This window comes from Pseudomonas jinjuensis (assembly GCF_900103845.1).
Lineage (GTDB): Bacteria > Pseudomonadota > Gammaproteobacteria > Pseudomonadales > Pseudomonadaceae > Pseudomonas > Pseudomonas jinjuensis.
This window is the reverse complement of sequence record NZ_FNIJ01000006.1, coordinates 111804-165908: the sequence shown is the minus strand read 5'-3', so window position 1 is coordinate 165908 and position 54105 is coordinate 111804. Positions and strand designations below refer to the sequence as shown.

Here is a 54105-nt window from a genome sequence, read left to right as displayed (position 1 = left end):
CTGGACGGCGAGGGCCGCGAGCGGCGGGCGGTCGGCCTCGGCTGGTCGGAGGAACAGCTCGGCCACGCCGACATCCATGCCGACGGCGCCGAGGAACTGGTGCTGGTGCTGCCGGCCGAACGCCGCGGCTGGCTGCGGCCGGGGCGCCTGCGGGTAGAAAGCCGCTTCCCGCTCGGCCTGCTGGTGGCCTGGAGCTGGATCGACCTGGACCAAGCCGGGCTGGTCTACCCGCATCCCTTGCCCGCCGACCTGCCGCTGGCGCCGGGCGCGGCGGACGACGAGGAAGGCGTGCGCCCCAGCGGCCAGGGTGTCGACGACTTCCAGGGTCTGCGCGCCTACCAGCCCGGCGATTCGCGCCGGCGCCTGCACTGGAAGGCCTATTCCCGCGGCCAGGGGCTGCTGGTGAAGGATTTCGCCGCGCTGGCCGGGCGCAACCTGTGGCTGGATTTCGAGGCCATGCCCGGCGACGTCGAGACGCGCCTGTCGCAGCTCTGCCATTGGGTGCTGGAACTGTCCCTGCGCCAGCAGCCGTTCGGCCTGCGCCTGCCCGGCGAGCGCCTGCCGGTGGCGACCGGCGACGCCCACCGCGAGGCCTGCCTGCGCGCGCTGGCGCTGCATGGGCGGGCGCAATGAGCGCGCAGCCGATCCCGCGGGTCGCCCTGACCTGGCTGCTGGTGGCGCAGGCGGTGGTGATCCTGCCGCACCTCTCCCACCTGCCGCTGTGGATCGTCGGCCTCTGGCTGGGCTGCGCGGCCTGGCGCATCCAGGTGTTCCGCATGCGCGCCAACTACCCCAACGCCTTCGCCAAGATCGCCCTGGTGGCGGCGGCGGGTGTCGGCGTGTGGCTGTCGCGCGGTTCGCTGATCGGCCTGGATGCCGGCGTGGTGCTGCTGATCGCCGCCTTCATCATCAAGCTGGTGGAACTGAGGACCCGCCGCGACGCGCTGGTGCTGATCCTGCTCGGCTTCTTCGCGGTGGTCACCAGCTACCTGTTCGACGACAGCATGCTCGCCGCGCTGTTCAGCCTGCTGCCGGTGACCGTGCTGCTGGCGGCGCTGATCGGCCTGCAGCAGAGCAGCTTCGCCGAGCGCCCCTGGCCGACCCTGAAGTTCGCCGGCGGCCTGCTGCTGCAGGCGATCCCGCTGATGTTGCTGCTGTTCCTTCTATTCCCGCGCCTGGGGCCGCTGTGGTCGCTGCCCATGCCCAGCGCCAAGGCCACCACCGGCCTCAGCGATTCGATGATGCCGGGGGATTTCGTCGAACTCAGCCAGTCCGCCGCGCTGGCCTTCCGCGTCGGCTTCGATGGCGCGCCGCCGCCGCGCAGCCAGCTGTACTGGCGCGCGCTGACCCTGGAGCGCTTCGACGGCGCGCGCTGGTCGCAGGTCGGCCAGCCGCGCCGCGACGAGCTGCCGGAAATGCAGCGGCAGGGCGAGCCGGTCAGCTACCAGGTGATCATGCAGCCCAGCGAGCGGCCCTGGCTGTTCGCCCTGGATACGCCGGAGCAGGCGCCGGAGGATGCGCGGCTGATGAGCGACTTCCACCTCGAACGGCGGCGGCCGGTGGACCAGGCGCTGCTCTACCGCATCACCTCCTGGCCGCAGGCGCTGCGCGAGCCCGACAGCAGCGTCCGCGCCACCGGCCTCAACCTGCAGCTGCCGGCCCGCGGCAACCCGCGCGCCCGCGCCTGGGCCGCGGAACTGCGCCGCCAGCATCCCCGGCCGCAGGCGCTGGTGCAGGCGCTGCTGCGGCATTTCCGCGAGCAGCCCTTCGCCTACACCCTGCGCCCGCCGGCCACCGGGCCGGAGCGCATCGACGGCTTCCTCTTCGACACCCGCCGGGGTTTCTGCGAGCACTACGCCGGGGCCATGACCTTCGTCCTGCGCGCGGCCGGCATCCCGGCGCGGGTGGTGACCGGCTACCAGGGCGGCGAATTGAACCCGTCGGGCAACTATCTGCTGGTGCACCAGTTCGACGCCCACGCCTGGGTCGAGTACTGGCAGCCGGGCAGAGGCTGGCAGAGCGTCGATCCGACCTTCCACGTCGCCCCGCAGCGCATCGAGCAGGGCCTCGAAGAGGCGCTGGCGGGGGAGGGCAGCTTCCTCGAGGGGACGCCGTTCTCGCCGCTGCGCTATCGCGGCTTCAGCGCGCTGAACGCCCTGCGCCTGGCCTGGGACAACCTCAACTACGACTGGCAGCGCTTCGTCCTCGGCTACCAGGGCCAGCAGCAGGCGGACCTGCTGCGCCGCTGGTTCGGCCGCCTCGACGGGCCGGGACCGGCAATCGCCCTGGTCGGCGGCGCCGCGCTGCTGCTCGGCCTGCTGATGCTGCTGCTGTTCAAGCCCTGGCGTTACACGCGGGACGTGCAACTGCGCGGCTTCGCCCGCTTCGAGCGGCTGCTCGCGCCCTACGGCCTGCAGCGCCTTGCCGGGGAGGGGCCGCGGGCCTTCGCCGAGCGCGCCGGAAGCGTGCTGCCGGAGCAGCGGGTGGAGCTGCTCGCCTTCATCGATGCCTTCGAGGCGCAGCGCTACGGTCGCGGTACCGGTACCCCGGTCGACCTGCGCCGGCACCTGCGACGGCTGCGCCGCGCCCTGCCGTGGCGGATGACGCGCAGGGGGCGGTGAAACCTCCTGCGACCATCCTCCACTTGCCGTCGGATGCCGGACAACTAACCTGATATTTCCTCCTCCAGTGGAGATTGTCGTGTCCTCTTTCAGCGATTACCTGGTGGCCCATCTGATCGAGCAGGAGGTCGCCCTGTTCTCCGCCGCGGCGCGGCTGCGCGCCGGCTCGGACGGCGAGGCGCTGCACGACCTGCGCATCGCCATCCGGCGCCTGCGCAGCCTGCTGCATCCCGCGCAGGGGCTGCCGGGAATCGACGAGCTGGAAAATGCCCTGCGCGAGGTGGGGCGCCTCAGCGGGCCGCTGCGCGACCTCGAAGTGCTGCTGCCGGTGCTGGAGGCGGAGGGCTATCTCACGGCCGCCGAACAGCGCCGCCCGGCGCTGCTTTCCGGCTACGTCGCGCTGCTCGCCAGCCCGCAGTGGGAGCGCCTGCTGCTGCTCCTCGATGGCTGGCCGCGGCTGTGGCGCACCGCCGAACGGCATGGCGTGCTCGGCGGCTTGCACCGGCAGGTGCGCAAGCGCATGCGCAAGCAGTGGCGCAAGCTGCGCAAGGCGCTGGTCGACCCGGCCCACGACCGGCATCGCCTGCGCCTGCTGATCAAGCGGGTGCGCTATGGGCTGGAGGCCTACCCGGACGATTCGCCGCTGCCGCGCAAGCTGCTCGCGCCGCTGAAGGATGCGCAATCGGCGCTGGGCGACTGGCACGACTACGAGCAGTGGCTGATGCACTGCGAGCGCGAACTCGACCTGATGTCGCTGCAGCCGCGCTGGCATGCCCTGCACGACCTGGCCGAGGCGCGCGCCGACCAGAGCCTGGACCGGCTGCTGCAGGCGATCGGCTGATTCTCGATCAGCCCTGTGAATGACGAATCATTCATCGCGAGTGGCTGGCTCGCGTGCTGTTGTCTGTCGGACTTTTCCCACTTCCCTCGCCTAGCCTAAGATCGGCCCATATCGATCAGCGGACAGGGCTCCTGCCATGAATTTCTCCGAAATGCTCCAGGCGGTGCGCAGCACGCCGCACGACCTGGTGATCCCCTCGACCTGGGCGCAGGGCCGCGCCAGCTTCGGCGGCCTGGTGGCGGCGCTGGCCTACGAGGCGATGCATTCGGCGGTCGGCGGCGAGCGGCCGGTCCGTTCGCTGGCGATCACCTTCGTCGGTCCGGTGGAAGCGGACGTACCGGTGCGCGTGGAGGCCGAGGTGCTGCGCGAAGGCAAGGCGGTCAGCCAGGTGCTCGGCAGGCTGGTGCAGAACGGCCAGGTGGTGACCCTGGTGCAGGGCAGCTTCGGCCTGCCGCGCGAGTCGGCGGTCGCCGTCGAGGCGGATCCCGCGCCGTCGATGAAGGGGCCGGAAGAGTCTCAGGAACTGCCCTACGTGCCCAAAGCGACGCCGGAGTTCCTCCAGCATGTGGCCTTGCGCTGGTCGGTCGGCGGCCTGCCGTTCACCTCGAATCCCGCGCGGGAAATGGGTGGCTGGATGCGCCTGCGCCAGGGTGCCGGCGACGAGCCGATGGAAATCGCCCACCTGCTGACCCTGGTCGATGGCTGGCCGCCGGCGACCTTGCCGCATCTGAGCCGGCCGGCGATGGGCAGTTCGCTGACCTGGACCATCGAATTCCCGCAGCCCCTGCCCAGCCTGCCGGGCAGCGCCTGGTGCCAGTACCTGGCGACCATCGAGCACGCCCGCGACGGCTACGGCCACGTGGCGGCGCGCTGCTGGAGCGAGGACGGCCAACTGCTGGCGATCTCGCGGCAGACGGTCACGGTGTTCGGCTGACTCCTAGCGGCGGTGCTTGCGCCGCCACGCCCTCCACCATTCGCCGCTGAGGACGAAACGCGGGAAGGTCACGAACTGCTCGGCGAGCAGGCGGCTGATGGCGTCCTTGCGACCGCTGAAGGGTTCCGGCTGCTGCTCCTCCAGCTTGTGCCCGCGCCCCTGGATCGCCAGCGCGGCGACGATGCCGATCACCCCCAGCAGGATGGTGCTGAGGCTGAGGCGGAACAGTCCGCCGAGCAGGATCAGCGCGGCGACGATGAACAGCGGCACCGCGATGATGTGCAGCGCCAGGTTGGTGGGATTGCGGTGGTTGGCGGCGTAGCCGTGCCACTGCCAATGGAACAGGTTGGGATGACGCTTGGCCATGCTCTGTTTCCTCGAATGCCGAAGATTCGGGGTTCTATAGGCAGTCTAGGTTGTCCACAGGTGTGCGGCGAACAGGCGGAGGCTATGGGGGCGATAGGCTCGGCATGGCGGGCTCCCCCTCTTCCATTGGCAGAGAGGGAGCGGAGTTGACCGTTACAGCCGCAGCTGGCCGATGGCCCGGTTCAGTTCGCCGGCCAGATCGGCCAACTGGTGGCTGGTGCCGGCGGAATCGAGGGTCTGTCGCACGGTCAGTTCGGTGACGTCGCGGATGCCGACCACCGAGCGGGTCATCTCCTCGGCGACCTGGCTCTGCTGTTCTGCGGCCACGGCGATCTGCGTATTGCTCTCGCGCATCTGCGCCACTGCCGCGGCAATCGCCGCCAGGGCATCGCCGGCTTCGCGCGCTTCGACGACGCAGCCGTCGGCGCGGATCGAGCTTTCCTGCATGAACTCCACAGCGTCGCTGCTGGCCGCCTGAAGGGCGGTGATCATTTTGGTGATTTCGTCGGTCGATTCCTGCACGCGCTTGGCCAGGTTGCGCACCTCGTCCGCCACCACCGCGAAACCGCGGCCCATCTCCCCGGCGCGCGCCGCCTCGATCGCGGCATTCAGCGCCAGCAGATTGGTCTGCTCGGCGATGCCATGGATGACGCCAACCATGCTGCCGATCTTGTGGCTGTCCTGGGCGAGCTGCTGGATCATCCCGGCGGTCTGCTGCACGCCCTGGGACAGCCCGGCGATGGAATGGCCGACGCGCCCGACCACCTGCTGTCCGGCGCCGGCGAGGCGATCCGCTTCCTGCGACTGGTCGCGGGTATCGGCCGCATGGCGGGCGATGTGGTGGACGGTGGCGGACATTTCGTTGATCGCCGTGGCGGCCTGGTCGGTCTCGCCCTGCTGGCCGAGCATTCCCTGGCGCACCTGGCCCATGTTCCCCGCCAGGCTGCGGGCGCCTTCATCGAGCCGCTGCGCGGCCGCGGCAACGGTGCCCACCACACGCTGGTAGCCGGCCTGCATGGCGTTGAAGGCGCCGGCCATCTGTCCGACTTCGTCGCGGCTGTCGAAGGGCACGCGGGCGGACAGGTCGCCGCTTTTTTCCACATGCAGCATCACATCGCGCAGCGTCAGCAGGTGACCGAGGATGAAGCGGATCAGCACCTGCGAAGCCGCCAGCAGGATCAGCATCAGCCCCAGCACCGCACTTGCGTAGGCTGCGGCGCGTTCCCGGAATACGCTGGGGAAGTCGCTACCGGGGGCGAGAATTGCCAGACGCTGGCCATCTCCCGCATCCAGCACCCAGGCGCCCGCCAGAGGGCCGAGATTGCTGGCGGCGCCATCCAGGTCGACCCAGCCGCTGGCGCGGGCGAGCGCCTGACCATTCACGCCCGGGATCTGCGGGGCTGTTCCGGCATTGAACCTGACCAGATTGGCGGCGTTGGGCAGCGTTCCGGTCCAGCCGCCAAGAATTCGCGCCTGTACTTCGGCAGCCTGGCGTGCCGTCTGGTTGCGCGCATCCAGTTCCTGGTGCATGGCGAACAGCACCAGCAGCAACGACGTGAAGAAGGCGACCGCATTCACGGCCCAGAATTTGTACTTGAGGGAGATATCGCGGATCCAGGCGGACATGGGCGGGATTCTTGTAGGTTGAATGATGGCAAGGTGCCGTCATTCTCGTGAGGAATACGAAAGCTAGCCATTGATTGGGGTCAAGGCTGCATTCACCCACTGTTTTAACGGCTGCCGCGTGCCGATCTTGAGCCCGGAAGTACAGGAGGGGACCGGATTCCTGCATATAAAAGGAATCCGGTCGAACCAAGGTCCTCAGTCCGCCACTACGGGCAGACCGAAGAACTGGCGGGCGCAATCGGTGGTGTGGTCCGCCACTTCGTCGGCGTCTTCGCCGCGGTGCTGTGCCACGCAGTTCAGCACTTCGGGCAGGAATGCCGGTTCGTTGCGTCCATGCTTGGGCTTCGGCCGCAGGGTGCGCGGCAGCAGGTAGGGGGCGTCGCTTTCCAGCATCAGCCGGCCGCGGGGGATTTCCCGCACCAGCTCCTGCAGATGGGTGCCGCGGCGTTCGTCGCAGATCCAGCCGGTGATGCCGATGTGCAGGTCCATGTCGAGGTAGCGGTAGAGCACCTTGCGCTCGCCGGTGAAGCAGTGCACCACGGCGGCGGGCAGGCGGTCGCGGAAGTCCCTGAGGATCGCCAGCAGGCGTTCGCCGGCGTCGCGTTCGTGGATGAACACCGGGCGGCGCAACTCCGCCGCCAGCGCCAGCTGTTCCTCGAAGGCCTTTTCCTGCTGCGGACGCGGCGAGAAGTCGCGGTTGAAGTCCAGCCCGCATTCGCCCACCGCGCGCACCTGCGGCTCGGCCAGCAGGCTGCGCAGGGTGGCGGCGCTGGCGCTGTCCCAGTGGCTGGCCTCGTGCGGGTGCACGCCGGCGGTGCAGAACAGCCGCTGGCCGTCGTCCAGGCGCCGGCACAGGCGCAGCGCTTCCTCGCTGTCGCCGAGGCTGGTGCCGGTGACCACCATCTGCACCACGCCGGCGCCGCGGGCGCGCTCGATGAGGGCTTCCTGCTCTGGAGCAAGGCTTGGGTGAGTAAGGTTGACGCCGATATCGATCAGTTGCATGGTGCTTTTCCTGGATTCGGGCAAGTAGCCCGGATTATCGAGTAATCCTTTATAAACATGTAGTTACGCGCACTTCTGAAAGTGCTTCCAGCATTTCGGGTTGGCATGCGGCCCCTGTTGTGAGACCCTCGCGCCCCTTTTCGCGGCCGGGAACTTGCAGCGGCTTTGGCGTTCCTATCGGCCGATTTCGACCCCTGGAGAGCAGGATGACGCGACTGTTGCTGGCGATGCTGTGCCTGGTGGCCCTGATGCCACAGCCGGCGGCTGCGCGTCTGACCAGCCCGCCGGAGGGCTGGGAACAGCAGAACATCGACAGCCGCGACCTCGCCACTATCCGCCGGGACGGCGTGCTGCGGGTGCTGGTCAACCAGAGCCGCAACAGCTTCGGCGAAATTCACGGCGAGCCGATCGGTATCGAATACCGCCGCCTGCGCGCGTTCGAACAGTATCTCAACGATTCCTCCCCCGGGCGCAAGCCGCTCAGCATCCGTTTCATTCCCAAGGCCAAGGACCAGTTGCTGGCCGCGCTGCAGCGTGGCGAAGGCGACCTGGTGGCGCCCGGCGAGGTCCTGCTGGCGCGCGACGGGACGAACGTCAGCGCCAGCCTGGCCTGGCAACGGCAGGTGCCGCTGGTGCTGATAGCGCGTCAGGGCAACCGCCGCTACGCCCGGCTGGAACAGCTGGCCGGCCGCAGCATCACCCTGCCGGCCGGCAGCGCCGCAGGGGAGGCGATCCGCAAGGTCAACGAGCGCCTGGCGCTGAAGCACCTGCGGCCGATGACCATCGAATGGCTGGACCCGTCGCTGGCGGTGGAGGACGTGCTGGAGCTGGTGAATGCCGGGATCGTCGATTTCAGCGTGGTCGAGCAGCCGATCGCCGAGCGCTGGGCCAAGGTGTTCCGCAAGCTGCGGGTGGATCGCCAACTGGTGTTCGACGACCGGGAAAGCATGACCTGGTTCGTCCGCCGCGATGCGCCGATGCTGCGCGCCAGCGTCAACCGCTTCCTCAAGGAATACCGCGCGCCGGCGGACCAGGACGTGGCCTTCCAGCGCCTCTACCGGCGTGCCTACAAGGTGCGCAATCCGCTGCAGGTGGCCGATCGCAAACGCCTCGAATCGCTGCGCCCGACGCTGCAGCGCTACGCCGAGGAAAACCGCCTGGACTGGCTGGCCCTGGCGGCAGTGGCGTTCAAGGAGTCGAGCCTGAATGCGTCGGCGCGCGGCGCCAGCGGCGCCACCGGGCTGATGCAGATCACCCCGGCCGCTGCGCGCGCGGTGGGCGTCGGTTCGGTGCAGCAGAAGGACAACAACGTGCAGGCGGCCAGCAAGTACATGGCCATGCTGCGCCGCAAGTTCTTCGCCAGCCCGCGGCTGAAGGAGCGCGACCGCCTGGCGTTCATCCTCGCCGCCTACAACCTCGGCCCCGAGCGGGTCCAGGGCCTGCGCGCGGAAGCACGCCGGCGCGGCCTCGACCCGAACCAGTGGTTCTTCCAGGTGGAGCGGGTGGCGGCCGAGCAGATGGGCATGGGCGTGGTGAACTACGTGAGCAGCGTGAACAAGTACTACGTCGCCTTCCAGCGCCAGCGGGATGGCCTGGAGCCTTCGGCGAGGGTCGCGACGGCTCGCAAATAAATCGATTATATCGATTGTTCGAAGCGCAACTTTACGCTTTTTCTATCTGCTCGATTGACTATAGTGATGTTCAGCAACCGCTGCGTTGCACCGTCCGATCCCACTCTCAAGGATGCGCCATGAACACACTGATCAAATCGATCCTTTCCACCAACGCCGGCATCGGCCTCGCCATCCTGCGTATCACCACCGGCCTGACCTTCATGGCCCACGGCTCGCAGAAACTGTTCGGCGCCTTCGGCGGTCCCGGCCTGCAGGGCATGGGCCAATGGCTGGAATCCCTCGGCGTGACGCCGGGCTACCTGATGGCGACCCTGGCCGGCAGCGCCGAGTTCTTCGGCGGCCTGGCGCTGGTGATCGGCCTGCTGGTGCGGCCGGCCGCGGTGGTGCTGATCTTCACCATGGGCGTGGCGATCTTCAGCGTGCACATCGGCAACGGTTTCTTCATCACCAACAACGGCTACGAGTACGCGCTGACCCTGCTGATGATCAGCGTAGCCCTGCTGATCAGCGGCGCCGGTCGCTTCTCCCTGGATGGCAAGCTGTCCAGCTGACCGACGCCGGAACGCCGGGAAGGGCGGGTGATGCGGCATCCGCCCTTTTTCGTTTCAGCCCAGCAGATGCTGCACGCCGCTGTTGATCAATCCGCCGCCGAGCAGCAGGAAGACGAACAGCCCGGCGCCCAGCAGCAGCGGACGCGGCCCCTCGCGGCGCAGGTCGGCGAGGCGGGTGGCGAGGCCGAGGGCGGCCATGGCCATGCCCAGCAGCACGTCGTCCAGATACTGCAGCGGCGCCAGCCAGGCATGCGGCACCAGGTCCAGCGAGCGCAGCGCGGTGACGCCGATGAAGGCGACGGCGAAACCGGGAATCTGCAGCTTGCGCTCGCCACCGCTTTCCCCCGGTGCTGCCAGGCGGCCGAGGAACAGCAGCGCCGGCGCCAGCAGCAGCACCCGCAGCATCTTGCTGATCAGCGCGGCGTCGGCGGCGGCCGGGTCCATGGCGCGGCCGGCGGCGACCACCTGGGCCACCTCGTGGGTGGTCGAGCCGGTGAAGATGCCGAACGCCTGGCTGCTGCCGAACAGGTGCGGCAGATGGCTGAACAGCAGCGGATGCACGAGCATCGCCAGGGTGCCGAACAGCACCACGGTGGCGACGGCGACCGCGGTGTGCTCGGCGCGGGCGCGCAGCACCGGGCTGCTCGCCATCACCGCCGCCGCGCCGCAGATGGCGCTGCCGGCGCCGATCAGCAGGGCGCTCTCGCGCGGAAGCTTGAGCCAGCGCACACCGATCAGCCAGGCGGCGCACAGCGTGGTGGTGACCATCAGCACGTCGATCACCAGCGCGGCGGGGCCGAGGGCGGCGATGTCCTGGAAGGTCAGGCGCAGGCCGTAGAGCACCACGCCGAGACGCAGCAGGCGCTGGCGGGAGAGGTCCACGCCACTGCGCAGCGCCTCGAAGCGCCCGAGCCCCAGGTTGCCCGCCAGCAGGCCGAGGAGAATCGCCAGGGTCAGGCTGCCGAGTCCCAGTTCCTGCATTCCGGGGATTTTCACCAGCAGGCTGGCGACGCCGGCGAGCAGCAGGCAGAGCAGGGCGCCGGGAAGTGGACGAATCAGGGCGGGCATGACGGGCTCCTTGTGTAAGGTGTCGCCATGGTGCGCCGGTGCTGGTTAGTGTAAAAACGGATTGTTCTTATTGGATCGACCGGTTTTATCGATATGGCGCCACGCATCACCCTTCGCCAGCTGGCGACCTTCACTGCCATTGCCGAATCCGGCAACGTCACCCAGGCGGCCGCGGCCATCGCGCTGTCGCAGTCCGCCGCCAGCCAGGCGCTGCAGGAGCTGGAGCGGACGCTGGGCACGCGGTTGTTCGATCGCAGCGGCAAGCGCCTGGCGCTGAACGACAACGGGCGGGCGCTGTATCCCCGGGCCTGCGCGCTGCTCGCCCAAGGCGCCGAGCTGGAGGCGCTGTTCGCCGCTGCGCCGGTGCAGCTCGGCCTGGGCGCCAGCCGCAGCATCGGCGGCTACCTGCTGCCGCGGGTGATGTCTGCCTTTCTCGCCGAGCTGCCGGACAGCTGCCTGCAACTGCAGGTGGCCAACAGCCGCGACATCATCCAGGCGCTCTGCGAATTCCGCCTGGACGTGGCCTTCATCGAGGCGCCGATCCAGCACCCGCAGATCCAGCTCACGCCCTGGATGGAGGACGAGATGCTGCTGCTCGCGGCGCCGGATCATCCCTTGGCGCCGCAACGCCACATCGAGCCCGGCGATCTGGCCCGGGCGCGCTGGATTCTGCGCGAGGCGGGCTCGGGCACCCGCGAGACTTTCGAGCAGCAGGTATTGCCGCGGATCGGCAGCCTGCGGGCGCCGCTGGAGGTGAGCAACGCCGAGGCGATCAAGCATCTGATCGCCAGTGGTGTCGGCATCGGCTGCCTGTCGCAGCGGGTGGTGGCGGCCGAGCTGGAACGTGGCGAGCTGGTCGCCCTGGACAATCCGCTGGGGCCGCTGCGGCGCACCTTCTTCCGCGCGCTGCACATCGACAAGTTCCCCAGCGCCGGGTTGCGCCGTTTCCTCGACTTCGCCGAAGCCTGGCCTACCCGCTAGCCTTCAGCGGCCAGTTGCCGATGGCCCGGTAGTGCACGCCGTGCGGGGTGTTTTCCGAGCTGAACAGGGCGACGCGGTCGACCTGCCAGAGGAACGCCGGCTGCGCGGCGGGCAGGCGGGTGGCGTGGCGGGCGAGGGTCAGGTGCGGGCGGAACTCGCGCCGCTCCACTTCGAACTGGTGATCGCCGAGCGCCTGGCGCAGCGCCTGGACCAGGTCGAACAGCGGCTGCGGCGCGCCGCTCGGCGAGAGATGGAGGATGCCGTTGCGCCAGCGGCCGAGATGGTCGAGCTGCAGGTCGAACGCCTGGCGGGGCAGGGACTTGCCCAGCTCCAGCAGCTCCGCCTTGCGGCCGCGCGGCACCGCGCCGAGGAAGGCCAGGGTCATGTGCAGGTTGGCCGCCGCTACCGCGTGGCCGTCCGCGCCGATGCCCTCGCACCAGGCATGGAGCAGGGTGGCCAGGTCCTTCGGGCAGGGCAGGGCGAAGAACAGTCGCAGGGGAGGCGTGGTCATGGGCGAGTTCCCGCAGTCAGGTCGGTTGACAGTATCGCCCGCGCTTCTCTAGGATGCCGCACAGCGCCGATTTAAGTAGCAACTTGCGGGGCGCGGATGCCGGACCAGGCATCGAAATACCGCTAAAGCGCTGGTTCGGTGTGCCTCTCGCCGCGTCCAGCAGGACCCCAGAGGCGGAGACATGACACCATGACCTGTCCCACACCACTCGTGCGCCTGGCCCCCATCACCACCGGCCTGATCCGGCGCAACCCGAGGATTCTCCTCGGCGGCAACCACCAGCCCAGCCTCGTCCGTTACCTCGAAGGCTGGCCGAAACGCTGGAACGGCTCCCGCACCTTCCTCATCCAGTTCGCCCAGACCCTCGACGACATCGCCCGCTTTCCGAGCGACAGCTTCGACTTCGCCGTGGTGCAGAGCCCGGCGCGCGAAGAGCTCGAACCGCTGGTGCGCGAACTGATCCGCGTCGCCCGCCAGGGCCTGATCACCCGCCGCCCGGCAGGTTTCTGAGCGCCGCTCCATCCTTGGCAATGCGTAGGGTGGATCACGCTCCATCGATCCACCATGCCGCGCATGCGGCCCCGCAATGGTGGATGAAAAAACCTCATCCACCCTTGTCCATGCATCACCTTGACCGGTGGAGCGGGGCGTTACGGATAGTCGATCTCGACGATGAACCAGAGCTTCTCGCCCGCCGGGCTGTGCACCAGCACCTCGGCGTCGAGTTCCTTGCCGACCAGTGCCCGCGCCAGGGGCGAGTCGATGCTGATCAGGTTGTTGCGCAGGTCCAGTTCGTCCGGGCCGACGATGCGGTAGCGGGCCTGTTCGCCGTCCTCGTCTTCCAGCGTCACCCAGGCGCCGAAGTAGACCTTGCGCGGGTCGGCCGGGCGCTCGCGGATCACCTTGAGGTTCTCCAGGCGCTTGCGCAGGAAGCGCACGCGGCTGTCGATCTCGCGCAGCATCTTCTTGCCGTAGATGTACTCGGCGTTCTCGGAGCGGTCGCCGAGGGCGGCGGCCTCGCTGACCGCCTGGGTCACCTGCGGACGACGGACGTTCCACAGTTCGTGCAGTTCGGCGCGCAGTCGCGCTTCGCCTTCGGGAGTGATCAGCGGAGTGCCGGCGGTGCGCGGCGGGCGATAACGGCTCATGTTCTTCCGTGGCTTGCTGAGGTGTGTGGAATGCCTGCGAGTCTACCCGATCAACCTTCCCGGAGCAGACGCAACGGGCTGATGTTCAGCGCCCTGCGCGTGCCCACCAGGCCGGCGCCGGCCACCAGCAGCGCGCCCAGCAGCGGCAGGCCGAGCAGCCAGGGATGCGGATGCCAGGGCAGGTCGAAGACCAGCCGGTAGAGCAGGTAGCTCACCACTTCGCAGCCCAGCGCGGCGAGCAGGCCGCTGACCGCGCCGAGCAGGGCGAACTCGCTGCGCCGGGCGCGCAGCAGCAGGTTGCGTTCGGCACCGAGGGCGCGCAGCAGGGCGCCCTGGCGGACCCGCTCGTCGAGGGTGGCCTGCAGGCCGGCGAAGAGCACCACGAAGCCGGCGGCGAGGACGAACACCAGCACGTATTCGACGGCCAGGGTGACTTGGTCGAGGATGCCGCGCAGCTGCGCCAGCAGGACGTCCACCGGCAGCAGGGTGGCGGTGGGGAAGGCGCGCGACAGTTCGATCAGCTCGCGCTCCTGGCTGGCGGGCAGGTAGAAGCTGGTCAGGTAGGTCACCGGCAGGTCGGCCAGGGTGCCGGGTTCGAAGACCATGAAGAAGTTCGGCTGGAAGTTGTCCCATTTCACCGAGCGCAGGCTCTCCACCCGCGCCTCGCGGACCTGTCCGGCGATGTTGAAGCTGAGCCGGTCACCGAGGCCGATGCCGAGGTTGCCGGCGAGCTTTGCCTCCACCGAGACGCCGGGCAGGTCCTGCCGGGCATCCTTGCGCCACCAGTGGCCGGCGACTACGGCGTTGCCCGACGGCAGCCGCTCCGACCAGGTCAGCCCGAGGTCGCGCTGCAGGGCGCGCTCGCTGCGCACGTCCTCGTCCAGCGCATGCACCGGCTTGCCGTTCACCGCCACCAGACGGCCGGGGACCATGGGGAACAGTGGCTCGACCCGCGGCGACAGAGCCTTCACCCGCTGCTCGAAGGCGTCCTTCTCGGCGGGCAGCACGTTCAGCACGAAATGGTTGGGCGCGTCGGCCGGCAGCTGTTCGTGCCAGGTGTCCATCAGTTCGCCGCGCAGCAGGGCGACCAGCGCCATCGCCAGCAGGATCAGGCCGAAGGCCAGGCTCTGCCCGGCGGCGGCCAGCGGATGCCGCAGCAACTGGCCGAGGCCGAGGCGCCAGGGCAGGCTGGCTTGGGCCAATAAACGGCGCAGGCCGTTGAGCATCAGCAGCAGGGCGAAGCCCAGCGCCACCGCCGCTAGCATGCCGCCGGCCAGCAGGGCCAGGGTCAGGCGCAGGTCGAGGCTCAGCCGCCACATGATCAGGCCCAGCGCCAGCAGCGCGCAGCCGTAGGCCATCCAGGTGCGCATCGGCACCGGCAGCAGGTCGCTGCGCAGCACCCGCAGCGGCGGCACGCGACCGAGGGCGGCGAGCGGCGGCAGGGCGAAGCCGGCCAGGGCGATCATCCCGGTGGCGATGCCGGCGAGGGCGGGAAGCGGTCCGGCCTGGGGAATCCGCGGCGGCAGCAGGTTGGCCAGCAGCTGGAACAGGCCGAGCTGCGCCAGCCAGCCGAGCAGCGCGCCGCACAGGCTGGCGACCAGGCCCAGGCTGAACAGCTGCAGTCCATATAGAAGGAGGGTTTGCCGGCGCGACAGGCCGAGGCAGCGGAGCAGGGCGCTGGCGTCGTAGCGGCGCACGGCGAAGCGGTTCGCCGAGAGCGCCACGGCGACGCCGGCGAGCAGGATGGCGGCGAGGCTGGCGAGGTTGAGGTAGCGTTCGGCGCGGCCCAGCGCATCGCCGATCTGCCGGTTGCCGTGGCGGCCGTCGAGCAGCCGCTGGTTGGCCGCCAGCCCGCTGGTGACTTCCCGCCGGTAGGCCTGCAGCGCATCCTCCGGGCCGCCCCACAGCTCGCGGTAGCGCACCCGGCTGCCGGGCTGCACCACGCCGGTGGCGTCGAGGTCGCGCAGGTTCATCAGCACCCGTGGCGTCAGGCTGTAGAAGTCGCCGGCGCGGTCCGGTTCGTAGGTCAGCACGCGGGCGATGCGCAGCGGCTGGCGGCCGATGTCGACGCTGTCGCCGATCTTCAGGTCGAGGCTGACCAGCAGGCGCGACTCGACCCAGACTTCCCCCGGCTGCGGCTTGCCGCCCGCGGTTTCCGGCTGCATCGGTGCGGCGGCGCTTTTCAACTGGCCGCGCAGGGGATAGCCGTCGTCCACCGCCTTCACGCTGCTCAGCTGGATGCCCTGGTCGGTGGCGATCACGCTGGAGAATTCGACGCTGCGCGCGTGCTGCAGGCCCAGGCGCAATCCCGCCTCGACCTGCCCGGCGCTGGCCGGACGGGTGCCGCTCAGCACCAGGTCGGCGCCGAGGAATTCGGCGGCGCGTACCACCATCGCGCCGTTCAGGCGGGCGCTGAAGTAGCCGATGGCGGAGCTGGCGGCGACGGCGATCAGCAGGGCGAAGAACAGCACCCGCAGTTCGCCGCTGCGGGCCTCGCGCAGCAACTGGCGGAGGGCCAGGAGGAACAGGCGCGGCAGTGGCAGGGTATTCATCAAGGCTCCGGGTGTTCGACCAGGCGCCCGCTTTCCAGGCGGATCAGCCGCCGGCAGCGGCGTGCCAGGCGTTCGTCGTGGGTGACCAGGATCAGCGTGGTGCCGCGCTCGCGGTTGAGCTCGAAGAGCAGCTCGCCGATGTGCTCGCCGGTGACGTTGTCGAGGTTGCCGGTGGGCTCGTCGGCGAACAGCACGTCGGGTTCGGCGGCGAAGGCGCGGGCGATCGCCACGCGCTGCTGTTCGCCGCCGGAGAGCTGGCGCGGGTAGTGGGTCAGGCGCTCGCCGAGGCCGACCCGTTCGAGCAGCTCGCGGGCACGCTGGCGAGCGTCGCGGCGGCCTTCCAGCTCCAGCGGCAGCATGACGTTCTCCAGCGCATTGAGGCTGTCGAGCAGCTGGAACGACTGGAACACGAAGCCGACGTGGGCGGCGCGCACCCGGGCGCGCTGGTCCTGGTCGAGCTGGCCGAGGATGTGGCCGGCGAGATGGACGATGCCGCCGCTGGGTTCGTCGAGCCCGGCGAGCAGGCCGAGCAGGGTGGACTTGCCGGAGCCGGAGCGGCCGACGATGGCCAGGCTGTCGCCGGGGGAGAGTTCCAGCGAGAGGTCGTGGAGAATGGTCAGTTCGCCTTCCGCGCTGGGCACGACCTTGCTAAGGTTCTGCGCGGTGAGAATGCTTGCGCTCATGGAGGATCCGATGCGTGCATGGCTGTTGAGCGGCTGCCTGGCCCTGCTTCTGATCGCACAGCAGGCCGCGGCGCAGACGCTGTTGGTCGTCGGCGATAGTATCAGCGCCGGTTTGGGCCTGGATACCGGAGCGGGCTGGGTCAGCCTGCTGGAAAAACGCCTCGAGGAGCAGGGCTTCGACTACCGCGTGGTGAATGCCTCGATCAGCGGCGACACCAGTGCCGGCGGGCTGGCGCGGCTGCCGCAGCTGCTCGCCCAGGAGCAGCCGGAGCTGGTGGTGATCGAGCTGGGCGGCAACGATGGCCTGCGTGGAATGGCGCCGATTCAATTGCAACGAAATCTTGCCGGGATGGTCAGCCAGTCGAAACAGGCCGGGGCCAAGGTGCTGTTGCTCGGCATGCGCCTGCCGCCGAACTATGGCGAGCGCTACACCCAGGCCTTCGCCCGGGTCTTCGAGCAGGTCGCGGAGGAACAGGAGGTGCCGCTGGTGCCGTTCTTCCTCGAAGGCGTCGGGGGCGATCCGCGGATGATGCAGGCCGATGGCATCCACCCCGCGGCCAATGCCCAGCCCAGGCTGCTGGAAAATCTCTGGCCGACACTGAAACCTTTGCTCTGAAAGCGTTATCGAGGCTTCCCCGCGACTGGCCTTTCCGCTATGTTTGCGCACCCTTCAGGAGCCACCATGCCGCGCCCCGCCTGGACCCTCTACGCCTACCAGCTGATCGAGCCCGACGAACAGCTCGACCTGTTCGCCTGTCGTGAGATGCGCGTGCATCTGGTCGCCCGTCAGCTCGAGCTGGGAACCCCTGCCGATCGCACCCTCTGTGGTGGACTGTTGCCTGCGCAACCGCTCTGGCGCGGCCTGGAGCGGCGGCAGCTGCATGATCGGCGCCTGTGCAGCGAGTGCCTGAGGCAGCTGAAAGAGCAGCGCCGCGGCGCGCGTTTCGCCTGGACTGTCTGAACTTTCCTGCGAAACGGCGCTCAGTGATAAACTAATCCCCCTTTGCCACTAAGCTTCGTCAAGGATCTTCGGATGTTGTCGCGTGTTTTTGCCGCCTGCTCGCTGTCGCTAGCCGCGCTGCTTTCGGCCAGTCATGTTTCTGCCATCGAGTTGCCGATGCCGCCGCCGGGCGAGGATATCGTCGGCCAGGTGCAGGTCATCAAGGCCAAGTACGAAGATACCTTCGCCGACCTGGGCGAGAAGTACGGCCTCGGCTACCAGGAAATGCTCGCCGCCAACCCGGGCGTCGACGCCTGGCTGCCCGGCGTGGGCACCGAGGTCATCATTCCGACCCGCTTCATCCTGCCGCCGGGGCCGCGCGAGGGCGTGGTGATCAACCTCGCCGAGTACCGCCTGTACTACTACCCGAAGGGCAAGAACATGGTCTACACCTATGCCCTCGGTATCGGCCGGGAAGGCTGGGGGTCGCCGCTGGGCGATACCAGGGTGATTTCCAAGACCAAGGATCCGGCCTGGTATCCGCCGGCCTCAATCCGCGCCGAGCACGCCGCCGATGGCGATCCGCTGCCGGCCGTGGTCCCGCCGGGCCCGGACAATCCGCTCGGTCCGTTCAAGATGAACCTCGGCTTCCACGGTTACCTGATCCACGGTTCGAACAAGAAGTTCGGCATCGGCACGCGCACCAGCCACGGCTGCTTCCGCATGTACAACGGGGACGTGACCCAGTTGTTCTCGATGATTCCGGTCGGCACTCCGGTGCGGATCATCAACGAGCCTTACAAGTTCGGCCGCAGCGAAGGAAAGATCTATCTGGAAGCGCACGCGCCGATCGACGACAAGGGCGATCCTTCGATAGTCGACAAGCACACTGCGGTGATCAATGCCCTGCTCAAGCGCGAAGATATCGCCAACCAGATGCAGATGGACTGGAACGTGGTGCGTGAAGTCGTTGCCGCGGAAGATGGCCTGCCGGTCGCCATTGCCCAGCCGCAGCAGATGCAGAACTCCCCTGTGGCAGCCACGGCCGACCAGACTGCACAGCAGATGCCCTGATTCGCCACCACAGCGAAGGAACCCGCCGGCCGCAAGGTCCGCGGGTTTTTTCTTGCGCCCATAAAAAAGCCGACCCATGAGGGTCGGCTTTTATAATAGGTACGAGACCTATTACTTGCGGCTGGCTTTGTCCAGCATACGCATGGCGCGCTCGTTAGCCTCGTCAGCGGTCTGCTGGGCTTTCTGAGCAGCGGCCAGAGCTTCGTCAGCCTTGCGATAGGCTTCGTCAGCACGAGCCTGGGCACGGGCAGCTGCGTCTTCGGTAGCGGTCAGGCGAGCTTCGGTTTCTTTCGAGTGGCTGCTGCAACCGGTGGCCAGAACAGCAGCCAGAGCCAGAGCAGAGAATTTCAGAACGTTGTTCATCGTGTTCCCCTTAAGGTGGACATTTCCATTAAAAGCAATCTCCCATCACTGGGAAATTAGCCGGACTACATAGTACCCATTACTTTTAGTAAGTAAACCGACTGAGCGCAAGTACGGCACTTTTTTTTCATGTATGAACAGGAGTTGCCAGTGCAAGTCCGAGACTTGCACAAAAACTGTCCAGTCTGGCAAGGGAGTGTTTCCGAAAAGAGTCAGGAAGGTGATGGCAGCTTGCTTGCACTGGAGTAGGGCGGAACAGCTTTAGATATCCGAGTGTAACGACGGCGGAACTGTTTAATCGCGGATATGCATTTGTCCGAAGGAACTTTGCGTCGCGGAAGTGTTCGGCCGTAAAACGAAAAAGCCCGGCTAACTTCTTAGCCGGGCTTTTTAATCTGGCGGTGAGGGAGGGATTCGAACCCTCGATACGGTTTCCCGTATACACACTTTCCAGGCGTGCTCCTTCAACCGCTCGGACACCTCACCAGATTTCGACGACGCTGTGTTCGTCGAGGCGCGCAATGTATCCGAACGGATCGCCGAAGGCAAATCTTTTTTTCAACGGATTCATCGGCTTAAGGACGAAGGCCGGAGAAAGTCGCGGCGCTCCGTTGCTAAACTGGCGGCCTGATGACGAGGGCGGGTGCGATGGCGAGCTGGGACATCTTCTGCAGTGTGGTGGACAACTATGGCGACATCGGCGTGACCTGGCGCCTGGCCCGCCAACTGGCCGGCGAGCAGCGCCAGCAGGTGCGCCTGTGGGTGGACGACCTGGCACCCTTCGCCCGCCTATGCCCCGGGGCCGACCCGAACCTGGCGCAGCAATGGCAGTCGGGAGTCGATGTCCGCCTCTGGCCGAAGCCCTGGCAGGACGGCGAAGCGGCGGACGTGGTGATCGAGGCATTCGCCTGCCACCTGCCGGATGCCTACCTGCAGGCGATGCGCGAGCGGCCGGTCGGCCCGCTCTGGCTGAATCTGGAATACCTCAGCGCCGAGCCCTGGGTCGCCGACTGTCACGGCTTGCCGTCCCTGCAGTCCTGCGGCTTGCAGAAGTACTTCTATTTCCCCGGCTTTCAGGCCGGGACCGGCGGCCTGCTGCGCGAGGCGGGATTGCTGGAGCGCCGCCGCGCGTTCCAGGCCGACGAGCAGGCCCGCCGCGACTTCCTCGCCTCGCTCGGCGTGGCGATGCGTCCGGGCGAGCGGCTGGTCTCGCTGTTCACCTACGAGAACCCGGCCATCGCTCCCTGGCTGGATGAACTGGCCGCGGCCGGGCGCCCGACCCTGGTGCTGGTTCCCGAGGGCAGGGCGCTCGGCGACGTGATGCGCTGGCTGGGCGTTACGGACCTGGCTGTGGGCGAGACGCACGAGCGCGCTTCCCTGCGCCTGCAGGTGCTGCCTTTCGTGCGTCAGGAGGATTACGACCTGCTGCTCTGGAGCTGCGACCTCAACGCGGTGCGCGGCGAGGATTCCTTCGTCCGCGCGCAGTGGGCGGGGCGGCCGTTCATCTGGCACATCTATAAGCAGGACGAGGACATCCACCTGGAGAAGCTCGATGCATTCCTCGATCTGTACACCGCGCAGATGCCCGCGGCGCTGAAGCAGGCCGTGGAATCCTGCTGGGGCGCCTGGAACGCCAGGGGCTCGATGGCCGAAGCCTGGAAAACGCTGGATGCACTCACACCGCAGTGGGAAGAACACGCATTGCGCTGGAGCGACGAACTGGGGGAAAGGACAGATCTTGCCGCGGGGCTGGTGCATTTTTATACAAGTTGGCTATCATACGCCCCCTGATTTTTTGTCTTCACCCAATCGGATATTCGTATGAAAACCGCTCAAGAGTTCCGCGCTGGCCAGGTAGCTAACATCAACGGCGCCCCCTGGGTCGTCCAGAAGGCCGAATTCAACAAGTCCGGCCGTAACGCCGCCGTCGTCAAGATGAAGCTGAAGAACCTGCTGACCGGCGCCGGCACCGAGACCGTGTTCAAGGCCGACGACAAGCTGGAGCCGATCATCCTCGATCGCAAGGAAGTGACCTACTCCTACTTCGCCGACCCGCTGTACGTGTTCATGGACGGCGAGTTCAACCAGTACGAAATCGAGAAAGACGACCTGGAAGGCGTGCTGACCTTCATCGAAGACGGCATGACCGACGTCTGCGAAGCCGTCTTCTATAACGACAAGGTGATCTCGGTCGAACTGCCGACCACCATCGTTCGCGAAATCGTCTACACCGAGCCGGCTGTCCGTGGCGACACCTCCGGCAAGGTCATGAAGACCGCTCGCCTGAAGAACGGTGCCGAGCTGCAGGTTTCCGCATTCTGCGAAATCGGCGACTCCATCGAGATCGATACCCGCACCGGCGAGTACAAGTCCCGCGTCAAGGCCTGATTGCCTCGCGAGACATGAAAAAGCCCGGCTTCGAAGCCGGGCTTTTTCATTTCCGCGGGATTTACACGCTGACGTTCAGGCGCACGTCGATGTTGCCGCGGGTGGCGTTGGAGTAGGGGCAGACCTGGTGGGCGGCGGCCACCAGCTCTTCGGCGACGGTGCGCTCCAGGCCTGGCAGGTCGATGTTCAGTTCCACTTCCAGGCCGAAGCCGCCGGGGATCTGGCCGATGCCGACCTTGCCGGTGATCGAGGTGTCCGCGGGGACCTGCACCTTCTTCTGGCCGGCGACGAACTTGATGGCGCCGATGAAGCAGGCGGAGTAGCCGGCGGCGAACAGCTGCTCGGGATTGGTGGCTGCACCGCCCGCGCCGCCCAGTTCCTTCGGCGTGGTCAGTTTCACGTCGAGGATGCCGTCCGAGGACACGGCGCGGCCGTCGCGGCCTCCGGTGGCGGTTGCGGTGGCGGTGTAGAGGGCTTTGATCGCTTGCATGGTGGGCTGCTCCCGTTTCGATTGGTTCGATAAAATTTTGCGCGCTAAGTAGTGCGTGCTGTGAAAACTAAACCCAGAATAGTTAGTGCGCAAGATAATTCTTGGACGAGTTCGTTATGAACGAACCGTCATCGGGGAATAAGCCTCTAGTCCGCGTCCTGCAGCCGGGCGCGCAGGGCCACCAGTTCGTCCTTCAGCGCCAGGAGGTCTTCGACGGACTGGCCGCTGGCTTCGAGGATGCAGGAGGGAATGGCCTCCGCCTGCTTGCGCAGCGCGCGGCCCCTGTCGGTCAGGTGCAGTTCCACCACGCGCTCGTCGGCGCTGCTGCGGGTGCGGGTGATCAGGCCTTCGCCCTCCAGGCGCTTGAGCAGCGGCGTGAGCGAGCCGGGGTCGGTGAGCATGCGCGCGCTGATCTCGCCGACGGTGATGCCGTCCTGCTCCCACAGCACCAGCATGGCGATGTACTGCGGGTAGGTCAGGCCGAGTTCCTGCAGCAGCGGCTTGTAGGTCTTGGTCATCTGCAGCGAGGTGGAATAGAGGGCGAAGCACAGCTGGTTATCCAGCCTGAGCTGTTCGCAGGTTGAGGTTTTCATACGGCAGTCTCCAACAAGCCATTGCGCATTAATTTAGCGCGACAGTTATTGGCCTGCCAGGGAAGCCTCGGAGTCGGCGTTGCCGACGCGTTGCACCTCAGGGCTTGAAGCCTTCGACTATGTACTCCGCCAGCTTCTCGGTGACCGGCGACTGGGTCCTCGGATTGCGCAGCAGCACGATGCTCGCCGAGGGCAGCGGCGGCAGGCCGTCTTCCTCGCCGAGGATGCGCAGGTTGCCGTTCTGCAGGCTGCGCAGCTGGGCGGTGAGCGCCAGCCCGGCGCTGGCCACGGCGAACAGCGCCGACAGGCTGGGGCTGGAATAGGCGATACGGTAGTCCAGTTCCATCGCCTCCAGCGCGTTGCAGGCGAAGGCGCGGCAGAAGCACTGGCTGTTGAACATCGCCAGCGGGATCGGTCGGTGATCGTGCGGGCAGAATCCCTCGGCGGCCATCCAGGCGAAGGATTCCTGGCGCAGCAGCTGGCCGATCTCGGTGCCCGGCTCGCGGGTGACGATGGACAGGTCGAGGTCCTGGCGGGTCAGCAGTTGCGCCGACGGCTCGCAGTGCACTTCCACCTGCACCAGCGGATAGGCCTCGGCGAAGCGCTTGAGGATTTCCGGCAGGAAGCGCATCACGTAGTCGTCCGGCGTACCGATGCGCACCGCGCCGACCATGTGCGGCTGGCGCAGGGTGTTGAACACCTCGCCGTGCAGCTTGAGGATGCGCCGCGCATAGCCCAGCAGCACCTGGCCCTCGGGCGTGAGGCGGACCTGGCGGCCGTCACGCTCGAACAGCGAGCGCTCCAACACGTCGTCTTCCAGCCGCTTCATCTGCATGCTCACGGCCGACTGGGTGCGGTTCACCACCTCCGCGGCGCGGGTGAAACCGCCGTGGTCGGCGATCGCCACGAAGGTGCGCAGCAATTCGGTATCGATACCGGGGAAACTGGCCATTCATCAATCTCCGAGATGTATCGCATAAGAATGATTCGTTGGATTGATCTTATGCCCGGAGCGACACTGACGCCAAGCCTGAAGGGAGGGCATCAAGATGAAAGGTCAACTCGGTTTCGTTGCAACCTCGTACAAGACTCCCCGTCGGGAGATCGCCGCTCCGATCTGGAAACGCGCGCTGGCCGTCCTGCGGCGCTGGCTGCAGCTGCACCGGCAACGGCAGAACCTCGCTTCGCTGAGCGACGCCACGCTGAAGGACATCGGCCTGACCCGCGCGGATGTCGATCGGGAGATCCATCGCCACTTCTGGGACGACCCGCTGAAGCACTGACCACCCCGGCAGCACGGCTTGGCCGTGCTGCACCTACACTCCACCCGTCCATATCGCAAGGGAATGCCGCCATGCCAGCCACCTACCATCTCGCCCAGGTGAACATCGCCAGGACCCGCGAGCCTCTCGATCACCCGCTGATGAAGGGCTTCGTCGACCAGCTCGACCACGTCAATCGGCTGGCCGACGCGAGTCCCGGTTTCGTCTGGCGGCTGCAGACCGAAGAGGGCGATGCGACGTCCATCCGCGCCTTCGAGGACGAGCGGATCATCGTCAACCTGTCGGTGTGGGAATCCGTCGAGGCGCTGCGGGATTTCGTCTATTCCGGCGAGCACCTGGCGGTCCTGAAGCAGAAGCGCGAATGGATGGAACGCCTGACCGTCCCCAGCCTGGCGCTCTGGTGGCTGCCGGCCGGCGAGCTGCCCGGTGTCGAATCCGCCCGCGACGCGTTGCTGAAACTGCAGGCGCAGGGTCCTTCGCCGGAAGCCTTCACCTTCGCCAATCCCTATCCCGCTCCGCATGGCGTGCCCTTGCCTGCCTGAAGCGGCTAGGATCATGGGCTCGTCCGTCGCGAAATGAGTCCATGTCCGCCATCGAATCGCTGTCCCTGAAGGAAGCCCGCCGGCTGGCCCTGGCCGCCCAGGGTTTTGCCGAACGCCGTCCGCGCGGAGCGGTGCAGCGGCGCCATCTGCAGCGCCTGTTCGAACGGCTGGGCGTGCTGCAGATCGATTCGGTCAACGCCTTGGTGCGCTCGCACTACCTGCCGCTGTTCTCCCGCCTCGGCGGCTATCCGCAAGCATTGCTCGACGAGGCGGCCTGGAGCGCCGGGCGGCATCGGCGATTGTTCGAATACTGGGGGCACGAGGCGTCACTGCTGCCGCTGGAACTCTATCCGCTGATGCGCTGGCGCATGCGCCGCGCAGCCAGAGGGGAGGGCATCTATGCGCAGCTGGCGCGATTCGGCAGGGAGCAGCGCGAGGTGATCGAGCGCGTGCTGCAGGCCGTGCGCGAACAGGGCGCCCTCGGCGCCGGCAGCCTGACCACCCGCACCGAGCGCGCCGGCCCCTGGTGGGACTGGAGCGCGGAAAAGCACGCGCTGGAATGGCTGTTCGCCGCCGGCGAGGTGACGGTATCGGGGCGGCGGGGTTTCGAGCGGCTCTACGACCTGCCCGAGCGGGTTCTACCGTCGGCCCTGCTGGAACAGCCGGAGCCGGATGAAAGCGAGGCCCAGCGCGGCCTGCTGCTGCACGCCGCCGGCGCGCTGGGCGTGGCGACGGAGAAGGACCTGCGCGACTACTTCCGCCTGAAGCCGGAGGACAGCAAGGCGCGCCTGGCCGAACTGGTGGAGGCCGGCGAGCTGCTGCCGGCGCGCGTCGATGGCTGGGGGCAGGCGGCCTACTGCCCCGGCGAGCCGGTCATTCCGCGCAAGGTGAAGGCCAGCGCCCTGCTGTCGCCCTTCGATTCGCTGGTCTGGGAACGGGCGCGCACCGAGCGCCTGTTCGATTTCCACTATCGCCTGGAGATCTACACCCCACAGCACAAGCGCGTGTACGGCTACTACGTGCTGCCGTTCCTGTTCGACGAACGCCTCGCCGCGCGGGTCGACCTGCGCACAGAACGCGGCCGCGAGCGCCTGGCGGTGCACGCCGTGCACGAAGAGGAGAAGGGGCTGGGCGAGGCGGGACTGATCGCCCTGGCCGCGCAGTTGCGCGAAATGGCGGACTGGCTGGGGCTGGCCGATGTGCATGTGGAATGCCGCAGGCCGTTGGGCGTGCGGCTCAGGGCATTGCTCGCATAGGGTCGGGGAGGACGTAGGGTGGATCAGCTCCACCGATCCACCATGGCCCATGGCCGCGATGGTGGATGAAAAAAGCCTCATCCACCCTACCTGTTGTTCATGGTTCCCACGCTCCCGCGTGGGAACCCATCCGGGGACGCTCCGCGTCCCATCGACGCGGGAGCGTCGAGAGCGGCATTCCCACGCAGGAGCGTGGGAACGATAAGGCCGGCGATGTTGTAGGAGCGGGCCATGCCCGCGACCAGATATCGCTCAGCGCCGCACCTGCTTCAACGTCTCCGCAATCAGGAACGCCAGCTCCAGCGACTGGTCGGCGTTCAGTCGCGGGTCGCAGTGGGTGTGGTAGCGGTCGCTGAGGCCGTCCTCGGTGATCGGGCGGGCGCCGCCGATGCATTCGGTGACGTTCTGCCCGGTCATCTCGATGTGGATGCCGCCGGCGTAGGTGCCTTCCGCCTGGTGCACGTCGAAGAACTGCCGCACTTCCGCGAGGATGCGCGCGAAGTCGCGGGTCTTGTAGCCGCTGGACGCCTTGATGGTGTTGGCGTGCATCGGGTCGGAACTCCACAGTACCTGGCGGCCTTCGCGTTGCACGGTGCGGATCAGCCGCGGCAGGCCTTCGCCGACCTTGTCCGCGCCCATGCGCACGATCAGGTTGAGGCGGCCGGGATCGTTGTCCGGGTTGAGGATGTCGATCAGGCGGATCAGGTCGTCATCGGCCATGCTCGGGCCGATCTTCACCCCGATCGGGTTGCCGATGCCGCGCAGCATTTCCACGTGGGCGCCGTCCGGCTGGCGGGTGCGGTCGCCGATCCAGAGCATGTGCGCCGAGCAGTCGTACCAGTCGCCGGTGAGGCTGTCGCGGCGGATGAAGGCTTCCTCGTAGTTCAGCAGCAGCGCCTCGTGGGCGGTGAAGAAGCTCACCTCGCGCAGCTGCGGCGCCGTGTCCAGGCCGCAGGCGCGCATGAACGCCAGGGTCTCGTCGATGCGGTCGGCGAGCTGGCTGTAGCGTTCCGCCAGCGCCGAGTTGGCGATGAAGTCGAGGTTCCACTTGTGCACCTCGTGCAGGTCGGCGAAGCCGCCCTGGGCGAAGGCGCGCAGCAGGTTGAGGGTGGCGGTGGACTGGTGATAGGCCTGCAGCAGGCGCTCCGGGTCCGGCACGCGGCTCTTCTCGTCGAAGCCGATGGCGTTGACGATGTCGCCGCGGTAGGCGGGCAGGGTGAGGTCGCCGACGGTTTCCTCGTTCGCCGAGCGCGGCTTGGCGAACTGCCCGGCCATGCGCCCGACCTTCACCACCGGGCAGCCGGCGGCGAAGGTCATCACCACCGCCATCTGCAGCAGCACCTTGAAGGTGTCGCGGATCTTCGCCGCGGAGAACTCGGCGAAGCTTTCCGCGCAGTCGCCGCCCTGCAGGAGGAAGGCGCGGCCGGCGGTGACCTCGGCGAACTGCCGGCGCAGTTCGCGGGCCTCGCCGGCGAACACCAGCGGCGGATAGCTGGCGAGGGTCTTCTCCACCTCGTGCAGGCGGGCGGAGTCCGGGTAGACGGGTTGTTGCTGGATCGGTTTGTCCCTCCAGCTATCGGGACTCCAGGGCAGGCTCATCGGTGACTCGTGCGGCGGGTTGCGGGCGATGCTCCATGGTATCAGCTAGCCGGGGCGGTCCGGCCTGTTATCCTTGCGCTTTTGTTCGGAGTGGGGAATTCGCGTGGCACAGGTCAACCACAGGGTGCGTCGATGAGCGACGAGCGCCTGATAGTCGAGGAAATGGATGCCTTCGGCGTGATCCGCATCGTCGAGCAGGGTGGCTACCGCTACCTGGAATTCGGCGACGAGGTGGAGCAGAGCTGTGTGCGCATCGGCGATCCGAGCTGGCTGGAATACGACTATTCGCGCGCCATGCTGCTCGGCGCGCTCTGCCACGAGGGGCCGAAGCGCGCGCTGTTCCTCGGCTTTGGCGCCGGCAGCCTGACCCAGGCGTGCCTGAAATACCTGCCGCTGGAAGAGGTGGAGGCCATCGAGCTGCGCCCGGCGATTCCGCGCCTGGCCCGCGAGCATCTGGGGCTGGTGGACGATCCGCGGCTGAACCTGCGCATCGGCGACGCGGTGGAGGAACTGGCCGGTTGTGAGCCGGCCGACCTGATCTTCCTCGATCTCTACACCGACACCGGCCCGGCGCCGGCGCACCTGGCCTGGGGCTTCCTCGGCGCCTGCCGCGAGCGCCTGCGTCCGGGCGGCTGGCTGGTGATCAACCAGTGGAGCACCGACGAAGGCAAGCCGCTGGGCGCCGCATTGCTGCGCGGCCGCTATCACCACCATTACCTGGAGTGCCCGGTGCCGGAGGGTAACGTGATCCTGTTCGTGCCGGCCGACCTCGACCAGGAACTCGACCTGCCTGCCCTGAAGAAGCGTGCCGCCGCGCTGGAGCCGGACCTCGGCTATCCGCTGCAGGGCTATATCGAGTCGCTGCGTCCGGCGCAGTGACGGTGGCTGGACGGCTTGTGCGGCAGGGCGCTGCGCAGGCCGGAATCGTGCCCGCCGCCGCGGGCGGAACCGGCATGCGCGGGGCCATCCGGCCGGTCTGCGATCCGACCGTTCGCCGGGGACTATCGGAAAAGGCGCACATTCCGCGGGATTTCCGGTATGATGCGCGCCGGCCAAAAAAGCCCCGTTCTGGGACCCGCATCTTTCGGAGCTGTCGCTCTGTCTGTGCGTCCGCTGTGCGGACACTCCTTGACGTAATTCTTCTTCCAATCGATTTCGCAAATCCCCTCTTTCCGGCTGCCTGGGTGACGTTTCACCGTCGTACAGGGCATGCGCAGCCTGGCTCTTGGGTCTTTGCGGATACTTAGAGGCAAAACCCATGACCCAGGAAACCGGCGGCTTCGCCGCGCTCGGTATTCATCCCAATGTTCTGGCGGCGATCGCCGCGGTCGGCTACGAAGAGCCGTCGCCGATCCAGGCCCAGTCGATCCCGGTAATTCTCGAAGGCCACGACATGATCGGCCAGGCGCAGACCGGCACCGGCAAGACCGCCGCCTTCGCCCTGCCGCTGCTGTCGAAGATCGACCCGGCGCGCCGCGAGCCGCAGGTACTGATCCTCGTCCCGACCCGCGAGCTGGCCCTGCAGGTCGCCACCGCGTGCGAGACCTACTCCAAGCAGCTGTCGGGCGTCGGCATCGTCGCCGTCTACGGCGGCGCGCCCATGGGCCCGCAGCTCAAGGCCCTGCGCCAGGGCGCCCAGGTCCTGGTCGCCACCCCGGGCCGCCTGTGCGACCACCTGCGCCGCGACGAGAAACTGCTGTCCACCGTCCAGCGCCTGGTGCTCGACGAGGCTGACGAGATGCTCAAGCTCGGCTTCATGGAAGACCTCGAAGTGATCTTCGAGGCCATGCCGGAAGGCCGCCAGACCGTGCTGTTCTCCGCGACCCTGCCGGCCTCGATCCGCAGCATCGCCGAGCGCCACCTGAACGAGCCGAAGCACGTCCGCATCGCCGCCAAGACCCAGACCGTGGCGCGCATCGAGCAGGTCCACCTGATGGTTCATGCCGACCAGAAGGCCGCCTCGATCCTGCGTCTGCTGGAAGTCGAGCAGTTCGACGCGCTGATCGGCTTCGTGCGCACCAAGCAGGCCACCCTGGACATCGCCGAGCTGCTCGAGCGCCAGGGCTACCGCGCCGCCGCGCTGAACGGCGACATGCCGCAGGCGCAGCGTGAGCGCGTGATCGAGTCGCTGAAGGACGGTTCGCTGGACATCGTCATCGCCACCGACGTCGCCGCCCGCGGCCTGGACGTGGCGCGCATCACCCACGTACTGAACATCGACATGCCGTACGACCCGGAGTCCTACGTGCACCGCATCGGCCGTACCGGCCGCGCCGGCCGCGAAGGCCGCGCGCTGCTGCTGGTCACCCCGCGCGAGCGCCGCATGCTGCAGGTGATCGAGCGCGTGACCGGGCAGAAGGTCGGCGAAGTACGCCTGCCGGACGCCGAGACCGTGCTGGAAGCACGCCTGTCGCGCCTCGCCGCCGGCCTGCAGCCGCTGCTGGAAACCGCCGTGGCCCAGCGTGGCGCCGTGCGTGACGAGCTGTGCCGCCGCCTCGGCACCGACGCCGAGACCCTGGCCGCCGTGCTGGTCGCCAAGCTCACCGCCGGCAAGGCGCTGGACCTGGAATCGGTACGCCGCGAACAGCCGCTGACCCCGGCCGCACCGCGCGAGCGCAGCGATCGTTATGAACGTGGCGAACGTAGCGACCGCGGCGAGCGTAGCGCCCGTCCGGATCGTGGCGAACGTGCCGACCGTGGTGGCGAGCGCCGCCCGATGGCTCCGCCGAGCGAAGGCCGCGCCCGCTGCCGCACCGCGCTGGGCGCGCGCGACGGCGTCGCGGCGAAGAACCTGCTGGGCGCCATCCTCAACGAGGGCGGCCTGTCCCGCGAGGCCATCGGCCGCATCCAGATCCGCGAGACCTTCAGCCTGATCGAGCTGCCGGAAGAGGGGCTGGAACGCCTGCTCGGCAAGCTCAAGGACACCCGCGTCGCCGGCAAGGCCCTGCGCCTGCGCCGCTATCGCGAGGATTGATCCTCGGCGCTGAATGAAGCAGCCCCGCCATAGTGCGGGGCTTTTTCATGGGGCCGTCGCGCCGGGGCCAGCATGTAGGGCGGGTGCCAGGAAGATCGGCGGGTTTCACCTGCCCTACGCGAAGGGCATCCCGGGGTGCTCGCCCTTATCCGAACCGATAGATATCCATCCCCAGCGCCCCGAGGGTGAAGCCGGCGTGCTCCACCTGCATCCCGTCTCCGGCGCCGCGGGCGAAGTACAGCGGCAGCAGGTGCTCGTCGCGCGGATGACTGCGCGTCGCCCAGGGTGCCTGGCGGCGGTAGTCGAACAGCGCTTCCTGGTCATCGCTGGCGAGCTTCTCCACCATCCAGTCGCGGAATTCCCGCGCCCAGGGTTCGATCACCTCGGGGCCGGCGTGCCAGTCCAGTTCGCCGAGGTTGTGGGTGATGCTGCCCGAGCCGATCAGCAGCACGCCTTCCTCGCGCAGCGGACGCAATGCCTTGCCGATGCGGTCCTGCATGGCCGGGCCGAGGCGGCTGGGCAGGGACAGTTGCACGACCGGGATGTCCGCCTGCGGGTACATCAGGCTGAGCGGCACCCAGGCGCCGTGGTCCCGCGGGCGTTCGGCATCCAGGGTGGCCGGCAGGTGATCGGCGGCGAGCAGTTCGAACACCCGCGCGGCCAGCTCCGGCGAGCCCGGCGCCGGGTACTGCACGCGGTACAGCTCGTCCGGGAAGCCATGGAAGTCGTGCCAGGTCTCCGGCTGCATGGCGCTGCCGACCCGCAGGTCGGGCGTTTCCCAGTGCGCGGAGACCACCAGGATCGCCCGTGGCCGTGGCAGTTCCCGGGCCAGGCGCTGGAGCGGCGCGGCGCTGGCGCCGGGGTCCAGGGCGAGCATGGGGGAGCCGTGGGAGATGAACAGGGAGGGAAGCATGGGTGAACCTCGCAATCCGGAATGCTTCCATGTTCAGCGGACGAATGATCGAAATCCAGTATGGGTTTTCGAACATAACCATCGCATTCCTTGATGGTGTTCAACGCATTCCTGCCGTCCGGCGGATACATTGGCCGGCCGGGAACAACCATCCCTCAGAGCGTTCCTAACGAGCCGGTTCGGCGAATCGTGCCTATGCTGTCCTGAGAGCCTCCCAGGCCCAGCGGCGGCTCAAGCACGGAGACTCCCGGGCCCATTCCTACAAGAACGAGGAGCCAACAGATGGAGCAACCCACCCAGGCCTTCACCCTCGCCGAAGGTGACCGCATCCTGCTGGATGACGGCACCGAAGTGCTCGTCCACCGCGTGCGCGACGGACGGGTCAGCCTCAAGATCGTCGAAGCCAGCGAACGCAATGCGCTGCAGCAGCACTGGCTGCCGCGGATGCTGGGTCTGGCCTTCCAGCACTAGCCTGTTATCCGGCCATTCGGCGAATATCCTGCCTCGGGCCGCAGCGGGCGGCCCTTTCCCGAATGTCGCGATGGGGGCAGTCATGCACGAAGAGTTCTGGCAGGAGCGCTGGGCGCGCAACGAGATCGGTTTTCACCAGGATCAGGTCAACCCCTACCTCCGGCAGCACTGGCCGGCCCTCGGCGTCGAGCCCGGGGCGCAGGTGCTGGTGCCGCTGTGCGGCAAGAGTCTCGATCTGCTCTGGCTGGCCGGGCGCGGCCAGCGGGTGCTGGGCGTGGAGCTGGCGCAGCGGGCGGTGGAGGATTTCTTCGCCGCCCAGGGCGTCGAGCCCGAGGTGGATCGCCAGGGAGAGATGCCGGTATACCGGCATGGCGATGTGGAGATCATCCTCGGCGACTTCTTCCAGCTGCGTCCCGAACAGGTGGCCGGTTGCCGGGCGCTCTACGACCGCGCCGCGCTGATCGCCCTGCCGGCGGACCTGCGCATCGATTATGTGCGCCACCTTTCCGCCATCCTGCCGCGGCCCTTGCGCGGCCTGCTGGTGACGCTGGAGTACCCGCAGGAACAGATGAGCGGCCCGCCGTTCTCGGTTCCCGCGGCGGAAGTGCGCGAGCTGTTCGCCGGGGCCTGGAGCGTCGATGAAATCGAGCGGCGCGACGTGCTGGCGGAGAACGGCAAGTTCCAGCAGCGCGGGGTGGCCCGGCTGGATGAAGCGGTCTACCGACTGACGCGCGACTGATCCGTCAGGCGGGAATCGCCACCAGGCTGAGCAGGCGGCCGTCGAACAGGCCGAACTGGCCCTGCAGTTCACGGCCGCGTTTCCATTCCCCACCGAGATCGACGAGCAGGCGCACGCGCGCCTGGCCGTCGGCGCGCCATTCCAGCAGTTCGGCATCCTCGAAATAGAAACGCTGCAGCACCAGCGGATAGAGCGCCTTGAACAGGCTTTCCTTGAGCGAGAAGGTCAGGGTGACCTGCAGGCCGGCCTGTTGCGGGTCGAGGCGGGCGAGTTCGTCGGCGGTGAGGATTTCCTGCGCCAGGCGCAGGGCGCGCTGGTCTTCCAGCAGTTGTTCCGCATCCATGCCCAGGCCGCGCCAGTCGCAGGACCTCGCGACCACCGCGGCGGCCCAGCCTTCGCTGTGGGTGATCGATCCGCAGAGCCCGGCCGGCCAGATCGGCGCGCGGTCCTCGGCGGTGCCGGGGACCGCTGGCTGGCACCCGAGTCGGACCATGGCGTCGCGGGCGCAGATGCGTCCGGCGAGGTATTCGGCGCGACGCTTGGCCACCGCGCGGGCGACGTTGGCCGGCAGCGGCACTCCGTGGCGCGCCGCCCCGTCGTCGGCCAGGAGCGCGGGATCGAAGCGGCTGCTGCACAGCACCGTGCCGGCGAGCGGCGAGGGCAGGGGCCAGTGCGCCTGGGGCGGGGTGAGGAAATCGTCGGGAATCGGCATGCAGGGCATTCTGCCGGGCAGCGGGCGATCCTGCCAGCCGCGGGGCCTGTTTACATTCCATTGCAAATGCAAACCAAAGCGCTACGGATGTCGCGGAAAGGATTTGACACACTCTCCTTGCGTTCCCCTCGGGACGCAGGTGAGGTTGTTGTCGGAGTGTCGCTCCCTTTGCGATCTCCGGCCTTTACACTTGATTGAGTGCGGGAACCCGGATGGGCTCCCGTTTTTTTTGCGCGCGATTTGTAGCGCCGCTATCCGAATATCTCCTTGAAGAACGCCTGCAGGTCCGCCCAGGACTTCTCGTCGGCGGTCTTGTCGTAGGCCACATCGAGCCCGTGGTGCTGGTGCGCGCTGTCCGCGTCCGGATTGGTGAAGCTGTGCTTGGCGCCCGGCTGGACGACGAACTTGTAGTCCACCTTCGCCTTGTCCATTTCCGCCTTGAAGGCAGCGACCTGATCCGCCGGCACCAGCTTGTCGGCGCCGCCATGTTCGACCAGCACCCTGGCCTTCACCACGCCCGCTTGCGCCGGGGTATTGGTGCCCAGCGGCGCGTGGAAGGCGGCCACGCCGGCCAGCGGCGCGCCCTGGCGGGCCATGTCCAGCACCACGCGGCCGCCGAAGCAGTAGCCGATGGCGGCGATCCTGGTGCGATCGGTCTGCGGCTGCTGCTTGAGCAGCTCCAGCGCGGCGTCGAAGCGCGCCTTGGCCGAATGGGCGTTCTTCAGCGCCTCCTGCATGAAGCCGCGGGCCTCCTCGGGGTGCGCGCCGACCTTGCCGCTGCCGTACATGTCGATGGCCATGGCGCTGTAGCCGAGCGCGGCGAGGTCGCGGGCGCGGCGCTTGGCGTAGTCGTTCAGGCCCCAGAACTCGTGCACCACCAGCACGCCCGGGCGCGGACCGGCCTTCGCGTCGTCGTAGGCGAAGTAGCCGATCATCTGCGTGCCGTCGGTGGCCTGGTAGGGAATTTCCCTGGTCTGGATCGCGGCCTGGGCGCCGAAGGCGAGGCCGAGGAGCAGCAGGACGGTGAATAGGCGCATGCGGAAACCCTCCTGGACGAGACTGACAAGGGTAGACGAGGGGGCGGGGGTTGTCGGTGGGGGAGGTGGTCGCCCGGCGCGAAATAGGTATGCGCAGGCGAATATTGATACAAATCATTATCAATAAATCTGGTGCGGCTTTAATCCTCGGTCAGACCCGAATACCCAACGTCCGACCCAGGAGATCCTCATGCGAACCCTTCCCGCGCTTCCCCTGTTGCTGGCCTGCATCGCCCCGCTGGCGGCGGCCAAGGAATATCCCATCGGCGAACCGCAGCACTGTCCCGGCATGGAAATCGGGGCCGTCTACCTGCAGCCGATCGAGATGGACCCGCCGGGGATGATGCGCGCCGCGGCGGATTCCGATGTGCACCTGGAGGCGGACATCGTCGCCACCGAGGACAACGCCAACGGCTTCCAGGAAGGCAGCTGGGTGCCTTACCTGCAGGTGCGCTACGAGTTGCGCAAGGAAGGCAGCGACCAGGTGCTCAAGGGCGATTTCCACGGCATGGTGGCCAGCGACGGCCCGCACTACGGCGACAACATCAAGCTGCTCGGCCCGGGCAAGTACCACCTGACCTACAACATCCTGCCGCCGTCCGGGCACGGCCACGCCATGTTCGGCCGCCATGTGGACAAGGAGACCGGCGTGGCACCCTGGTTCAAGGAGTGCAAGGTCGAATACGACTTCACCTATGCCGGCATCGGCAAGAAGGGTGGCTACTGATTCGACTGCCAGCCGCGATCCCGCAGGTCGCGGCATTCCCTCCGCACAGCCAGCGAGCCCGCCATGTTCCGCTACCTGATCTGCCTTCCCGCCGCCCTCTGCAGCCTCGTCCTGCAGGCGGCGCCCCTGCCTGTCTATGAACTGAGCATCGTCGACGGGCGCTTCACCCCCGCCACCCTGGAGGTGCCCGCCGGCCAGCGTTTCAAGATCGTCGTGCGCAACGACGGCAGCGGCCCCGCGGAGTTCGAAAGCACGCCGCTGCGGGTGGAGAAGGTGCTGTCGCCGGGCGTCACCTCCTTCGTGGTGATCCACCCGCTGCGGCCCGGCCGCTATCCGTTCTTCGATGAATTCCACATGGATCTGCCGCAAGGCGAGATCGTCGCCCGGTAGCGGTTCGCGAGGCCTCCGTCATGTTGCAGTCCCTGTTCATCGTCTGGCGCGAGAGCGTCGAGGCGCTTCTGGTCATCGGTATCCTCTACGCCTGGCTGCGCCACCGCCCCGACCCGGCGCGCGGCCTGCGCATGCTCTGGGGCGGCACCGCGCTCGGCCTGCTCCTGGCCTGCCTGCTGGCGCTGCTGTTCATGCTCGCCGGCGAATGGCTGGCCGGGCCGGCCGGGGAGTGGTTCCAGGCGGCGATGGTGTTCTGCGCCAGCCTGCTGATCCTGCAGATGGTGGTGTGGATGCACCGCCACGGCAGCGGCATGAAACGCTCGCTGGAAAGCAGCGCGGCGCAGAGCATGCAGCAGGGCGGCGGCTGGGGGCTGTTGCTGCTGGCGATGCTGGCGGTGGCCCGCGAAGGCAGCGAGACGGTGGTATTCCTCTACGGCATCGGCGCGCAGCAGCAGGGCGCCGGGCTGGGCTACTTCGCCCTCGGCGGGGCGCTGGGCTTCGTGCTCGCGCTGCTCACCTTCGCCGTGCTGCAGCTGTCCAGCCGGGTGATGTCCTGGCGGCGCTTCTTCCAGGTCAGCGAGGTGGTCCTGCTGCTGCTGGGCGGCGCCCTGCTGATGGCGGCGCTCGACCGTGTCGCCGGGCAACTGATGGGCATGGACGTGCCGGAATGGGTCTACGGCGTGTTCGGCGATCCGCTCTGGGACACCTCCGCGCTGCTCAGCGACGGTCATGGCCTGGGCGCGACGCTGGCCGGTTTCGCCGGCTACCGTGCGGCGCCGTCGCTGGCGGCGGTGCTCGCCCTGGCGCTGTACTGGGCGCTGGCCGGCTTCTGCTGCCTGCGGCGTGAGCGTGCGCCCGAGGTGCAGCCGGCATGAGCGCGCTGGCCGCCGGACTGGCCCGCCTGGGCGACGGGATGCGCCGTCACGCCCGGCTGATCCGGGCGATCCAGTGGCTGATCGTGCTGTTCTACGCGCTGTTGCTGGTGATTCCGGCCTTCCTCGACCTGCCGGATCGGCAGGCGCGCATCCTCACCGATCTCGGCCTGTTCGCCCAGTTCGTCTTCTGGGGCATCTGGTGGCCGTTCGTGCTGCTCTCGATGGTGCTGTTCGGCCGCCTCTGGTGCGGGGTGTTCTGCCCGGAAGGCGCGCTCAGCGAATGGGCCAGCCGGCACGGCCGCGGACGTGGCGTGCCGCGCTGGATGCGCTGGGGCGGCTGGCCATTCGTGGCCTTCGGCCTGACCACCCTCTACGGGCAACTGGTCAGCGTCTACGACTATGCCTGGCCGGCCCTGCTGATTCTCGGCGGCTCGACCGTGGCGGCGATGCTGGTGGGCTTTCTCTACGGGCGCGGCAAGCGGGTGTGGTGTCGCTACCTGTGCCCGGTCAGCGGCGTGTTCGGCCTGCTGGCGCGGTTGGCGCCGGTGCATTTCCGCGTCGATGAGGAACGCTGGCAGGCCAACTGCGGCCCGCATCTGCCGCCGCCGAACTGCGCGCCGCTGATCGACATCCGCCGCATGAAGGGCAATTCCGCCTGCCATGCCTGCGGCCGTTGCAGCGGCCAGCGCGGCGCGGTGGCCCTGAGTCCGCGCTGGCCGAACGAGGAAATCGTCGTGCATGGCCAGAGCACGGAAAACCGGTGGCCCGTGCGCCTGCTGCTGTTCGGGATGATCGGCCTGGCCATGGGCGCCTTCAACTGGACGCTCAGTCCCTGGTTCATCGCGCTCAAGCAGACCAGCGCGGAGTGGCTGGTGGAGCGGGGGATCGTCTGGCCGCTGGAGGCCAACGCGCCCTGGTGGCTGCTGACGCATTACCCACAGAACAACGATGCCTTCACCTGGCTCGATGGCGGCGTGCTGGTCTTCTACGTGCTGGCCTGGGCGCTGCTCATGGGCGGCTGGCTGATGGCGCTGCTGCGCCTGGCCTGCCGGGTGTCGGGGCAGGGCCGGGCGCTCTACACGCAGCTGGCCCAGGCGCTGATTCCGCTGGGCGGCTGCGGGCTGTTCCTGGGGCTTTCCGCCACCACCGTGAAACTGCTGCGCTACGAGGGGCTGGCCCTCGCCTGGGTGCAGCCGGCGCGGGCCCTGCTGCTGGCGGGCGCCGGCGCCTGGGCGCTGTGGCTGGGCTGGCGGATCGTCCGCCGGCGCGGCGTCGCGCCCCTGCGCCAGCCAGCCGTGCTGATGTGCCTGGCGCTGGCCTGCGCGCCGGTGCTGGGCGGCTGGTGGCTGATGTTCTGGGGCTGGAACTGATCCAGCCCCGCCATCGGTCACATCAGGGCGCCAGCTTGCGCTTGAGTGCGCCCGCCACCGGCTGCGGCAGGCTGGGCAGCGCGCGCAGCAGGTAGGGCAGCAGCTTGCGCCGGGCGCCGCTGAGCGATTCCGGCACCAATACCTCGATCAGGTGCGGGCCGGGCTGGGCCAGCGCGTATTCCAGCGCCTTCACCAGGTCCTCGGCGGTATCCACGCGAACCCCGTGCACGCCCATGCCCTGGGCCAGCTGGGCGAAGTTCAGCACGGGTCCGCGCAGGTCCAGCTGCGACCTGGCCTTGGGCCCGGCCTGGTCCGCGCCGACGCGCTCCAGTTCCACGTTGAGCACCGAGTAGGACGCGTTGTTGAAGATGATCGCGGTGACGTTCAACTGCTCGCGCGCCATGGTCCACAGCGACTGGATGGTGTACATCGCCGTGCCGTCGCCGATCAGCGCCAGCACCGGCCGCTCGGGGCAGGCGATGGCCGCGCCGATGGCGTTGGGCAGGCCCTGGCCGATGGCGCCGCCGGTGAGGGTGATGAGGTCGTGGCGCGGCGCTCCCGCCGTCATCGCCGAGAGCATCAGCCCGGAGGTGATGGCTTCGTCGATCAGGATGGCGTTCTCCGGCAGCAGGTGGCCGACCGCCTTGCACACCTTCGGCGCGGTCAGCTTGCCGCGCGGGCGGCCCGGCCGCTGCGCCGGTTGCAGCCAGGGCTCGGCCTGGCCGGCGCCGAGGGCGGCAACCAGTTTTTCCAGGCTGGCGGTGGTGTCCTGCGAGGGCGTGGCCAGGGTGTGGACCCGGCAGCCTTCGGGCGCCAGGTAGCTCTTCTTGCCGGGATAGGCGAAGAAGGACACCGGCGCCTTGGCGTCCACCAGGATCAGTTCCTCGATCTGCGCCAGTTGCACGCCGGCCATTTCGGCCATGTAGGCGATGCGCTCGACCGGCGGCAGCCCCGCGCCGCGTTGCAGACGCGTGGGGAAGACCTCGGCGAGCAGCTTGACGCCGCTGTGCGCGGCGATGCGCGCGGCGGCCAGCAGGTCGGCCTCGCGCAGGGCGCGGCCGCCCAGCAGCAGGGCCGTCCTGCGGCCCGAGCGGATCGCCTCGGCGATGGCCTCGACGCAGGCGTCGTCCGCAGGATCGGCGTGGGGCGGTGGCGGTGGAGGGCAGGGCAGGCCGCCTTCGCCCCAGGACACGTCGGCCGGCAGGATCAGCGTGGCCACCTGGCCGGGGTAGCCGCGGGCGGCGGCGATGGCCTCCACCGCGTCGCCGCAGAGTTCGGCGGTGCGCGTGGAGGTGCGCACGAAGCCCGGCGAGACGTTGCGCGCCACGGTCTCGATGTCCGACTGCAGCTGGGCGTCGTACCGGGTGTGGTAGGTGGCATGGTCGCCGACGATGTTCACCACCGGCACCTTGCCCTTGCGCGCGTTGTGCAGGTTGGCCAGGCCGTTGCCCAGGCCGCAGCCCAGGTGCAGCAGGGTCGCGGCCGGTTTGTCGGCCATGCGCGCATAGCCGTCGGCGGCGCCGGTGGCCACGCCTTCGAACAGGGCGAGCACGGCGCGCATGCGCGGCTCGCTGTCGAGGGCGGCGACGAAATGCATTTCGCTGGTGCCGGGGTTGCTGAAGCAGACCTCGATTCCGGCATCGACCAGCGTCTTCATCAGGGCTTGAGCGCCGTTGGGCATGGGAGTCTCCTTGCGTGTCAGGGCGTAGCGCAGCGGGCTACGGAGTCGAGATGGGAGGGGCCGATGTCGGCCACCCGATAGTCGCTAGCCGTGGCGGGGCAGGCGGGTTTGCGCATGTGTACTTCCCTGCCGGACGACTCAACCGCCGTGGCGGATATTGTGGGCCGCGGCGCGCGCGGTGAGGATGCAGCCGGGCAGGAAGGTGCCTTCCAGCGAGCGCTTGCCGTTGGCGCCGCCGCCGCCGAAACCGGCGGCCTCGCCCACGCAGTAGAGGCCCGCGATGGGCTGGCCGGCGCCATCCAGTACGCGGCTGTGCAGGTCGGTGCGCAGGCCGCCCAGGCTCTTGCGCGAGATCAGCTGCGCGTGGATGGCGATGAAGGGGCCGGCGCCGGGCTTCTGCAGCGGCGCCGGCTTGCAGGTGCGCAGACGGTCCGGCCCCCACTGGCGGGCATGCAGGATGCGGCGGATCTGGTCGTCGTTGTGCAGCCGGCCGCCGGCGGCGAAGTTGGCGTCGAAGGCGTCGACGGTGGCCTGCAGCACGGCCGGGTCGACGTCCAGCGAGCAGGTCAGCGCGTTCATCTTCGCGGCCAGCCCGGCGAGGCTGTCGTCCACCAGGAAATGCCGGCTCTCGCGCTGCATCTGCCTAACCAGGCGGTGGTTGCCGAACAGGGTTTCCCAGAGGAAGGCGGGGAACTGCCGGTCGCGGATGCGCGGGTTGTGCTCGGCGCCGGAAATGGCGAACTCCCTGGCCGCGATGCGCCAGTTCAGCAGGTGCCAGGTCCAGGGCTTCTCCTGCTCGGCCACGCGCTGGCACAGCCAGTGGGTATCGAAGCCGGTGACCAGCGGCTGCGGGCCGATGCGCCGGCCGCTGTGGTCCAGCCACAGGGCGGACTTGCAGGGAATGGTGGAGAGCCCGTGCCCCTCGAAATGCGGATAGGGGTGCGGGAAGCCGGCGGCGTAGTTCCACATCTCCCCGGCGTGGCGGATCTGCCCGCCCAGGTGCCCGGCGACCCAGTGGTGCAGGCGGCCGTCGGCATGGGGATGCGCGCCGTTGAGCAGGCTGGCCGGGAGCGGGCGCTGCGAGGGCCAGTTGGCGCGGGTCTGCTCGTGGCCGCCGTTGATGCCGCCCATCGCCAGCACCACCACCGGCGCCTGCAGGCGGACCTCGGCGCCGCTGTCCTCGCACACCGCCACGGCGCCGTGCAGCCTGCCGGCGTGGTGATCCAGGGTGGTGATGCGGTGGCGGTGCAGCAGGCGCAGGCGGCCGCCGCTGTCGGCGGCATGCAGGGCGGCGATCAGGCGCCGGGTCAGCTCGCGCGCCGTGCCCCAGACGATGTGGTAGCGCGGCAGGCTGTTGCCTTCGCCCTGCAGGCCACGCTCGACCCAGTTCACCGCCGGCATGAATTTCACGCCTTCGCCCAGCAGCCAGTCGTAGACCCGGGAACGCGAGTGCTCCACGTAATGACGCGCCCACTGCAGGGAGGATTCGTCGTCCGGCGGCAGTTCGCCGAAGCGCAGCCAGTCGCGCAGCGCCACCTCCGGGGTATCGGGAATGCCCATGCGCGCCTGCAGCGGCGTGCCCACCAGCGCCATGCCGCCGAAGGCCCACAGGGCCAGCCCGCCGAAGCGCTCGGGGGTGTCGCGGTCGACCAGGGTGACGCGCCTTCCGGCGCGCAGGGCCTCCAGCGCGGTGACGATGCCGGCCAGTCCGCCGCCGACCACCAGCAGGTCCGATTGCAGGGTCATGGTTGTCGATCCTCTTGTTATCGCGCTCCCGGAGGGCGCCTTGTCGGGCACGACGATAGCTGCTTATGATCCGCGCAGATTGACTTTGGAGGACAGAGGAATTGACCTTGCAGGCCAGCGTTTCCATGAGTTGGGTCAATACCGTCCTGGGCGCGGCGCAGCGCCAGGGCGTGGAGCGCGATGCGCTGCTCGGGGCCGCCGGCATTCCGCTGACCGAGATGGCGCGCGAGCGCTGGCCGATCGATCACATCACCCGGCTGTGGTGCGCGGCGGCGCGGGTCACGGGGGATCCGGGGTTCGGCCTGAAGGCGGGAGCGCTGGTCGGCCCCGCCAGCTTCAATGCGGTCAGTTACCTGCTGCAGTCGGCGCCCACCCTGCGCGAGTCCATCGCCGTGGTGCAGAAGTACCAGCGCCTGATCAGCGACGGCGGGCGCCTGCAGATGCTTCCCGGGGCGCAGTCCAGCTGGCTGGTGTATCACCCGCGCCAGGGGCGGCTGCCGTTCAGCCCGCACCAGATCGAAGCCGTGCTGGCCTCCGTGGTGGCCCTCGCGCACTGGATCTCGGGGACTTTCCTGCGTCCGCTCAAGGTGCAGTTCAGCCAGGGCGCGGTGGGGCCGATGGCGGGCTACCACGCGGCGTTCCGCTGCCCCGTGGAGTTCGACCAGGCCTTCAGCGGCGTGCTGATCGACAACGCCGTGCTGGATGCGCCGCTGCCCCAGGCCGACGCCCAGCTGGCCCGCATCCACCAGGAATACGCGGCGGCGCGCCTGGCGGCATTGTCCCCGCCGGAGGTGCTGGTCCAGGACCTGCGGCGCTGGATCGATTCGCAGCTGTACGGGCAGGTTCCGACCCGCGATCGCGCCGCCGAGGCGCTGGGCCTGAGCCCGCGCACGCTGGCGCGGCGCATGCAGCGGCGGCAGCTGGACTTTTCCAGCCTGCTCGACGAGGCCCGCCGGGACGCCGCGCTGCACGCCGTGGCCAATAGCTCGCAGGCGCTGGCGGACATCGGGCAGGGTCTGGGCTTCGCCGAGCCCAGCACCTTCTGGCGGGCATTCAAGCGCTGGACCGGGATGACGCCCGCGCAATGGCGGCGGCAGGCGGCCGGCGCCCCTTAGTCGGCCTTTTCGCTCAGAAGGCGCGCACCGCGGCGCTCGCCAACTGTTGCAGGTAGGGCAGGTCGCACAGGACCCACTGGCGCAGGCGGCCGCGGATGCGTCCGGACTGCTGCCAGTCCGACAGCAGGCGGCTGAGCGACTCGGGGCGGATGCCCAGGTGGGTGGCGAGCTGCCGCTGGCTGATCGGCAGGCTGAGGTTCTGCCCCTGGCGCCGGTGCAGGGCGAGCAGGTAGGCCGCCAGGCGTTGTGATGCCGAACTGGCGGTCAGCCAGTCGACTTCGTTGACCTGGCGGTACAGGCGCAGGCTGAGGTTCTCCAGCATGCGCATGGCCAGCGGCGGGTGACTCTCGCAGGCCTTGCGCAGCGCCGTGCGGCTCAGGCGGTAGAACTCGCCGGGGCACTGGCAGCGGGCATTCATCGGGTAGCGCCCGTGGGGCATGAACATGGCCGCTTCCGCGATCAGCTGTCCTTCGCGGAACAGCTGGAACACGCGCTCATCGCCATCGCTGGTGAAGCGCACCATTTCCACGCAGCCGCGCCGCACCAGCAGGAAATGCTCGGCCGGATCGCCTTCGCGGAACAGCATGCTTCCCGCCTCGGCGCGCAGGTGGCTGGCCGAGGCGGTGAGGGTCGCCATGAGGTCGGCGGGCAGGTCGGCGAACAGGGGGATCGAGCCGAGCAGTTGCCGGCATTCGAGACGATCCGGCCCGAACTTAACATTTGTCATTCGTGACTGACGCGCTGGCTGTGATGATGTGCGAATGAAGATAAGACTTATTCGCATATCTATCAATCGGTGGACCGCCCAGCGGCTGGCTTCCATTCTCCTGGCGGCCTGTGCCGTCTTCACAGCGCCCGTCGAAGCGGCCGGGGAGCCGGTCCTGCGGTTGGCCGGGCCGGCCGCCGTGGTCAGCTTCCCGTTGCTGCACATGGTCGAGACCGGCGCGCTGAAGGAGCACGCCGGGCGCGTCGAGTTCCGCCTCTGGCAGAACCCCGACCAGTTGCGCGTGCTGCTGGCCAACGACGAAATCGACTACAGCGCGGCGCCGGTCAACCTGCCGGCCCTGATGGCCGGGCGTGGCCTGCCGGTGCGGCTGCTCAACGTCTCGGTGTGGGGCATCATCTGGCTGGTCAGCCGCGACCCGCAGGTGAAGGGCTTCGCCGACCTGGCCGGCAAGGACGTGGTGCTGCCGTTCCAGCGCGACCTGCCGGCGATCCTGATCGACGAACTGCTGCTCAGCCATGGCCTAGAGCCGGGCCGGGACCTGACCCTGCGCCCGGTGCGCGACGGCCAGGACGCCCAGGCGCTGCTGCTGGCCGGCCGCGCCGAGCATGCCCTGCTGGTGGAACCGGCGGTGTCGCTGCTGCTGTGGCGCAACCGGACCCGGGGCGGCGCGCCGCTGTACCGCGTGCAGAGCCTGGAAAGCGCCTGGCGGCAGGCCTTCCCCCGGCAGCCCGAGCTGCCCCAGGCGGGGCTGATGACCAGTGCCAAGCGAGCCCATGACAGCGACCTGGGGCGCGCGGTGGAAGCGGCCTATGCGGAATCGGCGCGCTGGTGCAGCGCGCAGCCCCGTGACTGCGCCGAGCTGGTCCATCGGCATCTGCCGCACCTGCCGGTGGAGGCCGTCGAGGAGTCGATCCGCGTCACCCGCCTGGAAAGCCGCCCCGCCAGCGCGGCGCGCGCCTCGCTGGAAGCCCTGTTCGGCCTGATCGCCGAGCGCCACCCGCAGGCCATCGGCGGCGCCATGCCGCCCGCCAGCTTCTACGGGCCATGAGCATGAGCCGAGCCACTTCACGACGCTGGGCCCTGCTGGGCGGACTCCTGCTGCTGCTTGGCTGGCAACTGCTGGCCATGCGCCTGGGGCCGCTGCTCATGGCGACCCCGTTGCAGACGTTGCAGGCGATGGGACGGCTGCCGTTCGAGGCGGACTTCCGCCTGCACGCCGGCGCCAGTCTGTTGCGCATCGCCCTGGGCGTCGGCCTGGGCTGCCTGCTGGGCTTCTGCCTGGGCCTGCTGGCCGGGCTGGACGGCCGCGTGCGCGGGCTGCTGGAGCCGCTGCGCTGGCTGCTGATGTCGGTGCCGCCGGTGGTGGTCGTGGTGCTGGCCATGCTCTGGGTCGGGCTGGGTTCGGCGATGGTGGTGCTGATCAGCGTGCTGATGCTGGCGCCGGGCATGTACGTGAACACGGTCAAGGGCATGCTGATGGTCGACCGCGGCCTGCTGGAAATGGCCCGCGTCTACCGCTTCAGTCCCTGGCAGAAATTGCGCCGGCTCTACATTCCGGCGCTGACCGCGCCACTGGGCGCGGCGCTGCTGATCGCCACCTGCGGCGGCGTGCGCCTGGTGGTGATGGCCGAGGTGCTGGGCGCGGAAAGCGGCGCCGGCTTCGCCCTGGCCAATGCGCGCAGCACCTTCGACAGCGCCGGGCTGTATGCCTGGACCCTGCTGATCCTGCTGCTGGTGGCGGGGCTGGAGTTCGTCCTGCTGCAACCGCTGCAGCGCCGCATGGGCCGCTGGCAGGAGGCCGCCCATGCTTGACTGGCGCGGCGTCGACCTGGCGATGGGCGAGCGCCTCGTGCTCGCCAACGCCACCTTCCACCTGCAACCCGGCGAACGGGTCGGCATCCTCGGGCCCAGCGGCGCCGGCAAGAGCAGCCTGCTGCGGCTGGCCGCCGGCACCCTGAAGGCGCGTCGCGGCACGCTGGAAAACCGCTTCCGGCATGCCGTGCTGGCCTTCCAGGACCCGCGCCTGCTGCCCTGGTGCCGGGTCGCCGAGAACCTGGAAATCCCCCTGCGCGCCATTGGCCACGACAAGGCGACGGCCCGCCGCCTGGCCGGCGAATGGCTGGAGCGCGTCGGCCTCGCCGGGCATGAGCGTGCCTGGCCGAACCAGCTGTCCGGCGGCATGGCCCAGCGCGTCGCCCTGGCCCGCGCGCTCTCGGTGGAGCCGGACCTGCTGCTGCTCGACGAACCCTTCAGCGCGCTGGACCCGGCCCTGCGCGAATCGCTGCTCGATCTCTGCCGCGACTGGCTCGCCCGCTCGGGCGCCGCCCTGCTCTGCGTCAGCCACCATCCGGCCGAACTGGTCGGGCTGGTCGAGCGCTTCGTGCTGGTCAACGACGGTTCCCTGCGGCCCTTCGATCTCACCGGCCACGCCGCCGACCAGGTGGCGACCGTACTTCATCAGACCCTGCTGGCCCTGGAGGCACCCGCGCCATGATCTATCCCATCCTGCTGACCCTGCACCTGTTCGCCGCGCTGATCTTCATCGGCACGGTGTTCTTCGAGGTGCTGATCCTGGAGAGCGTGCGCAAGCACGTGCCGCCCGCGGTGATGCGCGAGGTGGAGCAGGGCATCGGCCGGCGCGCGCGGCGGCTGATGCCCTGGGTGCTGCTGGTGCTGTTCAGCGCCGGCCTGGGCATGGTCTGGACGCGCTACCTGCCGCTGCTGGCCGACCCGCTGGCGTCCTCCTTCGGCACCTTGCTGAGCCTGAAGATCCTTCTCGCCCTGAGCGTGCTCGGGCACTTCTTCACCGCCATGTTCCTGCTCTTCAGCGGGCGCATGAATTCGACCTATTTCCGCCGGATTCACCTGAGCGTGTTCACCCACATGGTCGGCATCGTGCTGCTGGCCAAGGGCATGTTCTACCTGGGCTGGTGAGCCGGATTTTGTGCTGACGGAGTTTGCCATGAGTCGTTCCCTTCACCCGAAACTCTCACTTCCCCTGCTGGTCCTCGGCCTGCTGCCCCTGTCGGCGCTGGCCGAGGACCGGGTCGAGCTGGAGCCGATGCAGATCAGCGAAAAGCGCCCCGTGCCGGTCCGCCTCCCGGCCGAGGCGGAGCGCGAGCGCCTGGCCCGCGTGCCGGGCGGCACCAACCTGGCCGAGCCGCAGCAGGAGACGCGCCTGGCGACCCTGCGCGACGCGCTGGACTACCAGCCCGGCCTGGTCATCCAGGACTTCTTCGGCGGCACCGACCAGCCGCGCCTGAACATCCGCGGCTCGGGCATCCAGAGCAACCCGGTGAACCGCGGCGTGCTGCTGCTGCAGGACGGCCTGCCGCTCAACGAGGCCGACGGCTCGTTCGTCATCGGCCTGCTGGAGCCGCGCAACGCCGCGTGGATCAGCGCCCGGCGCGGCGCCAACGCCGGCAGCCCCGGCGCCACCACCCTGGGCGGTGAGCTCGACTTCAACTCGCTGACCGGCGCCGACGAAGCCGGCCGGGTACGCCTGGAAGCCGGCAGCTTCGGCCGCCAGGGCCTGCAGGCCGCCGCCGGGGTGGAGGAGGGCGGGCGCGATGCGCGGCTGAGCGTCAGCCATGACCAGTACGACGGCTATCGCCACCACTCCGCGTCCCACCGCACCGTGGCGCAGGGCAACTTCGGCCTCGACCTGGGCGATGGCGTGCAGAACCGCAGCTACCTGTCCTACAGCGACCTGACCTTCGAGATCCCCAACGTCATCACCAAGGCGCGCCTGGAGGAGCATCCGCGCGACGTGCTGGGCGACGGCAACACCCCGCAGGACCGCCTGCTGAACGTCTACAAGCGCGATCCGCACCGCGACACCCAGCAGTTGCGCCTGGCCAACCGCACCCTGTGGAGCGGCGCCGGCTGGGAGCAGAGCTTCGGCGTCTACGGGCAGAACACCCAGGACGACTTCACCGACCCGCTCAGCCACACCCTGACCGACAGCGACACCCTCGGCGCGCAATGGACGCTGCAAGGCGAGCAGCGGCTGTTCGGCTACCGCCTGGGCGCCAGCTGGGCCTACAGCGACATGACCCGCGAGCTGTATGCCAACAACCCGCAGAACGGCAGCCGCATGCAGCGCTTCGGCAACTTCGACCTGGACGCCTCCAACCTCGACCTGCTGCTCGGCCTGGACTGGCGCCTGGCGCAGGACTGGACGCTGGTGACCGAGGTGAAGTGGAGCGACGTCAGCCGCGATGCCAGTTCCCGCGATGGCGCCGGGCACCTGGACCAGGGCTGGAACTTCGCCACGCCCAAGCTCGGCCTGGTCTGGACGCCCAGCGAACGGCAGCGCTGGTACGCCAACGTCAGCCGCAGCCACGAGGCGCCGACCTTCTGGGAAATCGTCTCCGCCGAGGTGCCGCCGGTCGCACCGGCCCTGGCCAGGGCGCAACTGGTCGACCTCGATGTGCAGAGCGCCACCACCTACGAGATCGGCGGCGCGGGGCGCATCGCCCTGACCGACTGGACCGTCAGCCTGTACCAGAGCGAGGTGGACGATGAGCTGATCTCCACCAGCGACAGCCTGGGCGTCAAGGTGGGCACCTACAACTACGCTTCGCGCACCCGCCACCGTGGCGTGGAGGCGGGGCTGAACGGGTTGCTGCCGACCGCGGCCAGCATCGGCGGCGACCTGGCCTACCGGGTGGCGTGGACCTTCAGCGACTTCCGCTTCCGTGGCGGCGAGTTCCAGGGCAACCGCATCGCCGGCGTGCCGCGCCAGCTCTGGGCCGCCGAACTGCTCTACCGCCGCGGCCCCTGGAGCGCCGGCCCGAACCTGCGCTGGCTGCCCCAGGACACCCCGACCGACCATGCCAACACCCGCAACAACTACCAGGACGCCTATGCGCTCTGGGGGCTCAAGGCGAGCTACAAGGCCAGCGAGGGGCTGAGCGTCTACGTGCAGGGCGACAACCTGGCGGACAAGACCTATGCCAGCAGCTACGTGATCCGCAATCGCGCGGATGCCAGCCAGCCGACCTTCCTCAGCGGCAACGGCCGGAGCCTGAGCGTCGGCATGGATTATCGCTTCTGAAGGGGAAAACCCGCCCGGCGGGTTTTCCCGGGCGGATCAGCGCGAGGCCGGCGGGGCGCTCGGGTCCTCGGCGAGGCTGAAGCCCTCGACGCCGAACTCCGTCTCCAGCGCCAGCAGGTACTGGCGCAGGGCGTGGCGGGTGGATTCCTCGCGCAGGCAGTGCCGCACCCGTTGCTCCACCTGGGTGTAGGGCAGGGCCTTGCGCTCCTGGCGCTCGTCGACGCTGACCAGGTGCCAGCCGTAGCGCGACGCCAGCGGGCGCTCGTACAGGCCCACCGGCAGCCGCTGCAGCGCCTGGTCCAGTTCGGCGACGGTCTGGCCGGAGGTCAGCCAGCCGAGGTCGCCGCCTTCGTCCTTCGACGGGCAGGCGGAATGCCGCTGGGCCAGTTCGGTGAAGCGCTCGGGGTGCTCGCGCAGTTCGCGCAGCAGCTTCTCGCCCAGCCGGTAGTGCGCATCGCGGGCGCGGGCGTCCTCCGGCGCGGCCGGCAGCAGGATGTGCCGGACGCGCAGCCGGGTCGGCTCCGAGAAGCGCTCGCGATGGGCCTCGAAGTAGCGGCGGCAGGCGGCTTCGTCCGGTTCCGGGACCCTCAGTTCGCGCTCCAGCAGGACGGCCACGGCCTGGTCGTCCGTGCCTTCGCTGCCCGCCGTCAGGCCGAGCATGGCCGCGCGCTGCGCCAGCAGTTCGCGCACCACCAGGGCGCGGACCGCACTGAGCTGGGCTTCGGCCAGCGACGGGGAGGGGTGGAAGGGCGTCTCCCGGGCGATGTCGGCTTCGCTGAGCAGCGTGTCGCCGACGCGGATCACCGGCGCCGGGCCGCTGGGCAGGTTCTCGACCGCGATCATGTCCATGTCGGTACTCCTCAGCTGCGCCGCCGGACGATCTGGTAGTTGCGGGCGAAGTAGCCCAGCGGAATGCTCCAGACGTGCACCAGGCGGGTGAAGGGGAACAGCAGGATGATGGTCAGGCCGACGAGGATGTGCAGCTTGAAGATCAGCGGTGCCCCGACCAGGAAGCCGGCCGCGTCGCCACGGAAGTAGACGATGGCCTGCGCCCAGTTGGCCAGCGCCAGCATCATGCCGCCGTCCAGGTGGTGCAGCGAGGCGAAGATGGTGATCAGCCCGAGGATCGCCTGCAGCAGCAGCAGGGCGATGATCAGGTTGTCCATCACGCTGGACGAGGCGCGTACCCGCGGGTTGAACAGGCGGCGCCAGAGCAGCATGCCGCCGCCGATCGCGGTGAGCACCCCCGCCACGCCGCCGAAGACGATGGCCATGAGCTGCTTGCTGCCGGCGGACATGAATGGCGCGTAGACCCAGTGCGGCGTCAGCAGGCCGATCAGGTGGCCGAAGAAGATCGCCAGGATGCCGATGTGGAACAGGTTGCTCGCCAGGCGCATGTTCTTGCTCGAGAGCATCTGGCTGGAGCCGGTCTTCCAGGTGTACTGGCCGTAGTCGTAGCGCATCAGGCTGCCGAGCAGGAACACCGCGCCGGCGAGGTAGGGATAGATGCCGTAGATGAAGTGGAACAGGTAGTCCGCGAGCATGATGAGCCTCCGTTTACGGGGTGCCGGACGGCATGATCTGGATGACCTGGGGAATGGCCTCGCGCTTGCGCTCGGCCAGGCGGCGTCCCTCGGCGGACTGCAGGCTGCAGTCCTTGTCGGTCTCGGCGTTGAAGCGCACCGCTTCTTCCTCCCACACCGCGTCCAGTGCCTGGGGCGTGTTGTCCGGTTTCTCCTCGGCGACGACGGGGCGCTGCTCGTCGATGGCGTCGGTGGCGCCGATCAGCGCAAGGAGGGCGCGCGGCACCAGCGCGTAGCGGGTGTTGCGTTCCTCCAGCCGCGCGGCCAGCAGGGCGAGGATGTGCTGGATGTCGCCCAGCCACTGGCCGATCTCCCCGTGGTCGCGGGTGGACAGGTACTCCAGGAACAGCGGCAGGTGGTCCGGCAGTTCGCGGGCGTCGAGCTGGAACCCGGCGGCCTCGTACTCGGCCAGCAGGTTGACCATGGCCTGGCCGCGGTCGCGGGATTCGCCGTGGACGTGCTCGAACAGCAGCAGCGAGGTGGCGCGGCCGCGGTCGAAGAGTTCGACGTAGGCTTCCTCCAGGTCGAGCAGGTCGCCGGCGGCCAGCTCACGGCACCACTGGGTCAGCTGCGCGCGCAGGGGGGCGGGCAGGCGCTCCTCGGCGTCGAGGATGGCGATCGCCTCGGCGCTGGCGGCCTGCAGTTCGGCGCCGGGATAGTCGAGCAGCCGCGCCAGCACGCGCAGGCTGAGCAGGCCCACCGTCGGCCCGCCGTAAGGTTCGTAGTTACCCATGGCGGCTGTCCTCCACCGGGTCGAAGGTCTGCACCGGCTTGACCAGCGTGGTGGTCTGCTTGCGCCCGCCGAACAGGCTGACCTGGCTGTTGCCGCCATTGCAGCCGTCGCCGAAGGTGAAGCCGCAGCCGGAGCGTTCGGCATAGGCCTCGGGAAGGTGCTCGCGGTGGCCGGTGGGGATGACGAAGCGGTCCTCGTAGTTGGCGATCGCCAGGTAGCGGTACATCTCTTCCACCTGCCGCTGGCTCAGGTCGACCTGCTGCAGCACTTCGGTGTTCAGGGTGCCGTCCACGTGCTTGGCGCGCATGTACACGCGCATCGCCATCAGCCGCTTGAGCGCCAGCACCACCGGCTCTTCCTCGCCGGCGGTGAGCATGTTGGCCAGGTAGCGCACCGGAATCCGCAGCGACTCGACCTTCGGCAGGACGCCGTCGAACTCCACGTGGCCGGCCTCGGCGGCGGACTGGATGGGGGAGAGCGGCGGCACGTACCAGACCATCGGCAGGGTGCGGTATTCCGGGTGCAGCGGCAGGGCCAGCTTCCAGTCCATGGCCAGCTTGTACACCGGCGAGGCTTGCGCGGCGGCGATCACGTTGTCGGGGATGCCGTCCTTGCGCGCCTGGGCGATCACGTCCGGATCGTTGGGGTCGAGGAAGATCTCGCACTGGCGGTGATAGAGGTCGCGGTCATCCTTCGATGCCGCCACTTCCTCGATGCGGTCGGCGTCGTAGAGCAGCACGCCGAGGTAGCGGATGCGGCCCACGCAGGTTTCCGAGCAGACGGTGGGCTGGCCGGTCTCGATGCGCGGGTAGCAGAAGATGCACTTCTCGGATTTGCCGCTCTTCCAGTTGTAATAGATCTTCTTGTACGGGCAGCCGCTGATGCACATGCGCCAGCCGCGGCACTTGTCCTGGTCGATGAGGACGATGCCGTCCTCCTCGCGCTTGTAGATCGCGCCGCTCGGGCAGGAGGCCACGCACGCCGGGTTCAGGCAGTGCTCGCAGAGGCGCGGCAGGTACATCATGAAGGTGTTCTCGAACTGCCCGTAGATGTCCGCCTGGACCTGCTCGAAGTTGATGTCCTTGCGCCGCTTGGCGAACTCGGTGCCGAGCAGCTCTTCCCAGTTCGGCCCCCATTCCACCTTGTTCATCCGCTCCCCGCTGATCAGCGAGCGCGGCCGCGCCACCGGCTGGTGCTCACCCTGCTTGGCGCTGTGCAGGTTCTGGTAGTCGAAGGTGAAGGGTTCGTAGTAGTCGTCGATCTCCGGCAGGTCGGGGTTGGCGAAGATGTTCGCCAGCACCCGCCACTTGCCGCCGATGCGCGGATTGATCGTGCCGTCGGCGTTGCGCACCCAGCCGCCGTTCCATTTCTTCTGGTTCTCCCATTCCTTGGGATAGCCGATGCCGGGCTTGGTCTCGACGTTGTTGTACCAGGCGTACTCGATGCCTTCGCGGCTGGTCCAGACGTTCTTGCAGGTGACCGAGCAGGTGTGGCAGCCGATGCACTTGTCGAGGTTCAGGACCATGCCGACCTGGGAGCGAATCTTCATTTCACGGCCTCCTGCTGGTAGTCGTTGCCTTCGCCGTCGAGCCAGTCGATGTTGCGCATCTTGCGCACGATGACGAATTCGTCGCGGTTGGAGCCGACGGTGCCGTAGTAGTTGAACCCGTAGGAAAGCTGGGCGTAGCCGCCGATCATGTGCGTCGGCTTGGGACAGACGCGGGTGACCGAGTTGTGGATGCCGCCGCGGGTGCCGGTGAGTTCGGAACCCGGGATGTTCAGGATGCGTTCCTGGGCGTGGTACATCATGGTCATGCCCGGCCGCACCCGCTGGCTGACCACCGCCCGCGCGGCGATGGCGCCGTTGGCGTTGTACAGCTCGATCCAGTCGTTATCGACCACGCCGATGGCCCGCGCGTCGTCCTCGGACATCCACACGATCGGCCCGCCGCGCGACAGGGTCTGCATCAGCAGGTTGTCGCTGTAGGTGGAGTGGATGCCCCATTTCTGGTGCGGGGTGATCCAGTTCAGCGCGATCTCCGGGTTGCCGTTGCTCTTCGGCGCGGCGACGCTGGCGGCGGCCTTGGTGTCGATCGGCGGGCGATAGACCATCAGGCTTTCGCCGAAGGCGCGCATCCACGGGTGGTCCTGGTAGAACTGCTGGCGGCCGGTGACGGTGCGCCAGGGGATCAGCTCGTGGACGTTGGTGTAGCAGGCGTTGTAGCTCACGTGCTCGTCCTCCAGGCCCGACCAGGTGGGGCTGGAGATGATCTTGCGCGGCTGCGCGACGAGGTCGCGGAAGCGGATCTTCTCCTCTTCCTTGGGCCGCGCCAGGTGGGTGTGGTCGCGCCCGGTGACCTTGGACAGCGCCGCCCAGGCCTTCACCGCCACCTGGCCGTTGGTTTCCGGCGCCAGGGCGAGGATCATTTCCGCCGCGTCGATGGCCGAGGCGATCTTCGGCCGGCCCTCGGCGGAGCCGTCGAGCTTGCGGTAGTTGAGCTTGCCGAGCAGGTCGACTTCCTCCTGGGTCTGCCAGGCGATGCCCTTGCCGCCGTTGCCGATGCTGTCCAGCAGCGGGCCGACGGAGCTGAAGCGCTCATAGGTTTCCGGGTAGTTGCGCTTGACCTCGATGAGCGAGGGCATGGTCTTGCCGGGGATCGGTTCGCACTCGCCCTTCTTCCAATCGCGCACCTCGGGCTGGGCCAGCTCGCCGGGGCTGTCGTGCTGCAGCGGCAGGGTCACCAGGTCAGTCTCCTCGCCCAGGTGGCCGACGCACAGGCGGGCGAAGGCGCGGGCGATGCCGTCGTAGATCAGCCAGTCGCTGCGCGCTTCCCAGGCCGGATCGGTGGCGGCGGTGAGCGGGTGGATGAAGGGGTGCATGTCCGAGGTGTTGAGGTCGTCCTTCTCGTACCAGGTGGCGGTGGGCAGCACCACGTCCGAGTACAGGCAGGTGGTGGACATGCGGAAGTCCAGGGTCACCAGCAGGTCGAGCTTGCCCTCGATGGGGTCGTCCTTCCACACCACTTCCTCGGGCTTCTGCTTGCCGGACACGCCCAGGTCCTTGCCGAGCACGCCGTTGCGGGTGCCGAGCAGGTACTTGAGCATGTACTCGTGGCCCTTGCCGGAGGAGCCGAGCAGATTGGAGCGCCAGACGAACAGGTTGCGCGGATGGTTCTGCGGGTTGTCCGGGTCTTCGGCGGCGAAGCGCAACTGGCCGCTCTTCAGTTGCTCGACGGTATAGTCCACCGTGCTCTTGCCGGCGGCCTGGGCGGCGGCGGCCAGGCGCAGCGGGTTGATGCCCAGCTGCGGCGCGGAGGGCAGCCAGCCCATGCGTTCGGCGCGCACGTTGAAGTCCACCAGGCTGCCGCTGAAGTCCTGCGGGCGGGCCAGCGGGGAGAGCAGCTCGCTTACCTCCAGCTTCTCGTAGCGCCACTGGCTGGAGTGGTTGTAGAAGAACGAGGTGCCGTTCATGTGCCGCGGCGGGCGGTGCCAGTCCAGGGCGAAGGCCAGCGGCGTCCAGCCGGTCTGCGGGCGCAGCTTCTCCTGGCCGACGTAGTGCGACCAGCCGCCGCCGCTCTGGCCGATGCAACCGCAGAGGATCAGCATGTTGATCAGCCCGCGGTAGTTCATGTCCATGTGGTACCAGTGGTTCATCCCGGCACCGACGATGATCATGGAGCGGCCGTGGGTCTTGTCGGCGTTCTCGGCGAACTCGCGGGCGATGCGGATCATCTGCGCCGCCGGCACTCCGGTGATCGCCTCCTGCCAGGCCGGGGTGTAGGGCTTGAGCTGGTCGTAGGCGGTTGCGCCGTCGTCCGCGCCGCTGCCGCCGACGGTGGCTTCGAGGCCGCGGTCGATGCCGTAGTTGGCGGCGGTCAGGTCGAACACCGTGGCGGCCAGCACCTCGCGGCCATCGGCCAGTTTCAGGCGCCTGGCCGGCACGTGGTGATAGATGACGTCGCGCAGCGGCACATTGGGGAAGTGCTTGCGCTCGATGCCGCCGAAGTAGGGGAAGGCCACCCGCGCCACTTCGTCGTGGTGGCCGAGCAGCGACAGGCGCAGGCTGACCTCCTGGCCGTCGGCGTCCACCGGCTCCAGGTTCCAGTGGCCGCTTTCGCCCCAGCGGAAGCCGATGGAGCCGCGCGGCACCACCAGGCGCTCGCTGCGCTCATCCCAGGCGACGGTCTTCCACTCGGGGTTGTTGGCC

54 protein-coding genes and 1 tRNA gene (2 of these 55 running past the window's edge) are annotated in these 54105 nt (G+C 68.4%); 30 read left to right on the top strand and 25 right to left on the bottom strand.

The window, feature by feature from the left end; translation table 11 throughout:
• From BLR75_RS10460 to BLR75_RS10445, 4 genes are all read left to right on the top strand, one after another.
• On the top strand, nucleotides 1-633 hold the 3' portion of the coding sequence (locus BLR75_RS10460; protein WP_084310829.1) for a DUF58 domain-containing protein. It extends 318 nt beyond the left edge of the window; the window shows 633 of its 951 coding nt (coding positions 319-951); its start codon lies beyond the left edge, outside the window; it ends in the stop codon at nucleotides 631-633.
• On the top strand, nucleotides 630-2621 hold the full coding sequence (locus BLR75_RS10455) for a transglutaminase TgpA family protein (protein ID WP_084310827.1): 1992 nt from the start codon (nucleotides 630-632) through the stop codon (nucleotides 2619-2621). The genes BLR75_RS10460 and BLR75_RS10455 overlap by 4 nt, the downstream gene beginning before the upstream one ends.
• Before the next feature lie 79 nt (nucleotides 2622-2700).
• The gene (locus tag BLR75_RS10450; RefSeq protein WP_084310825.1) at nucleotides 2701-3462 is read left to right on the top strand and encodes a CHAD domain-containing protein; all 762 of its coding nucleotides are present in this window, start codon (nucleotides 2701-2703) and stop codon (nucleotides 3460-3462) included.
• Between the two features lie 136 nt (nucleotides 3463-3598).
• On the top strand, nucleotides 3599-4396 hold the full coding sequence (locus BLR75_RS10445; protein ID WP_084310823.1) for an acyl-CoA thioesterase: 798 nt from the start codon (nucleotides 3599-3601) through the stop codon (nucleotides 4394-4396).
• A gap of 3 nt (nucleotides 4397-4399) precedes the next feature.
• Here BLR75_RS10445 and BLR75_RS10440 read toward each other — a convergent pair whose 3' ends face one another.
• The 3 genes from BLR75_RS10440 to BLR75_RS10430 form a co-directional block, all read right to left on the bottom strand.
• Complete coding sequence (locus tag BLR75_RS10440; RefSeq protein WP_084310822.1) at nucleotides 4400-4762, bottom strand: Mpo1-like protein; 363 nt, start codon at nucleotides 4760-4762, stop codon at nucleotides 4400-4402.
• A 153-nt stretch (nucleotides 4763-4915) separates the two neighbouring features.
• On the bottom strand, nucleotides 4916-6388 hold the full coding sequence (locus BLR75_RS10435; protein ID WP_084310821.1) for a methyl-accepting chemotaxis protein: 1473 nt from the start codon (nucleotides 6386-6388) through the stop codon (nucleotides 4916-4918).
• Nucleotides 6389-6583: 195 nt separating this feature from the next.
• A complete protein-coding gene (locus tag BLR75_RS10430; protein WP_084310820.1) occupies nucleotides 6584-7390 on the bottom strand; it encodes a TatD family hydrolase in 807 nt (268 codons plus the stop codon).
• A 206-nt stretch (nucleotides 7391-7596) separates the two neighbouring features.
• On the opposite strand from BLR75_RS10430, the gene BLR75_RS10425 reads away from it, so the two are divergent.
• The gene (locus tag BLR75_RS10425) at nucleotides 7597-9021 is read left to right on the top strand and encodes an MltF family protein (protein WP_084310819.1); all 1425 of its coding nucleotides are present in this window, start codon (nucleotides 7597-7599) and stop codon (nucleotides 9019-9021) included.
• A gap of 119 nt (nucleotides 9022-9140) precedes the next feature.
• On the top strand, nucleotides 9141-9575 hold the full coding sequence (locus BLR75_RS10420; RefSeq protein WP_084310818.1) for a DoxX family protein: 435 nt from the start codon (nucleotides 9141-9143) through the stop codon (nucleotides 9573-9575).
• 54 nt (nucleotides 9576-9629) lie between these two features.
• Here BLR75_RS10420 and BLR75_RS10415 read toward each other — a convergent pair whose 3' ends face one another.
• Complete coding sequence (locus BLR75_RS10415; RefSeq protein ID WP_084310817.1) at nucleotides 9630-10643, bottom strand: YeiH family protein; 1014 nt, start codon at nucleotides 10641-10643, stop codon at nucleotides 9630-9632.
• Nucleotides 10644-10736: 93 nt separating this feature from the next.
• On the opposite strand from BLR75_RS10415, the gene BLR75_RS10410 reads away from it, so the two are divergent.
• Nucleotides 10737-11624, top strand: a complete 888-nt coding sequence (locus tag BLR75_RS10410; RefSeq protein ID WP_084310816.1) for a LysR family transcriptional regulator — start codon at nucleotides 10737-10739, stop codon at nucleotides 11622-11624.
• On the opposite strand, the gene thpR is transcribed toward BLR75_RS10410, so the two are convergent.
• Entirely contained in the window at nucleotides 11614-12135 is a 522-nt protein-coding gene (thpR, locus tag BLR75_RS10405) for an RNA 2',3'-cyclic phosphodiesterase (RefSeq protein WP_084310815.1), read from the bottom strand. The genes BLR75_RS10410 and thpR overlap by 11 nt on opposite strands.
• A gap of 189 nt (nucleotides 12136-12324) precedes the next feature.
• On the opposite strand from thpR, the gene BLR75_RS10400 reads away from it, so the two are divergent.
• A complete protein-coding gene (locus BLR75_RS10400) occupies nucleotides 12325-12645 on the top strand; it encodes a hypothetical protein (protein WP_084310814.1) in 321 nt (106 codons plus the stop codon).
• 140 nt (nucleotides 12646-12785) lie between these two features.
• Here the strand turns inward: BLR75_RS10400 and greB are convergent, their stop codons facing one another.
• Genes greB through BLR75_RS10385 form a run of 3 tightly spaced genes read right to left on the bottom strand, consistent with a single transcriptional unit; the run spans nucleotide 12786 to nucleotide 16518 of the window.
• Nucleotides 12786-13283: a transcription elongation factor GreB gene (greB, locus tag BLR75_RS10395; RefSeq protein WP_084310813.1), complete on the bottom strand. Its 498-nt coding sequence runs from the start codon at nucleotides 13281-13283 to the stop codon at nucleotides 12786-12788.
• Between the two features lie 50 nt (nucleotides 13284-13333).
• Nucleotides 13334-15826: an ABC transporter permease gene (locus BLR75_RS10390; RefSeq protein WP_090416051.1), complete on the bottom strand. Its 2493-nt coding sequence runs from the start codon at nucleotides 15824-15826 to the stop codon at nucleotides 13334-13336.
• A gap of 8 nt (nucleotides 15827-15834) precedes the next feature.
• The gene (locus BLR75_RS10385; protein WP_084310811.1) at nucleotides 15835-16518 is read right to left on the bottom strand and encodes an ABC transporter ATP-binding protein; all 684 of its coding nucleotides are present in this window, start codon (nucleotides 16516-16518) and stop codon (nucleotides 15835-15837) included.
• Nucleotides 16519-16528: 10 nt separating this feature from the next.
• Here BLR75_RS10385 and BLR75_RS10380 point away from each other — a divergent pair, with 10 nt between their 5' ends.
• From BLR75_RS10380 to BLR75_RS10370, 3 genes are all read left to right on the top strand, one after another.
• Nucleotides 16529-17134, top strand: coding sequence for an arylesterase (locus tag BLR75_RS10380; protein WP_084310810.1), 606 nt, complete (start codon nucleotides 16529-16531; stop codon nucleotides 17132-17134).
• A gap of 66 nt (nucleotides 17135-17200) precedes the next feature.
• Nucleotides 17201-17479 carry a hypothetical protein gene (locus BLR75_RS10375; protein WP_084310809.1) on the top strand — a complete coding sequence of 93 codons (279 nt, stop codon included), beginning with the start codon at nucleotides 17201-17203 and terminating at the stop codon, nucleotides 17477-17479.
• Nucleotides 17480-17551: 72 nt separating this feature from the next.
• Entirely contained in the window at nucleotides 17552-18532 is a 981-nt protein-coding gene (locus BLR75_RS10370) for a L,D-transpeptidase family protein (RefSeq protein ID WP_084310808.1), read from the top strand.
• 111 nt (nucleotides 18533-18643) lie between these two features.
• On the opposite strand, the gene oprI is transcribed toward BLR75_RS10370, so the two are convergent.
• On the bottom strand, nucleotides 18644-18895 hold the full coding sequence (gene oprI / locus BLR75_RS10365) for an outer membrane lipoprotei OprI (RefSeq protein ID WP_084310807.1): 252 nt from the start codon (nucleotides 18893-18895) through the stop codon (nucleotides 18644-18646).
• Nucleotides 18896-19291: 396 nt separating this feature from the next.
• Nucleotides 19292-19381: transfer RNA gene (locus BLR75_RS10360), tRNA-Ser, on the bottom strand.
• A gap of 162 nt (nucleotides 19382-19543) precedes the next feature.
• Between BLR75_RS10360 and earP the strand changes: the two genes are divergently transcribed.
• Together earP and efp are read left to right on the top strand one after the other, a co-directional pair.
• Nucleotides 19544-20686: an elongation factor P maturation arginine rhamnosyltransferase EarP gene (gene earP, locus BLR75_RS10355; protein ID WP_084310806.1), complete on the top strand. Its 1143-nt coding sequence runs from the start codon at nucleotides 19544-19546 to the stop codon at nucleotides 20684-20686.
• Nucleotides 20687-20716: 30 nt separating this feature from the next.
• Entirely contained in the window at nucleotides 20717-21283 is a 567-nt protein-coding gene (gene efp / locus BLR75_RS10350) for an elongation factor P (protein ID WP_084310805.1), read from the top strand.
• Between the two features lie 61 nt (nucleotides 21284-21344).
• On the opposite strand, the gene BLR75_RS10345 is transcribed toward efp, so the two are convergent.
• The 3 genes from BLR75_RS10345 to BLR75_RS10335 all read right to left on the bottom strand — a co-directional run bounded on the left by BLR75_RS10345 (nucleotide 21345) and on the right by BLR75_RS10335 (nucleotide 23318).
• Nucleotides 21345-21773, bottom strand: coding sequence for an organic hydroperoxide resistance protein (locus tag BLR75_RS10345; protein WP_084310804.1), 429 nt, complete (start codon nucleotides 21771-21773; stop codon nucleotides 21345-21347).
• Between the two features lie 146 nt (nucleotides 21774-21919).
• Nucleotides 21920-22366 (bottom strand): MarR family winged helix-turn-helix transcriptional regulator, encoded by a 447-nt coding sequence (locus BLR75_RS10340; RefSeq protein WP_090416045.1) that lies wholly within the window; start codon nucleotides 22364-22366, stop codon nucleotides 21920-21922.
• Nucleotides 22367-22463: 97 nt separating this feature from the next.
• Nucleotides 22464-23318 carry a LysR family transcriptional regulator gene (locus BLR75_RS10335; RefSeq protein ID WP_084310802.1) on the bottom strand — a complete coding sequence of 285 codons (855 nt, stop codon included), beginning with the start codon at nucleotides 23316-23318 and terminating at the stop codon, nucleotides 22464-22466.
• A 97-nt stretch (nucleotides 23319-23415) separates the two neighbouring features.
• On the opposite strand from BLR75_RS10335, the gene BLR75_RS10330 reads away from it, so the two are divergent.
• The 3 genes from BLR75_RS10330 (at nucleotide 23416) to BLR75_RS10320 (ending at nucleotide 25447) form a co-directional block, all read left to right on the top strand.
• Nucleotides 23416-23649 carry a DUF1127 domain-containing protein gene (locus BLR75_RS10330; protein ID WP_084310801.1) on the top strand — a complete coding sequence of 78 codons (234 nt, stop codon included), beginning with the start codon at nucleotides 23416-23418 and terminating at the stop codon, nucleotides 23647-23649.
• A 71-nt stretch (nucleotides 23650-23720) separates the two neighbouring features.
• Entirely contained in the window at nucleotides 23721-24191 is a 471-nt protein-coding gene (locus BLR75_RS10325; RefSeq protein WP_084310800.1) for a DUF3291 domain-containing protein, read from the top strand.
• Between the two features lie 41 nt (nucleotides 24192-24232).
• The gene (locus BLR75_RS10320) at nucleotides 24233-25447 is read left to right on the top strand and encodes a winged helix-turn-helix domain-containing protein (protein WP_084310799.1); all 1215 of its coding nucleotides are present in this window, start codon (nucleotides 24233-24235) and stop codon (nucleotides 25445-25447) included.
• Between the two features lie 252 nt (nucleotides 25448-25699).
• Here BLR75_RS10320 and BLR75_RS10315 read toward each other — a convergent pair whose 3' ends face one another.
• Nucleotides 25700-27046 carry a class II 3-deoxy-7-phosphoheptulonate synthase gene (locus BLR75_RS10315; RefSeq protein ID WP_084310798.1) on the bottom strand — a complete coding sequence of 449 codons (1347 nt, stop codon included), beginning with the start codon at nucleotides 27044-27046 and terminating at the stop codon, nucleotides 25700-25702.
• 132 nt (nucleotides 27047-27178) lie between these two features.
• Here BLR75_RS10315 and BLR75_RS10310 point away from each other — a divergent pair, with 132 nt between their 5' ends.
• Together BLR75_RS10310 and BLR75_RS10305 are read left to right on the top strand one after the other, a co-directional pair.
• Nucleotides 27179-27925, top strand: a complete 747-nt coding sequence (locus BLR75_RS10310; protein ID WP_084310797.1) for a spermidine synthase — start codon at nucleotides 27179-27181, stop codon at nucleotides 27923-27925.
• Nucleotides 27926-28304: 379 nt separating this feature from the next.
• The gene (locus BLR75_RS10305) at nucleotides 28305-30020 is read left to right on the top strand and encodes a DEAD/DEAH box helicase (protein ID WP_084310796.1); all 1716 of its coding nucleotides are present in this window, start codon (nucleotides 28305-28307) and stop codon (nucleotides 30018-30020) included.
• Between the two features lie 145 nt (nucleotides 30021-30165).
• Here BLR75_RS10305 and BLR75_RS10300 read toward each other — a convergent pair whose 3' ends face one another.
• Nucleotides 30166-30933 carry a DODA-type extradiol aromatic ring-opening family dioxygenase gene (locus tag BLR75_RS10300; protein WP_084310795.1) on the bottom strand — a complete coding sequence of 256 codons (768 nt, stop codon included), beginning with the start codon at nucleotides 30931-30933 and terminating at the stop codon, nucleotides 30166-30168.
• A gap of 282 nt (nucleotides 30934-31215) precedes the next feature.
• On the opposite strand from BLR75_RS10300, the gene BLR75_RS10295 reads away from it, so the two are divergent.
• Together BLR75_RS10295 and BLR75_RS10290 are read left to right on the top strand one after the other, a co-directional pair.
• Nucleotides 31216-31404: a hypothetical protein gene (locus BLR75_RS10295; protein ID WP_084310794.1), complete on the top strand. Its 189-nt coding sequence runs from the start codon at nucleotides 31216-31218 to the stop codon at nucleotides 31402-31404.
• A gap of 82 nt (nucleotides 31405-31486) precedes the next feature.
• Nucleotides 31487-32143: a thiopurine S-methyltransferase gene (locus BLR75_RS10290; protein ID WP_084310947.1), complete on the top strand. Its 657-nt coding sequence runs from the start codon at nucleotides 31487-31489 to the stop codon at nucleotides 32141-32143.
• A 4-nt stretch (nucleotides 32144-32147) separates the two neighbouring features.
• Here BLR75_RS10290 and BLR75_RS10285 read toward each other — a convergent pair whose 3' ends face one another.
• The gene (locus BLR75_RS10285) at nucleotides 32148-32855 is read right to left on the bottom strand and encodes a 4'-phosphopantetheinyl transferase family protein (protein ID WP_245726130.1); all 708 of its coding nucleotides are present in this window, start codon (nucleotides 32853-32855) and stop codon (nucleotides 32148-32150) included.
• A gap of 251 nt (nucleotides 32856-33106) precedes the next feature.
• Nucleotides 33107-33892, bottom strand: coding sequence for a dienelactone hydrolase family protein (locus BLR75_RS10280; protein ID WP_084310792.1), 786 nt, complete (start codon nucleotides 33890-33892; stop codon nucleotides 33107-33109).
• Between the two features lie 190 nt (nucleotides 33893-34082).
• Here BLR75_RS10280 and BLR75_RS10275 point away from each other — a divergent pair, with 190 nt between their 5' ends.
• The 4 genes from BLR75_RS10275 to BLR75_RS10260 all read left to right on the top strand — a co-directional run bounded on the left by BLR75_RS10275 (nucleotide 34083) and on the right by BLR75_RS10260 (nucleotide 37254).
• The gene (locus BLR75_RS10275; protein ID WP_084310791.1) at nucleotides 34083-34619 is read left to right on the top strand and encodes an iron transporter; all 537 of its coding nucleotides are present in this window, start codon (nucleotides 34083-34085) and stop codon (nucleotides 34617-34619) included.
• Between the two features lie 63 nt (nucleotides 34620-34682).
• On the top strand, nucleotides 34683-35009 hold the full coding sequence (locus BLR75_RS10270; RefSeq protein ID WP_084310790.1) for a cupredoxin domain-containing protein: 327 nt from the start codon (nucleotides 34683-34685) through the stop codon (nucleotides 35007-35009).
• Nucleotides 35010-35029: 20 nt separating this feature from the next.
• Entirely contained in the window at nucleotides 35030-35884 is an 855-nt protein-coding gene (locus tag BLR75_RS10265; RefSeq protein WP_084310789.1) for an FTR1 family iron permease, read from the top strand.
• The gene (locus BLR75_RS10260; protein WP_084310788.1) at nucleotides 35881-37254 is read left to right on the top strand and encodes a 4Fe-4S binding protein; all 1374 of its coding nucleotides are present in this window, start codon (nucleotides 35881-35883) and stop codon (nucleotides 37252-37254) included. The genes BLR75_RS10265 and BLR75_RS10260 overlap by 4 nt, the downstream gene beginning before the upstream one ends.
• Before the next feature lie 22 nt (nucleotides 37255-37276).
• Here the strand turns inward: BLR75_RS10260 and BLR75_RS10255 are convergent, their stop codons facing one another.
• On the bottom strand, nucleotides 37277-38935 hold the full coding sequence (locus BLR75_RS10255) for an acetolactate synthase large subunit (RefSeq protein ID WP_084310787.1): 1659 nt from the start codon (nucleotides 38933-38935) through the stop codon (nucleotides 37277-37279).
• Between the two features lie 138 nt (nucleotides 38936-39073).
• Nucleotides 39074-40681 carry an FAD-binding protein gene (locus tag BLR75_RS10250; RefSeq protein ID WP_084310786.1) on the bottom strand — a complete coding sequence of 536 codons (1608 nt, stop codon included), beginning with the start codon at nucleotides 40679-40681 and terminating at the stop codon, nucleotides 39074-39076.
• Between the two features lie 125 nt (nucleotides 40682-40806).
• Here BLR75_RS10250 and BLR75_RS10245 point away from each other — a divergent pair, with 125 nt between their 5' ends.
• Nucleotides 40807-41796: an AraC family transcriptional regulator gene (locus tag BLR75_RS10245; RefSeq protein WP_245726129.1), complete on the top strand. Its 990-nt coding sequence runs from the start codon at nucleotides 40807-40809 to the stop codon at nucleotides 41794-41796.
• 13 nt (nucleotides 41797-41809) lie between these two features.
• On the opposite strand, the gene BLR75_RS10240 is transcribed toward BLR75_RS10245, so the two are convergent.
• Nucleotides 41810-42523 (bottom strand): Crp/Fnr family transcriptional regulator, encoded by a 714-nt coding sequence (locus tag BLR75_RS10240; protein WP_084310784.1) that lies wholly within the window; start codon nucleotides 42521-42523, stop codon nucleotides 41810-41812.
• A gap of 160 nt (nucleotides 42524-42683) precedes the next feature.
• On the opposite strand from BLR75_RS10240, the gene BLR75_RS10235 reads away from it, so the two are divergent.
• From BLR75_RS10235 to BLR75_RS10215, 5 genes are read left to right on the top strand one after another with little or no spacing between them, the layout of a single operon-like run.
• On the top strand, nucleotides 42684-43571 hold the full coding sequence (locus BLR75_RS10235; protein ID WP_084310783.1) for an ABC transporter substrate-binding protein: 888 nt from the start codon (nucleotides 42684-42686) through the stop codon (nucleotides 43569-43571).
• Nucleotides 43572-43573: 2 nt separating this feature from the next.
• The gene (locus BLR75_RS10230) at nucleotides 43574-44335 is read left to right on the top strand and encodes an ABC transporter permease (protein ID WP_084310782.1); all 762 of its coding nucleotides are present in this window, start codon (nucleotides 43574-43576) and stop codon (nucleotides 44333-44335) included.
• A complete protein-coding gene (locus BLR75_RS10225; protein ID WP_084310781.1) occupies nucleotides 44328-45017 on the top strand; it encodes an ABC transporter ATP-binding protein in 690 nt (229 codons plus the stop codon). Before BLR75_RS10230 ends, BLR75_RS10225 begins: the two co-directional genes overlap by 8 nt.
• Nucleotides 45014-45457 (top strand): CopD family copper resistance protein, encoded by a 444-nt coding sequence (locus BLR75_RS10220; RefSeq protein WP_084310780.1) that lies wholly within the window; start codon nucleotides 45014-45016, stop codon nucleotides 45455-45457. The genes BLR75_RS10225 and BLR75_RS10220 overlap by 4 nt, the downstream gene beginning before the upstream one ends.
• Nucleotides 45458-45485: 28 nt before the next feature.
• Nucleotides 45486-47582, top strand: coding sequence for a TonB-dependent receptor family protein (locus BLR75_RS10215; protein WP_084310779.1), 2097 nt, complete (start codon nucleotides 45486-45488; stop codon nucleotides 47580-47582).
• 36 nt (nucleotides 47583-47618) lie between these two features.
• Here BLR75_RS10215 and BLR75_RS10210 read toward each other — a convergent pair whose 3' ends face one another.
• The 5 genes in view from BLR75_RS10210 to BLR75_RS10190 are tightly spaced (at most 13 nt apart) and all read right to left on the bottom strand, a layout consistent with a single transcriptional unit that may run on beyond the window.
• A complete protein-coding gene (locus BLR75_RS10210; RefSeq protein ID WP_084310778.1) occupies nucleotides 47619-48431 on the bottom strand; it encodes a peptidylprolyl isomerase in 813 nt (270 codons plus the stop codon).
• 11 nt (nucleotides 48432-48442) lie between these two features.
• Nucleotides 48443-49126 carry a respiratory nitrate reductase subunit gamma gene (gene narI / locus BLR75_RS10205; RefSeq protein WP_084310777.1) on the bottom strand — a complete coding sequence of 228 codons (684 nt, stop codon included), beginning with the start codon at nucleotides 49124-49126 and terminating at the stop codon, nucleotides 48443-48445.
• A gap of 13 nt (nucleotides 49127-49139) precedes the next feature.
• On the bottom strand, nucleotides 49140-49898 hold the full coding sequence (gene narJ, locus BLR75_RS10200) for a nitrate reductase molybdenum cofactor assembly chaperone (protein WP_084310776.1): 759 nt from the start codon (nucleotides 49896-49898) through the stop codon (nucleotides 49140-49142).
• Nucleotides 49891-51447 (bottom strand): nitrate reductase subunit beta, encoded by a 1557-nt coding sequence (narH, locus tag BLR75_RS10195; RefSeq protein ID WP_084310775.1) that lies wholly within the window; start codon nucleotides 51445-51447, stop codon nucleotides 49891-49893. Before narH ends, narJ begins: the two co-directional genes overlap by 8 nt.
• Nucleotides 51444-54105: the 3' portion of a nitrate reductase subunit alpha gene (locus BLR75_RS10190; protein WP_084310774.1), read on the bottom strand. Its footprint extends 1103 nt past the window's final position; the window shows 2662 of its 3765 coding nt (coding positions 1104-3765); its start codon lies beyond the right edge, outside the window — the gene reads right to left on this strand; its stop codon occupies nucleotides 51444-51446. The genes narH and BLR75_RS10190 overlap by 4 nt, the downstream gene beginning before the upstream one ends.

Bases quoted from the DNA above. Each gene is read 5' to 3' on its own strand.
- BLR75_RS10455 (WP_084310827.1), top strand. From the start codon at position 630: ATGAGCGCGCAGCCGATCCCGCGGGTCGCCCTGACCTGGCTGCTGGTG.
- BLR75_RS10445 (WP_084310823.1), top strand. From the start codon at position 3,599: ATGAATTTCTCCGAAATGCTCCAGGCGGTGCGCAGCACGCCGCACGAC.
- BLR75_RS10440 (WP_084310822.1), bottom strand. From the start codon at position 4,762: ATGGCCAAGCGTCATCCCAACCTGTTCCATTGGCAGTGGCACGGCTAC.
- BLR75_RS10435 (WP_084310821.1), bottom strand. From the start codon at position 6,388: ATGTCCGCCTGGATCCGCGATATCTCCCTCAAGTACAAATTCTGGGCC.
- BLR75_RS10430 (WP_084310820.1), bottom strand. From the start codon at position 7,390: ATGCAACTGATCGATATCGGCGTCAACCTTACTCACCCAAGCCTTGCT.
- BLR75_RS10425 (WP_084310819.1), top strand. From the start codon at position 7,597: ATGACGCGACTGTTGCTGGCGATGCTGTGCCTGGTGGCCCTGATGCCA.
- BLR75_RS10420 (WP_084310818.1), top strand. From the start codon at position 9,141: ATGAACACACTGATCAAATCGATCCTTTCCACCAACGCCGGCATCGGC.
- BLR75_RS10415 (WP_084310817.1), bottom strand. From the start codon at position 10,643: ATGCCCGCCCTGATTCGTCCACTTCCCGGCGCCCTGCTCTGCCTGCTG.
- BLR75_RS10410 (WP_084310816.1), top strand. From the start codon at position 10,737: ATGGCGCCACGCATCACCCTTCGCCAGCTGGCGACCTTCACTGCCATT.
- thpR (WP_084310815.1), bottom strand. From the start codon at position 12,135: ATGACCACGCCTCCCCTGCGACTGTTCTTCGCCCTGCCCTGCCCGAAG.
- BLR75_RS10400 (WP_084310814.1), top strand. From the start codon at position 12,325: ATGACCTGTCCCACACCACTCGTGCGCCTGGCCCCCATCACCACCGGC.
- greB (WP_084310813.1), bottom strand. From the start codon at position 13,283: ATGAGCCGTTATCGCCCGCCGCGCACCGCCGGCACTCCGCTGATCACT.
- BLR75_RS10385 (WP_084310811.1), bottom strand. From the start codon at position 16,518: ATGAGCGCAAGCATTCTCACCGCGCAGAACCTTAGCAAGGTCGTGCCC.
- BLR75_RS10380 (WP_084310810.1), top strand. From the start codon at position 16,529: ATGCGTGCATGGCTGTTGAGCGGCTGCCTGGCCCTGCTTCTGATCGCA.
- BLR75_RS10375 (WP_084310809.1), top strand. From the start codon at position 17,201: ATGCCGCGCCCCGCCTGGACCCTCTACGCCTACCAGCTGATCGAGCCC.
- BLR75_RS10370 (WP_084310808.1), top strand. From the start codon at position 17,552: ATGTTGTCGCGTGTTTTTGCCGCCTGCTCGCTGTCGCTAGCCGCGCTG.
- oprI (WP_084310807.1), bottom strand. From the start codon at position 18,895: ATGAACAACGTTCTGAAATTCTCTGCTCTGGCTCTGGCTGCTGTTCTG.
- earP (WP_084310806.1), top strand. From the start codon at position 19,544: ATGGCGAGCTGGGACATCTTCTGCAGTGTGGTGGACAACTATGGCGAC.
- efp (WP_084310805.1), top strand. From the start codon at position 20,717: ATGAAAACCGCTCAAGAGTTCCGCGCTGGCCAGGTAGCTAACATCAAC.
- BLR75_RS10345 (WP_084310804.1), bottom strand. From the start codon at position 21,773: ATGCAAGCGATCAAAGCCCTCTACACCGCCACCGCAACCGCCACCGGA.
- BLR75_RS10340 (WP_090416045.1), bottom strand. From the start codon at position 22,366: ATGAAAACCTCAACCTGCGAACAGCTCAGGCTGGATAACCAGCTGTGC.
- BLR75_RS10335 (WP_084310802.1), bottom strand. From the start codon at position 23,318: ATGGCCAGTTTCCCCGGTATCGATACCGAATTGCTGCGCACCTTCGTG.
- BLR75_RS10330 (WP_084310801.1), top strand. From the start codon at position 23,416: ATGAAAGGTCAACTCGGTTTCGTTGCAACCTCGTACAAGACTCCCCGT.
- BLR75_RS10325 (WP_084310800.1), top strand. From the start codon at position 23,721: ATGCCAGCCACCTACCATCTCGCCCAGGTGAACATCGCCAGGACCCGC.
- BLR75_RS10320 (WP_084310799.1), top strand. From the start codon at position 24,233: ATGTCCGCCATCGAATCGCTGTCCCTGAAGGAAGCCCGCCGGCTGGCC.
- BLR75_RS10315 (WP_084310798.1), bottom strand. From the start codon at position 27,046: ATGAGCCTGCCCTGGAGTCCCGATAGCTGGAGGGACAAACCGATCCAG.
- BLR75_RS10310 (WP_084310797.1), top strand. From the start codon at position 27,179: ATGAGCGACGAGCGCCTGATAGTCGAGGAAATGGATGCCTTCGGCGTG.
- BLR75_RS10305 (WP_084310796.1), top strand. From the start codon at position 28,305: ATGACCCAGGAAACCGGCGGCTTCGCCGCGCTCGGTATTCATCCCAAT.
- BLR75_RS10300 (WP_084310795.1), bottom strand. From the start codon at position 30,933: ATGCTTCCCTCCCTGTTCATCTCCCACGGCTCCCCCATGCTCGCCCTG.
- BLR75_RS10295 (WP_084310794.1), top strand. From the start codon at position 31,216: ATGGAGCAACCCACCCAGGCCTTCACCCTCGCCGAAGGTGACCGCATC.
- BLR75_RS10290 (WP_084310947.1), top strand. From the start codon at position 31,487: ATGCACGAAGAGTTCTGGCAGGAGCGCTGGGCGCGCAACGAGATCGGT.
- BLR75_RS10285 (WP_245726130.1), bottom strand. From the start codon at position 32,855: ATGCCGATTCCCGACGATTTCCTCACCCCGCCCCAGGCGCACTGGCCC.
- BLR75_RS10280 (WP_084310792.1), bottom strand. From the start codon at position 33,892: ATGCGCCTATTCACCGTCCTGCTGCTCCTCGGCCTCGCCTTCGGCGCC.
- BLR75_RS10275 (WP_084310791.1), top strand. From the start codon at position 34,083: ATGCGAACCCTTCCCGCGCTTCCCCTGTTGCTGGCCTGCATCGCCCCG.
- BLR75_RS10270 (WP_084310790.1), top strand. From the start codon at position 34,683: ATGTTCCGCTACCTGATCTGCCTTCCCGCCGCCCTCTGCAGCCTCGTC.
- BLR75_RS10265 (WP_084310789.1), top strand. From the start codon at position 35,030: ATGTTGCAGTCCCTGTTCATCGTCTGGCGCGAGAGCGTCGAGGCGCTT.
- BLR75_RS10260 (WP_084310788.1), top strand. From the start codon at position 35,881: ATGAGCGCGCTGGCCGCCGGACTGGCCCGCCTGGGCGACGGGATGCGC.
- BLR75_RS10255 (WP_084310787.1), bottom strand. From the start codon at position 38,935: ATGCCCAACGGCGCTCAAGCCCTGATGAAGACGCTGGTCGATGCCGGA.
- BLR75_RS10250 (WP_084310786.1), bottom strand. From the start codon at position 40,681: ATGACCCTGCAATCGGACCTGCTGGTGGTCGGCGGCGGACTGGCCGGC.
- BLR75_RS10245 (WP_245726129.1), top strand. From the start codon at position 40,807: ATGAGTTGGGTCAATACCGTCCTGGGCGCGGCGCAGCGCCAGGGCGTG.
- BLR75_RS10240 (WP_084310784.1), bottom strand. From the start codon at position 42,523: ATGACAAATGTTAAGTTCGGGCCGGATCGTCTCGAATGCCGGCAACTG.
- BLR75_RS10230 (WP_084310782.1), top strand. From the start codon at position 43,574: ATGAGCCGAGCCACTTCACGACGCTGGGCCCTGCTGGGCGGACTCCTG.
- BLR75_RS10225 (WP_084310781.1), top strand. From the start codon at position 44,328: ATGCTTGACTGGCGCGGCGTCGACCTGGCGATGGGCGAGCGCCTCGTG.
- BLR75_RS10220 (WP_084310780.1), top strand. From the start codon at position 45,014: ATGATCTATCCCATCCTGCTGACCCTGCACCTGTTCGCCGCGCTGATC.
- BLR75_RS10215 (WP_084310779.1), top strand. From the start codon at position 45,486: ATGAGTCGTTCCCTTCACCCGAAACTCTCACTTCCCCTGCTGGTCCTC.
- BLR75_RS10210 (WP_084310778.1), bottom strand. From the start codon at position 48,431: ATGGACATGATCGCGGTCGAGAACCTGCCCAGCGGCCCGGCGCCGGTG.
- narI (WP_084310777.1), bottom strand. From the start codon at position 49,126: ATGCTCGCGGACTACCTGTTCCACTTCATCTACGGCATCTATCCCTAC.
- narJ (WP_084310776.1), bottom strand. From the start codon at position 49,898: ATGGGTAACTACGAACCTTACGGCGGGCCGACGGTGGGCCTGCTCAGC.
- narH (WP_084310775.1), bottom strand. From the start codon at position 51,447: ATGAAGATTCGCTCCCAGGTCGGCATGGTCCTGAACCTCGACAAGTGC.